This is a genomic window from Dactylosporangium sp. NPDC000521 (assembly GCF_042898305.1).
Lineage (GTDB): Bacteria > Actinomycetota > Actinomycetes > Mycobacteriales > Micromonosporaceae > Dactylosporangium.
Genome location: NZ_JBIAYW010000020.1, coordinates 114,092 through 168,507, shown reverse-complemented (window position 1 = coordinate 168,507; position 54,416 = coordinate 114,092). Strand labels below are relative to the sequence as shown.

Sequence of the window (54,416 nt, the reverse complement as noted above, 5' to 3'; positions counted from 1 at the left end):
CAGGACTCCGACTACGGCCCCAACGACAAGGCCCGGGTCGGGTACAACCCACCCGACTACGGCGGCGACGGCAAGCTCTACCGCGGCTTCTTCGAGTTCCCCACCACCTACGGCGGACAGACCTACAAGGGCAAACACATCCTGGCGGCGTCGTTCTCCATCGAGCTCTACCACTCGTACTCCTGCGGCGACACACCCACCAGCCTGTTCCGCGCGGCCACCATCACCGCCGGCAACGGCGGGCGGATGAGCTGGGCATCGCATCCACTCGGCGCCGGCTCCCCCTACCTCGCCACCGCATGGGGGCACGCGAACAAGGGCGGCGGCTGCGGCACCGGCCAGCCAGACATGCTCATGACCTTCGGCGGCAACGAGACCATGCGCGCCGACGTGCAGGCCGCCGCCAACCAGTACTGGGAGATCTACACGGTGGGGCTGTGCGCATGCGACAGCAACGGCGCCAACGAGTCCGCCGGCAACCGGTGGAAGAAGTTCTACGTCGACTACCGCACCACCATGAGCATCACCTACAACACGGTGCCCGGCACACCCGCGAACCTGTCACCCCACCAGGGCCAGGTCGCCTGCGGCGGCATCGTCGGCACCACCACACCGGTCCTGCAGGCCCAGTACGTCGACGCGGACGGCGCCGACAACCTCACCTCGACATTCCAGTGGCAGCAGCTGCCGTCCGGCGCCGTGACGACCCTGTCGGGTCCGGCCAAGCCGGCCAACAACAACGGCGCTGTGGCGGTCAACCTCGGCAGCGCCGCCGAGGGCAAGCAGTACCAGTTCCGGGTACAGACCAGCGACGGCACCGACTCGTCACCCTGGTCGCCGTGGTGCACGTTCACGGTCGACACGACCGCGCCACCGGCGCCGCTGGTGACCCCGACGCCCGTGGGATCGTCACCTGTGTACACCGGCTGCGACCCCGGCAACATCAACGCCTGCACGCCGAAGGGCGGGCCGGGCATCAGCGGCGGCTTCAAGTTCAGCGAGCCCACCGGTCCCGCCGGGCAGGATGTCGTCAAGTACGTCTACGGCTGGGACGCACCGACGACCAGCGTGACCGTGCCGGCGGGCACCGCCTCGCCGATCATCCGGCTGACCCCGCCGCGCTACGGCATCAACAAACTGACCGCCTACAGCGTCGACGGCACCGGGCGCTCCAGCCCGACCACCGTCCACAACATCCTGGTCGCCGCCCCGTCAGCGGCCGTGGCGCACTGGCCCCTGGACAGCATCAACGGCCACGGCCTCACCGACCGCGTCTCCGGATCGTCGCTGACCACGACCGGCGTGAACTGGACGCCCGACGCGCGGTACATCGGCGCCGACGCAGCGACCTTCGACGGCACGGGTGAGGCGAGTCAGCTGGTGCCCGCGGTGGACACCAGCAAGTCGTTCAGCGTCGCGGCGTGGGTACGGCCGACGTCGACGATGTGTGCGACCCCCGGCAACTACAGCGTCATGTCGATGGAACCGAGCGACATGTTCCACTCCTCCGCCAGCGCGTTCTCACTCAACCTCATCTGCGAAAGCATGCTGTGGACCTTCACGGTGACGGGCTCCCCGAACGGCGCGACACCGCTCTACAGCAACGCGGTGACGCCCCTCGGAAGCGTTGTGCCGGGCCAGTGGACGCTGCTGGTCGGCACGTACGACGAGGCGCAGAACACGATCAGTATCTGGCTGAACGGCAAGCTGGCCGGCACCACGACCCCGCCGGCGACCTGGGTGTCGGCACACGCCGCCGACCCGCGCGCAACCGGTCCCATCGTCGTGGGCCGCTACCGCAAGAACGCAGCAGCCGTCGGGCGCTTCAACGGCGAGATCGCGGACGTCCGCGTCTGGAACCGGGCGCTCGTCGCCGACGACATCACCGGCACCAACGCCAACCCGGCAACCGGTGTCCCCGCCCAGACCGGCTTGACCCGGCCCCTCGAAGTCGGCTCGTGGCAGTTCCCCGACGGCGAGTGCTACTGCGGCGACACGCCGGACGGCTCCGTGTTCAACCGTAAAGCGACCCTGGTGCCGAACTGGACCCTCGACCCCGCCTGGAGCGGTGACCCGGCAACGACACCGGCGTGGCTGACCAACGACTCCCACGACGGTAACGGCGGCGTCCAGCTCAACGGCACCACCGGCTACGTCTCCACCCACGACGACAAGGGCACCCAGACCACCGCCGACGACGTCGAGCGGCCCGTCCTGCGCACCGACCAGTCGATCACGGTCACCGCCTGGGCCAAACTCGACGCCAACACCAACATCGACCAGGCGGTGGTCAACCAGGGCCCGTTCTTCCTGATGGCCCGCGGCTGGGACCACAAGTGGGGCGTCACCATGTACCAGCCCAACGGCTCCGGCGGAACCGCCCACATCGAGGCGATCTCCAACGCCGTCGCGACAACCGGTCAATGGGTGCACCTCGCATGCGTGTTCGACAAGGCAACCGGCGAGCTACGCCTCTACATCAACGGCGTACGGCAGAACTCGACCGGCCACGGCGCGATCGGCGACCCGTCGACGAACAGCCTCACCATGGGCGACTGGTCCGGCACAACGTTCGGGGGCGCCATCGACGACGTCCACGTGTACCAGGGCGTCCTCAACGACCGGGAGATCGCCAACAGCTACGCCGGCATCTGACCCTTCTGGGCGCGGACCCGCTGCGGCAAGCGGCGGGTCCGTTGCCCGCAGGTCGATGACCCGCGCTCCTCCTCGGCGCCGAAGGAACCGGCCTGACGGTCAAGGCGCTCGAAGCCGCCGACGCCCGAGTCGTCATCCCGACCGCTCCCGCTCCGTGCTGCGCCGGAGCCGGTAGTCCCCGCCGTGCCGGTGCGCGACGTTCCCGGTCCGCGTGGTGACGCGGCGGTACAGCGGCTCCGCACCGTCCGCGCTACCGCGGCCCGCCAGCACGTCAGAGCTGCGTCCGGGCCTGTTCGATGTGCCGGACGATGGCGTGGGCGCCGTGGGCGTGGGCGAGGGCGTGGGCCTCGTCGAGCGTGGCGAGCGCGTCCGCGCGGCGGTCCTGGGCGGCGGCGATGTAGGCCAGCCCGATCATGTTGGAGGCCACGCCTGGCACGGCCCCGATCTCGCGGCGCAGGCGGGAGGACTCCTCCAGCCGCTCGCGCGCCTCGTCCAGCCGCCCGGCCCGGTGCGCCGCGATGCCCAGGTGCCGGAGCGCCTCGGACCAGGTCGGCTTGTCGCGGGTCTGCGCCGCCAGCAGGCAGGACCGCTCCAGGTACGGCACCGCGATCTCGTCGTCACGCCGGATGAACTGGTGCACGCAACCGATCCAGAACAGCGCCTCGGCCTCGCCGCGGGTGTCCCCCAGCGCCCGGTACAGCTCGAGCGCCCGCTCGAACAGCGACAGCTCGGCAGGGTCCTCGGCGGGCGTCGAACCGGTGCCGGCGGAGGCGCTCTGGAACCGCGCGTGCAGGATCAGTCCGCGCGCCAGCGCCACGTCGGCCTCGAGCGCGTCCAGCCCTCGTTCGGCGTCGGCCAGCCCGTCCGTGTCGCCGCCGAACACGGCCTGCGCATAGGTGTCTCTGGCGCGTTCGATCCGTTCGTCGCCGCTCATCGCCGCCCCCGTCGCCTTCGGATCCGTCCCGCCAGCTCAGGCAGTCTCGGCCTGTTCGGACGTACAGTCAACGGCCCAGGTAGGCGGCGAGGCCGCCGAGCTCCTCGCTGGCGATGAAGACGGACCGGACGTTGAGGATGGCCTCCTCGACGTGGGTGGGGCAGCCCCAGGCCGCGGTGCCCCACGAGTCGGCGATCTTGATCTCGGCGGGCTCGGGGCAGCCGGCGGCGCCGCCGAGCTGGCAGCGTTCGGGGTGGGGGCGGTCGGCGAGGGCTGCGGCGGCGGCGCGCATCCGGGCGGCCAGCTCCGCGGCGGCGGTGGCGCGCTGCTCGGCCTGGGCGCGCAACTGCTGCTCCGCCCGCACCGCCTCCGCTAGCGCGTCATGGGCCGCCCTGGCCTCCGCCTCGGCGGCCGCCTTCGCCTGCTCGATGTGGTGGCGTTCGATGGCCAGGCCGGCAGTGCCGGTGAAGACGCGGGCGAGGGCGAGGTCGGAGTCCTGCGGGACGCGCGGGGTCCGGTGGTACATGGCGAACGTGCCGAGCAGGGCGCCGTCGCGGGCCAGGATCGGCATCGACCAGCAGGCGGCCAGGCCGGCCCGCTCGGCCAGGTGGCGGAAGTCGTCCCAGAACGGGTCGGTGCCGATGTCGGTGACGATGACCGGTTCGCGGCGGTGGGCGGCGGTGCCGCAGGAGCCGACGCCCTCGCCGGTGGCGATGCCGTCGATGGCCTCGTTGTAGAAGTCGGGCAGGCTCGGTGCGGCGCCGTGCCGCAGGTGGGTGCCGTCGGGGTCGGCGAGCAGGACGGAGACCAGCACCTCCTGCGGCGCGAGCCGCTCGATGCAGCGGGCCATCCCGTCGAGCACCTCGGTCAGGGGCGCCTGCCGCGCGATCTGCTCCAGCAGGCCGCGGTGCTCGGCCATCAGCCGCTGGGCGTGCTTGACCTGGGTGGTCTCCACGCCGATCACCCGGATCCCGGTCACGGTGCCGTCCGCGTCGCGGCGCGGCTCGTACGTGAAGTCGAAGTACGCCTCGCGTGGCGACGGTCCGGCGCCGAGCACGACCCGGACGTCCCGGCCGGTGTACGGCTCGCCGGTGCGGTACACCTCGTCGAGCAGCGCGATGAAGCCCTGGCCGGCCAGCTCGGGCATCAGCTCGACGAGCGCGACCCCCGTCCGGTCCCGCTCCTCGCCGATGGTGGCGAAGAACGCCGGGTTCGCCGCCTCGATGACGTGCGCCGGCCCGGTCAGCGACGCGAACACCGCCGACGACTGCCCGAACAACGCCCGAAGGTCCGCGTCCGCGGCGCCCGGTGCCACCGTCATGTCGTGCCGCCTCCCACCCGTGGTCCGCGGCTTCGCCGCAGATCGCCACCAAAGGTACGCGACGAAGCGCCGCCCCACACTTCGGCGGCCGGCCGCCGGTGGTGTGAGGCCGACTGGATCGGCGGCCCGGTCTGACCGGAGGGCCGTTGTACGCCGTGGAGATCATCGAGTTCCTCGGTGCAACGGTTCTGGAGGGGGCGAAAGCGTGCGGTTCCCGGTCACGGTGATGTTGTCCGGTTCGGCGCACGAGCTGCACGCGGAGGTGCAGCCGGACGCGCGGGTCGAGGACCTGGCCCGGGCCCTGGCGGCGCACTTCGCGACGCCCGGCGACGTGGGGGTGGCGACGGCCGCCGGTCCCCTCGACGCCGCCGCGTCGTTGGCGGATGCGGATGTACGAGCCGGCGCCGTCCTGCACGTCACCCTCGGTGCCGGTCCGGGCACGGCCGTGCCGGCGCCCGGGCAGGCCGGCGGCCGGGCAGGCCGGCGGCCGGCGGTTGCGGGTGGTCGCGGGGCCGGACGCCGGGGTGGTGTTCGCGCTGCCCGGCACGGGCACCGTCACGATCGGGCGGACCGCGGACAACGACGTGCAGCTGACCGGCACCGAGATCAGCCGCCGGCACGCCGCGCTGCGGGTCGGGCCCGGCGGGGTCGAGGTGTCCGACACGGGCTCGTCCAACGGCACCCCCCCCTCGACGGGGCGAGGCTCACCGCCCCTGCCCCGCCTCCGGGCGATCGTGGCGGAGCTCCTGGCGGCCGGCTTCGACGCCCTCGAACTTGCCGCGGCCACCCAGGCCCTCGAGCTGGCCGGCGCCGGCTTCACCGGCTCCCCCACCGAACTGCTCGCCAAGGTCCGCCCGTTCAGCTGACCAAGGCGTGTGCCGGCCGGGAGATCCGAAACGCCCTGTCGTTGCAGCGTGTCAGATGGTTTGATCTGGCCCATGTGCCTGCGGAAGATCCTCACGACCGTCGCAGCGGCGACGGTGGTGCTCACCGGTGGCTGCAAGTCGTCGGACACCACCGAAGAGACCTGCGCCGTCGCACGAAGCACCATCACGCACTACACAACGGATGCACCCGAGTACAAGGCAGTCAACGAACAGATCGAGAAGGCATACAACGGCACCAGCGATCCCGGCGCAGCGAAGGCCGCACAGGCGGCCTACACAACGGCGTTCAGCAACGCATTGCGGTCGGTCGCGGACGACGCAGAGGCACCGGAACTCAAGGCAGCGATTACAGCCGCCGCGGACTCGTACGGCGCAGGAAAGTCCGACACAAAAGCACTCCAGACCATTCTCGAGCTGTGTGCTTGAACGGCTCCGACCGACGTACCGAACACGCCTGGATATGGGCGGGGATCTGGCGGACCGGGTGGCGGCGGTCGGGGATCAGCTTCTGGGGTCGGCGGTGAGCCGGATGAACAGGTCGTAGGCAGCGTCCACCTCCGCCGGGTCCTCGCCGGCGAGCAGGTCGACGAGCAGGCCGCGGGTGACCGCGATGCCCAGCCGCAGCGACGCCCGGTCGGTCTCGATGCCGAGCCGCCCGCCCGCCTTCTCGGCGTCGTCCAGCCAGCTCGCGGTGAGGCCTTCCGGTCCCGGTGCGCCGCCGCGGGTGGTGAGTGCGAGGACTTCGAAGAACAGCCGCACGAACGGCCGGACCTCGGGACTCGACACGGCCCGCCAGACATCGGTCATCAGCTCGGCCGGGGTCGCCGCGGTCTCGGCCAGCACGGCCATCGTCGCCCGCTGCTGCGCCTCCATCGCGCCGACCACGGCCGCGAGCAGGCCTTCCCGGGACCCGAAGTGGTACAGCAGCATCCGGTGGCTGGTGCCGACACCGGTCGCGATCTCCCGCAGGCTGCGGTCGGCCAGCCCGTCGCGGGCCGCGAAGTCGAGGACGCGGGTGAGCAGATCGGCACGGGACTCAGACATGTACCAGATGGTACAGTGGCTGCATGCGCTACGAGGAATTCACCCAAATTGACGCGCCGGTCGACCTGATGTGGCGCCTGACCACCGAGGTCGAGGAGTGGCCGAAGTTCCTGCCGACGGTGCAGCGGCTGGAGCGGCTCGACTCCGGCGAGCTACGGGTAGGCAGCACCGCCCGGATCAAGCAGCCGGCGCAGAGCAGCGCGGTCTGGACCGTCACCCGCCTCGAGCCGGGGCGGGAGTTCACCTGGGAGACCAGCCGAAAGGGGCTGCGCATGACCGGCCGCCACCTGCTGGAGCCCGCCGGCTCGGGCACCCGGATGGGGCTCGTCATCGAGACCGACGGCCCGCTGGCCGGCGTCATGGCGCTGCTCGGCGGGCTGATGCGGTCGTCGCTGCGCCAGGAGGCGGCAGGCTTCGCGCGCCAGGCGGCCGCGGTCCGCTGACCCCTACCGCGCGGCGTTGTCCAGGGTCTCTGTGGCCGGGGAGCGGGTGACCCTACGCGTCGGTGACGTGTTCCTGAAGGTCGACAGCGATCAGCCACGCACCGACGCCGAGGTTGACCTCACCGGTCGGCTTCGGCATTCACAGCTCTCGCGAGGAACGCGTCGAGCTTGTCTCCCCACCAGCCATCCTCGTCGGCGGCGGCCCAGTACTGGTCCGTCAGCTCGCCAAGCTGGCTGGCGTGATACTCAGGCTGCCTGTTCATCTCGTCGCGCCGAGCCGCCCGCTCCTCTGCAGCGGCGGCCACCGATCCGGCTGCCCGCACCACGACCTCGGCCATCCCGGCCGCGCCGATGTCACGCAACGCTTGAACAGCGTGCGCAGCATGCCGGCCGTGCGAGTTGGAGAAGTACGCGAGGAGCGACCCTTGCGTGACCTCGAAGTCGAGCCGATCCAAGACCCAGAACACTCGCAACGGTGCCGGAAGCCGCGCCAGCAGCTCGTCCTCCTCCTGCGAGGAAAGACCGGCCATCACGACTTCGAGCTCGGCCGAGAGCGCCGACTGAAGGTCACCGGCGGGCAAGCCGCTCAATTCACGCCAGTTGAGGACCACGACCCGGGACCGTTCCAGTGGTTTCATCAGTACTGACCTCGCTCGGGAGATCACGCACGATGCGGGGGTGCTCGAAGTTTCGATTGTCGATGACGATGTCCGCTCGTTCGGCGGGGCGGACCTCGGCCAGGTACAGCTCCTCCCCGGGGATGTAGTAGGTGCGGTACCGCTCGGCGGCGGCCTCCGCCGACTCCATCCACGCCTGGTCGCGGACCGTGCCACGGTGCAGCACGTCCGCGACCTCGATGTGGAGGTAGACGCGCAGATCCCAGTGCCGCGACAGGGCCGGCTTCTGCAGGAAGCCACCGTCCGCGACGAGGATCGCGTCGTCCGAGGCCACCTGCACGCCGGAGTCGATGGGCGTACGGCCGCTGAAATCCATGATCTGCGTGCGGTAGCGGCGGCTACCGCCGGGCCCGAGCGGCACCAGCAACTCGTCGCGGATGGCGTCGACGTCGAACATCTCGAAGTAGTAGCTCTCCGGCGACCCCGGCGGATTTTTCGTACGCAGGTCGACATGCCGCTTGAAGCCGTCGACCATGACCCGGAGCACGGGCCGCGCCGTCTCCCCTCGCAAGATGGTGGCCAACTCGTCGGCCAGCGTCGTCTTGCCGGCGGCGGAGTGACCGTCGATCCCCACCCGCGTCGGGTGCTGCAGTCGCAGCGCGAGGATCCGGTGGGCCAGCCCGTCGAGCACCTGCCGCCGCGTGCTGGTCATCGAAGGTTCGCCAGCAGTCGGATCGGCACCGCCACAGCATGCCGCCTCCACGGGCAGCCCCGCAATTGCTTCGCCGAGCATGACGTGCGACCGGGCGCCGACGAGCGTGAGACCCGATCGACCGACACGCCGCTCTCACCGCCGTGCTCACCAACGGCCACGGGTCATAATCCGGCGGTGGCTGACGTGCTGCAGTCGGTGTGGTTTCCGGAGGAGACCGGCCGCAACGATCAAGAGAAGGCGTTCCTGGACCAACTCCGCCTGCGGGCTGCCAGGTGGCGCATCGAGGAACTCTCCCCGGAAGACACGTCATCAGAACGGTGGCTCACACCGCTGTACATCGACGTCGATGTTCCAGGCCTTCCGATCCCCCGGAGCACTCTCCAGGTCGCCTACTGGACCAGCGGCCCGTACGGCTCCGCTCTGCAGGGCGTCTGGGGCGGCAACTACCTGATGGACGACCATGACGGCAACGACCCGGAGGACCTTACCGTCGTAGGCGTGCTGGCCACCCCGGAACAGTACGCAACGTGGGCCGCTGACTGGCTGCTACGCCAGCTACACCGGCCTGTCATCCGTGAGGATTGGCTGCGCCACGACCGCGTCGTGGCCACGACATGGCGCCTGGATGACACCGGCCACATCCTCGGCAAGACCGGACTCACCCCGCGTCGCCTGCTACGCCGCAAGCCCGACCGAGTCGTCAACGTCCGGTGACCCAGCTCGTGCGTGCAGGTGGTGCCGGATGATCGGTGTCCTTGGCTCTTGCGCCCGATGCGCGGCAGATGCGAGCGCGTCGGGATCGACGAGTTGACGAACTTCGTCTCATCGGCGGGCAGCAACGATATCCGGTCCCGTTCAACGCACGTTGTTTGCGGCGTGTGCGGATACCGGCTCGTCGCGTCGTCAGTACCCGAAGCGGCGAGGTGTGCTGGCCCGTTGGCTCTTGAGGAGCTGCCCCGAGGTGCGAGCCTCACACACCATGAGCGGCAATGAACACGGACGCCCGCGTCAGCCGAGCGCGCAGGTGATCAAGTACGGCGCGTCCGAGCGTCTGCCGCAGAGGTCGTCACGCGCGTGGTCGGTCGGTTGCCCTGGATGTGTCTTCACCGCTCAGGCATGACAGCGCACCCGGGCCAGGATCGTGTCGGGTGCGACCGATTCGAGGTAGGAGCTCAGCGCCAGGGCGTGCTCGTCGGCACCGCGGTTGCCGGTCTCCTCGCTGAGCCAGTCGCCGGTGAGGGTGACGTAGACGTAGGTGAACAGAGCGTGGGCGGCGGCGCGGGCCAGATGGGCGCCACGGCCGTCCGCGAGGGTGGCGACCGGGTCGGCGAGCAGGAACTGGAACGTGAAGTACGGGTGGCGCCGGGTCGCTGCTGCGGTGGCGACTGCCTGGACCGCGGGCTGGGCCAGCCAGTCGCCCTGGCCGTCGAACTCCGACAAGGGTCGGGTGCCGGGGTGGGCCGCGGTCAGCTCGGCCCACGCGTCGAACTGACCGGCCGCGTGCCGCACCGCGCGGTCCCGCAGCGCCGCGAAGTCGATCGCCGCCTTGGGGGCCGCGAAGGCGACCCGCCGCCGGCCGGGGCGCAGGCGGTCGAGGCCGCGCGGCAGCAGCGGGAATGCGGCGGCGCGGGCCGGCTCCCAGCGGTCCCAGGTGGCCGACGGGTCGAACGGGCCGTGCGTGTAGTCGTCGCGGTTGTACGGGGCGAGCGCCGCAGCGATGGCAGCTGTGACGTCTGCCGGGGGCATCGGCGGCAGAAAGACGGTGGCGTAGAAGTGCACAGCGCGGCATCCTACGGTCCGGCTGCGCCGCCCAGGAACACCGTCGCGCCGCCTCCGGAGCCGGCTCGCCGTCCCGATCGGTCGGCTCAACCACGAGCAGGTCCACATCCGGTGGCTTGCGGCCGTGCTCGCGGCAGGCACGGTCGAAGCGGTCTCCTGGGCGAGCCCAACGCCGCGGGTGACAGTCCGGCTGCCGGCCGGGAACGGTGGTTCGACACTCCGAGCCCCGGGCCGGGCCGTGTGAATCGACAGGATGGCTCAGGCTTCCAGGCGATGACCGATGCGGTCGAGGGTTTCCTTGCCCCAGTACGTGCTGAGCTGCGTCGCCAGGCCGCTGGATGCCCGCACGGTGGTGACGAGGTCGACGAGCAGGTCGTCGCTGGCTGCCCACAGGTAACACTGGCCGGTCGGGCCCCACGCGTCCTTCTCCAGCAGGACCCGCTGGTCGTCGGCGCTTCCGGCGAACCGGTACCGCTGGCTGTTGCTGTCCGCGGGCCGCTCCTCCAACTGTGTGCCGAGACCCGCCCAGGTGGCCGGGTCGAAGCTCGCGACCGGTGCCCGGAGCGTCCGTTCGCCGCACATCGCCTGGTGGTCCCAGATCCGGGCGTACACCAGATCCGAGAACGAAGCCGAGAGCATCGTCCACTCGTCGGTGGGCTCCAGGTCGTCGAACGAGATCATCACGGGCGGGTCGTCGCTGCCGTCGAGCATGACCGCCCAGTAGCAGACGCCCTGATTCTCGATCATGAACGGCAGCAGCTGACGCTCGGCGACCGGATCCCACTCGCGTTCCTCGTCGGGCTCTCCGCCGGGCCAGTAGCGCTCCGGCCTGCCCAGCTCGTGGGCCGCGTACACGCGGTCCTCGTTGCTGAACGCGCGCAGCGTCTCCTGTCCGGCGGCGAGTGAATACCACTCCCGCACCGATGCGGGCAACGGGAGGCCGCGCACAGCGGCGAACCGATCGACCGCCGCGACGGCGTCGGGTGAAGTCTCCGCGGTTCGCCCGGCCAGGGCCAGCGAACGCGCGTGATACTGCGGCTGGGTCAGCATATGTGCGAAGCTCCTGAATGCCTTGTGTACGTTGATGCGATCTTGAATCGCGCGGTGCATCGTACAGAGACGGTTCAAGGCCGGCCCGGGCCGAAACAGCTCGCCACCGACCTGGACGCCACTCCGCTCGCGGACCTCTTCGTCCACGCGTCCAGCAGCTGACGCCTTCGCCACTTCGGCTGGTGACCTGAGCGTGCGAACGTGGGTCATGATGTCGCAGGCCCAAGTGCATTACGACTGGGGCGGCTCTTCGAAGTCGGGCCATCGCGGAACAGGCCACTGCCTACCGGTGATCGCCTCCAACGCCGTGCACAGTTCCCGGCGAGTGATGCCGGTTTGCTCGCGCGCCTGGAACCATCCGTTCTCGCGTGCCTGCTCGACCCGTTCGTCACTGCCGTACGCCTCATGGCAGTTGTGGTCGATGTCCTCGGCGACGAAGAACGACCAGGTCTTCATGACTCTCTCGGCCAGCCGTCCTGGGCCGAGAGGTTCGGCTGCCGGGAAGGTGACCGAACCGGCGCACCGCCGCAACTGCTCGCTGCTGCGGTCATCCCACAGTTGCAGCGTCCAGTCCGGCCACAGCCGCGGCCAGTGCTCGGCGAGGCCTCGCAGCGGCCGCACCGCGCTCCACACGCCGGCTTCGCGAGTGACGGGGTTCAGGTGCATGCCCGCCTCGGGCACGATCGCGGCGGTCGTGATCCGGTCAGCGGGGCGCAGTTGCTCGACCAGCCCAGCACCCACCCACCACGGATCAAAAGCGTTCCAGGCAAGGCCATACGCTTGCGTGTCACCGATGGTGACGACATAGCGCAGTTGCATCCGGTCGGTGCGGTCACACCAGTAGAGGGCTTCCGGCTCGGACGGCTCGCGGCGAATCTGCGAGACATCCCCGCCCACGTGATCGATCAGGTCGGCGATGCCGTCGTACGCCCAGCGCACGTGCCAGCCCGGCCAGGTGCGAGTCACCGCGTCCAGGTATGCCGCTCGCAACGCCGGCCCCCGGTGGATACTGAACATCATCAGCACACGCTGGTCGAAGTCGACCAGCAGGCCACCCTCGGCACAGTCGTCGTCGGTCCACTCATCCCATGGATCGAGCTGCTGCCACGCATCGAGAAACCGGGTGAGCACCTCCGGGCCCAACACGCTGATCTCAAGGATCTCGTACGCGCCGACGTCGTTGTGGGCGACGGTGACTCTGCCCTCGCGTACCGTCACGTACGTCGCTTGCGCTGTCATGGGTGGCGATCGTAGCCCGGTCATCACCATCAAGCATGAACGGCTGGATCGCGGAAGAATGGCGACAACGATCCTGGAGGAGTGGTGATGCGGCGATTCGAGGGCAAGGTCGCGCTCGTCACGGCGGCGGCGCAGGGCATCGGGCAGGCCGTCGTACGGCGGGTCGCCGCCGAGGGCGGTGCGGTGGTCGTCACGGACCTTCGGGAGGACGCGGCCGCAGCGCTGGCTGAGGAGGTCGGCACGGAGCACGGGCTCGGAGTCAAGGTCGACGTCACCTCACGCGCCGACGTCGACGCCGCGGTCGCCGCGGCGGTCGAGCGGTTCGGCCGGCTCGATCTCGTGGTGAACAACGCGGGCGGCTGCATCGTCACCTCGATGCCCGAGGACACCTCGGCCGAGGACTGGCACCGTCAGCTCGACTTCACCCTCGTCAGCGCCGCCCGTCTCATTCAGGCTGCGCTCCCGCACCTGGTGAAGACCCGTGGCAACGTCGTCACGATCAGCTCGGTCAACGGCATCGCGGCCTTCGGAAACGTGGAGTACGCCGCGGCGAAGGCCGGCCAGATCGCGATGTCGCAGAACTACGCCGCCCGGTACGGTCCGCTCGGCGTACGCTTCAACGTCGTCGCCCCCGGCACCGTCCGGACACCGAATTGGGACTCCCAGCCGGGCGCGCTGGAGCAGCTCAAGTCGATGTATCCGCTCGGCCGCGTCGGCGAGCCGGAGGACATCGCCGCAGCGGTCGCGTTCCTCGGCTCCGACGACGCCGCATGGATCACCGGGCACACCCTGCCCGTCGAGGGTGGCGTGCTGACCGGCCCCAACCCGATCGACCTGAGCCCGCCCGACACGCTCCACAAAGGCCTTTAGCAACCGCGCATCAATCCGCCGGCACCCCAAGACCGGCATGAACGCACCCTGTACGCGGCAGATGCGGACGCTGCAAGGATGTCGTTCAGGCAGCCTGGAGCAGCCGTTGCAGGCTGGCTGACGCCCGTCGAGATATCGATGAGGAGAAGGGCGATGAGAGACGTCGCCGGCCTGCACTTCGTACCGAGAGGCAGCTCTTGTGGATGGCATACCGATTACCCTCAGCCCGTACGATCCGCAATGGGCTGTGCTGTTCGAGCAGGAGCGGATCAGCCTCGAAGCGGCTCTGGCGCGATGGCTGGCCGGCCCGGTCGAGCACATCGGTTCAACATCGGTTCCCGGCCTGGCAGCAAAGCCGATCATCGACATGATGGCACCAGTACGCAGTCTGTCGGAGGCGGCAGCCGCCATCGACGTTGTGACCACGCTCGGCTACCGCAACGGCGTGCACCGTCCGGAGGAAGCGCACTACTTCTTCAAACCGGCAACCGACAATTGGTGGGAACGCATCTACCACCTTCATCTCACAGAGCCGACCTCCCTGCTGTGGCGGCGACGAGTCGCATTCCGCGATGCGCTGCGGTGCCGGGCGGACTACCGGTCCAGGTACGAGCAGCTCAAGCGCGATCTCGCGAACACTCACGGCGCCGACCTCATGGCCTACGCGCGCAACAAGGACGACTTCGTCAACGAGGTCCTCGGCGTGCGCGACAGGACGCAAGCTCCGACCGTCAGCTATCCCCGCAGACCGTGACGATACTGGCTCGACCCGGCCGAACACGGCAGCGGTGCGGCACCTCCAGCCGATGGCCGCCGACCTGTCCGCACCACCGAAGGCGACTGACGCCGGCGTGATGTCGTACGGGAGGGGTTGACCCTGACGTAGGGTGAACCTTTCACGATGCGTGGCATGACTGCTGATACCAGCACGTTCGAGGTTCATCACAACGGGGTCGTCATCTCGGTGGCGTGTGCCGGTCGGGGGCGGCCGCTGGTGCTGTGTCCCGGGCTGAATGTGACCCAGGCCGATCTGTGCGAGCTCGTCGAGTTGCTGCGGAGCCACTACCAGGTGGTGACGTTCGACCTGAGAGGCCATGGCCTCTCCTCGGCCGCGGGCCAGTACTCCTTCGACGCGTTTCTGGGTGATCTCGTCGCGGTGATGGCGATGCTGGAACGCCTGGACTTGTCGGCGCCCGTGCTGGTTGGCTACTCGCTGGGCGCCGACCTGGCCGTGCACTATGCGGCCGAGCATCCGGAAGCCGTCGCTGAGCTTGTTCTCATCGATGGCGCGAACCCGCTGCCCGAGCCGTTCATCACCGAGGCCGCGCTGCCGGAGTTCCGCGCCATGTGGGAGGCCCTGGCGACCCACCAGGAAGCCTCGCGCGGCACCGCACGTCAGGTGTTGCTGACCGGCCAGCAGATTTTCGACCTGAATCTCGAGATCGATGTGGTTCGCTCCAGAATCCTCGATCAGTACTCGATGATCGGCTGCCCGATCAGCATGATCATGTCGACCTCGATGGCCGGCGACAACACCGACGAACGCGCACGGCGCTACAACCGGGACTGGCGCGAGGGCATCGAGCGGCTGAGGCGCGAACGACCTCACGTCCGTACGTCCTGGCTCGACGCCGATCACGGCCTGGTCGTCACGCACGCCCGCGAGATCGCCCAGATCATCCGGAACACGCTCCACCCGGTCCGCCGAGTGACCGCCCAGCTCGATCACCGTCCAGGAGAATGAACCGGTGCTGACCATCGGTGAGCTGGCCTCGTACGCCGGAGTGACGGTGCGCGCGGTACGGCATTACCACGCCAAGGGGCTGTTGCCCGAGCCGGAGCGCGACCAATCCGGCTACCGGAGGTACGACGCCGGCGCCGTGATCGAACTGATCAAGATCCGGACCCTGGCCGACGCCGGCATCCCGCTGGGACGCGTGCAAGAGCTGCTCCAAGCCGACCAGGAGCAGTTCGCCGCCGCGGTAGCGGACATCGACGAGCGACTGCGAGAAGAGATCCGGGTACGCCAGCAGCACCGCACCCGGATCGCTCGCCTCACCTCCGGCGACCGCCTGGTGCTCCCCCCGGCAGTGGTCGAATTCCTCGACCACCTGCGGGCGCTCGGCGTCGACGAACGGCTCGTACAAATTGAACGTGACGGCTGGATCCCGCTGGTCATGCACTCACCGCGGCGAGTTCCGCAGTGGGTGGCACGCAAACGAGAGCAGCTCACCGACACCCAGCTCATCGACTTCTACCGCACCCTCGGCCAAGCCATCGACTGGGCCGGCGACGACCCGCGACTGACCGACCTGGCCGACAACCTGGCCGTCTTTCTCACCCAGATGGCGGACGAGCACGGCGGAAACTACGTCGATGACATCGACATCAAGGCACAGCTCGTCGACATGATGGACACCCTCGTATTCGACACCACCCCAGCGGCACGCCACCTTGTCGAGCTGCTGAAAAAGCGAGGCTGGACCGGCTGGACCAAGCTCGAGCGCCTGAGCCCAGCACAAAGCTCCGCCGAACCGAAACCGAAGACGTAGCAACGCCGCACTCGTCGCCAACCAGGCGCCTGTCAACTTCCACTGAAGACTGACGTCGAACCCTCCGTTGCACCGGGCGGCGCCCTACCCGACACTGTTGGCGATCAATTCGGCGACGGGCGGAGCCGCGGTGCGGCGTGCGGGTGTGCTGACGGTCTTCGTGGTGAGTGGCGCGTTGCTGGCGGGGTGTCAGCAGGCGAAGGATCCGGCTCCGGCCCCGTCGGCGTCGGTGGCGCCGTCGACGGCGGCCGCTGACGCCGCCACGGGTTGCAGAGTCTGCTTCGGGCGGCGGCCGACCTGCGTCTCGGGTCCAGCGCATCCCTTGCCTGGTTGTCCGATGACCCTCATGCCCACGTGTTCGTCTTCACCGGCGCCACCGAAGATGTCCATGTGCAGATCCTGGTCCTGCCCGACGAGTACGCGGACGACCCATGGGTCGGGGGCGGAGCGCCGCTGGGCCTGCCGGGTTCCGGTACGGGCATTCACGACGGCCGCGGCGAGCATGGCCCAAGCCGTGCTCGACCAGTATGGCGTGACCGGCTACAAGCAGGCGTGAAGAAACATGCCGTTCCCCAGCGCCGAGCTGGCCATGTTGCAGGACGAGAGCGCCTTGCGCTGACCCGGGCGGGCGGCTCAGCTGAACGCCGGTGCCGGGGTCGGCGGCCGCGCCGAAGCCGGCGGGGACCATACCGGCGGCCGCGGACACCCGCGCGGCCTGCCGCCATTGTTCGGCGACCTCGGCCCGCAGCTGCGGCGCCGCGCCGTCGGGCAACTGGGCCTGCAGCAGGGCGGTCACCTGCGCGTCGAGGTCGTCGGCGGCGGTGCGCAGCACGGTCCAGCCCGGCGGCAGCCCGACGCTGACCGGCGGCGCCGCCCACGTGCTCCAGCCGGTCACGGCCGCCCGCCCAGGATCTGCTGGCGGAACTCGCGCACGGTGTCGCCGGCGTCGGCGGTGACGACCGCGCCGGTCCCCCACTGCGTGACGGTCGACGGCCGCCACTGCTCCAGCAGCGTCATCGGCCGGTAGTGCTGGGCGAGGTCGATCGCCGCCGGGCGGGTAGACCCGGCGGCGGTCGTCCCTCCTGAGCAGGCCGGTCAGCCAAGGACTGCGGCGTCCGCCATCACCAGGAACGTGAAGCCCGTGGTCGTCGGGCGGCGTAGCGAGACGTCGCACTTGACCCTGTCCTGCACCTCGCCCCTGGTGAGGCCGAGGTGCTCGGCGATGAGCCGGTCCGGGCGCACCGGGACCGGATCGGCGAAGGTGACCTCCACCTGGACCGGCCACGTCACGTCCGGGCGGGCCGGCGGGGTGTCCAGCCGCCAGGCGCCCTGCCAGTTCAACGTGAACCGGTTGCGCCGGGCGAGCAGCGGGTCCAGCAGCGTGGCGGCCACCAGGCCCGGGTCGTTGGTGTGGTACCCGTCGAGGCGGGCCGGGTCGATGGATCTGACCGGCACCCGCTCGTGGACGGTGAGCTTGCTCGTGCGGTCGCAGGACATGCACCGCACCAGGAGCCACACGTCCAGCAGCTTGCCGTTGGCGTTGACGCGGAACCTGCCCTCGCCGGTGGTGGCGGACTCCGACCGGCAGTCCAGGCACCGCAGCGACAGCAGCGGCAGCCTGGTCCGGCGGACGGTCCAGGGCAGCACGGTATGAGGTTGTGACGACATGAAGATCTCTCTGAAGACCTGACCCGAGGCCGGAAGCGCGGCCTCGAACGCTGCGTGCGCGGGCGCACCCGGGCAGCCCGGCGGGACCGACGGGAAGGTCGGCCTGAAGGCGAGCGGTAGAGCGTCAGGTCTACAGAGCGGGCGGGGTCATGCGGTTCGTCCTCTGTCGTCGCGGCAGCGGGGGCACAAGCAACCTACGAGCAAGGAAATTGTCGTGGGCGTCCGGCCTGGGAGCAATCCAGTTGCCAGCGAGCTGGATTCTTCCGACTCGCGCCGCGCGGGTGAGACAGCAGCGCGTGGAGGGGGCCGGAACCTCTTCGAGCACAGCATCCGCCACCCAGTCGACGGCAAGCTCATGACTCTCATCGACGCGGAGGTCTACTTCGCCGCCCCGGACAACGAGCCCACCTATCTGCCGACGTAGCCGCTGACCGGGCTCTACGGGACAGTGACGGTCTTGCGGCTGCGGTTGGAGCATGTCCGGTCGCCGCTTCAGTGCTCGGCGAGCTCAGCCAGGCTGCGCAGGAAGGCACTGGATCCTGTCGGCAGGAGTTCGTCGTATCGCGCTGTTGGAGGAGGCGGCGGCATCTCGTGTACGCCGTATTCGCGTGGTGCCTGCTCGACCCGGCGCCGCAGTGCCGTACGCATCGCGTCGTCGCCGTGCCATGCGCCCACCGAGGTCAGGTGGATGTACTCGCTGTACAGCCCCTTGGTGAGTTCGACGTCGGGTTCCTTGGGGTCGAGGCGACGCAGCAGCGCGGCCACGTCGGTCAGACCGAGCTCGTCGCACGCACTGATCGCCTCGCCCCACCATTCCGCCGGCGTGTCTGTGAGGGCGGAGCCGAGGCCACTGCTCATGGCCTTGTTGTGCACGCCCAGCAAGTACGCCAGGCGCCGGACGCCGGCCGGCAGGTGTCCGGCCCTATCCTCGTGGCGGACGATCCGCATGAGCTCATCGCCCGCCTGGTCCACAAGAGCCTCCGCGATGTCACGGACCAGGTATGCACCGCGGTCGGACACCCAGGTCGGGACCGGGCGCCAGTCGTGCGCGGCACGCAGGGCGCCTGGACCGTCCGTCGCGGCCATCCGTGCGATCTCCAGGCCGCGGGATCGTGGCAGGAGCGCGCCGCGCGGGATGACACCGGCGATGTTCGCGATGGTCGTCCAGTGCGGCTGGCGGTCATCGAAGGCCATGAGGTCGAACCACCGGTCGCCGTCTCGTAGCGCGATCGAGCACTCCGCGGCGCCGTGCGGCGTCACGTCGAGGCGCACGCCCGGATCGTCCGGCCAGGACAGCGTCGCGGCATACGGCCGCAGTTCTACGCGCACAGGTCAGCCGACGCATCGACGCACGCCGCGATCCCGCCGAAGACGAAGCCGCACGAGCAAGGACGGATTCCGACAAACAGCACAGCGAAAGGGTACGGCTCACTGCCGGCGATCGGTACACGCTCATGCCGCCGGGCGACCGCGCCGCCATCCGCGCCGGTGTGGCACTCCGTATGGGATGCGCAAGCCCGGGGAAGACCGGCGTTCACTGAACTGCCGATGAGCGAGTGCTCAACTGGAGATGGTCGGGTCTCCGGAGGCCTGCGCGTCCTTCTCCTGAAGCTGCCGATGCGTCACACGGTAATGCTCCTGGGGTGCGTCCGAGACGTACGTCGTATCGGCACCGCTGTAGACGTGCAAGCCGACATCCCCGAACTCGATCCACAAGCCTTCCATGGTCCAGCCGGCAACCAGATCCATCGGCAACGCGCCGGTAAAATCCAGGTCGACGGTGAAGTACGGGTTCTCGGTCACCGCCCAGCCGGTCAGCACGCGACCGGCAGCCGCAGCGAACGGGTGCGGGTGCGACGATCGCCACTCGTGCGGCTGGCCGCCAACGGTGAACGCCGTCCCCAGATCGATCGTGTTCCAGCTGACCGACAATCGGTCGGCCGCGTCCCAGGCGAGCTCCAGCTGCACACCGCCGTCGAACACCAGCACCACCGGGATGATCGGTTGCCACCTGTCCCTTGCCAGCTCCCAGCCGACCCAGCCGGCCCGCAGCCGTTGACCCACCAGCGCGAGCAGGTTGGACCGCTGGCGACGCAACTGCTCCGGCCCGGGCGCAAAGTTGGACCGCCATCCGGACATCGACTCGTCCCAGGGCCTCGTTCCAGGCATGCTCTCCACAGCGCGGATCATACGGATTTCGCACCTGCTGTACCGGCCCGTCGCGTCGGCATCGATCACTGCCTGGTGCACGCTCACGCCGCGATCAGTTCGCTCGCCGTGGTGGCTGGTCGGGGCTCACTCTGGGCTGCGCGGCGGGCAGGTCATCGGCCTCGTCCGAGCCCGGGCAGTCCTCCGCGCCGCGCACGCGTGTCCCGACCGAGTCCGAATTCGATGTCGTCGGTTGGCGGTTTGTCCTCCAGCTCGGCCATCGCGAGCTCGATCCGGTCCGCGCGGATTCGCGCGTCACGCCGTTCGCGTCGGTCCGCGATTGCATCGCTCGGCTGACGCGGGCGCCCGTGTTCATTGCCGCTCATGGTGTGTGAGGCTCGCACCGAGGGGGCAGCTCATCAAGAGCCAACGGGTCAGCACACCTCACCGCTTCGGGTACTGACTCAGCGACGAGCCGGCCGCGAACAACGTGCGTTGAATGGGACCGGAAGTCGTCTCAGCTCAGCGACGTCACTGCCTCGAGCCCTTCAGATACCTCGGGCCGGCGGCTGGGCAAGATCAGGGCCGCCGTGGTGCGGGGTCTTGACATAGCCGGAGGGGGCCCGCGGGATCGCCGCCAGACACGCTGCGGAGCAGGCGTTGACGAGCAGCGGCAGTACATCGGTGGCCACGCGGAGGGAGATCCAGGCCTGGTGCAGTTCGCGATCGACCGGTTCCCTGCACACGCTGCACGCGTCGACCCTGTCAGCGCCCCACACGCCGGGGTCGAGGTGCCTGAAGTCGGCCTCGGTCGCGGTAGTCACCGGCCTCAGGCTCGGAAACGGCGGTCGGTGGTTGAAGGTGGTGTACAGCGCACGGGTGCTGACGGTGCTGTCCCGAAGCCGAGTGCACCTGGTCAGCTCGTACGGATACCAGTGCAGGCGGTGCGAGGTGTACGGCTCGAACACCTCGAGGCTGGCCATCGCCCCGATCTCGGGCGGGATTCGAACCAGGTTGGTGCCGTACAGGACGAGGTGTTCGACCTTGGTCAGGGTCGCGATCGTCGGTGGCAGGGTGACGATCTGCCGACGCTCCGGGGCGCTGAGCTCGACGAAAGGCTTGAAGACGGTCCTGCCGTCGGCCGCCGCCTCTTCGATGAGCATCAGGAGGCGCCGCCAGCCGTCGCTTGCGGTGTCCTGCCGCTCGGCATGGAAGGTCACCGGTGCCGGTCGCATCTCGACCGAAGGATCCGTGCATCGGCACCGGTCCCGGTCTGGTCCTCGACCCGACGGCCCGACGGCGTCGGCGAACCGGTTGGTGAACACGCGCGGCCCGGTCGCGTTGTCGTCCATGGCGCAGGAGCCTATCCACGCCACGCCTCAATGTCCTGCCCTTTGCCGGCCTGCCTCGAACACGTGCGCACATCTGCCGCGATCCGCGCGCTATGCAGCGTCACGAAGTGTTGACTCGGCCGGCATACACACATGCCGAGTGCAGGATGTTCCTTCCTCTCAGGCCACTCGGTGTGGGCTGAGAGGATGGACCGGTGAACGACGACCGCGACCCTGGGAACGCCGGCGTGACGGCACTCGACGGTGCCATCGCCGAGCTCGTGAGGAATGGCGTCGTGGCTGGGTGGCTGGCGATCCAAGACGCCCCGTTCCGGAACCTCTTCCTCGTCAAGCAGGTGGGCTACTGGAGCCTGTTCACGTGGGCCGACGGATCGATTGAGATCGAGGAGGACTACCCGCCTCTCGCGCTGCTTCCCGGAATTCAGGCAGGGCTGTTCCGCGACAGCGATGGGAACGAGTACGAGGTTCGCTGGGTGACTGATGACCGCCGCGCCAATCTCTGGGATCGCTATGGGATCCACGAAACACCCGGCTACTACATGGCCCTCGCCAGCAAGCAGCATCGCAACCGCCAGTAATGGTGTACGGTCATGCCGCGACCACCGTACCGACCGGTCCCCGTCCCACCTGATGCCGGACAGGTGGCCTAGGACATTTTGGGACGCTTCATCGTAGACGTGCTCGGGCGTGCCGCTGCCTGAAGATCGATGTGGTGCTCAATCGAACGCCAAGCCGGTCCGGTGTACTCGGTGAGGGTGAACCGGCGATGCTCGTCGGTGGGGTGGACGGTCACGGCGACAGTGCTCTCGTCCTCGAATCGCAGCAGGAAGACGGGATCAAGGTCGCACAAGAAGGCGAGCCCCTCGCGGTCGTCGTCGGCGGCGCTGGTCAGGAACCCATGAGCGTCCCAGCCGGCGCCGCTGGTGGTGATCACGACTGCCACCCCGACGCTGCCGAGCAGGGTGGACGAGTTCGCCCACCACTCCAGCCAGGCGCGGCTCTCGAAGGTCTCCACGGTCGTCATCATTCCAGCGACAACCTGGGGCGCGGAACCGACTTTGCGGTGGGGGGCAGCGTGGCGACGTCGTGCATCGTGGTGGTGCGGAGCGACTGGGCGGTTGGCAGCGACTCGGCCGGGAGAAGGGCGGGGAGGCCGGCTCCGCCGCGAGCGCGGAGCCGGCCCCGTTCAGCTGGTTACGCGGCGGTGCAGTTCACCGACGACGGGGCGGTGCCGCCGGCGGTGAAGCCGTAGGTGGTGGAGGCGTTCGCGCCGAGCGAGCCGTTGTAGGTCTCGTTGCGCACGGTGATCGGCGAGGTCGAGGTGACCCGGCCGTTCCACAGGTTGCTGATCGTGGCGCTGCCGCCGGACCAGGTGGTGCTCCAGCCGGAGATGCCGGACGTGCCGGTGTTGCGCACCGTCACCTCGCCCTGGAAGCCGCCCTGCCAGCTGTTGGTCGTCCGGTACGTGGCGGAGCAGCCGGCGGTGCCACCGCCGCCGCCTCCACCGCCCCCACCGCCGCCGCCTCCGTTGATGGAGGCGGAGAACGCGGTGACGGCGAGGCCCTGGCCGCCGATCCACGGCTCGAAGCCGGCCTGGATGCTGGTCAGGTACCAGGAGGTGGTCGCCTTGCCGCGGCTGATGACGTCGTTGATGAACGCCTTCGCGTCGAAGCTCCAGCTGCTGATCGGTGACGGCGCGACGTAGGAGACCACGTCGTTGCCGCCGTTGTTGCCCTGCCAGACCTCCCAGGTACGGCCGGCGATGGACGCGCTGCCGACGCGGCTGCCGACCGGCTGGATCGAGCCCTGGCGGTTGAACCAGATCATGATCTCGGTCGCGTTGACGCCGTTGGTCTTCGGGGTGGGGTCCATCCAGATGTCGTACGCGGCGTCGTACGTGCCGCCGACGTAGCTGTACGAGATGCTGGTCTGCGCGGAGCTGATCGCGCTGATCTGCATCGGCAGGTTGGTGCCCGGCGAGCAGTTGCTGTAGTGGCAGCCGACGTAGATGGCGGGGTAGGACGCCGGCGCCCCGTTGGTGGGCTTGTTCGCGTTGATCTGCGAGATCGAGAAGCCCGTGCTCGTCACGTTGATGCACTGGGTCGCGCTGTTGCCCCAGTTGTTGTTCATGACCACGTACCGGCCGCCGATCGTGGTGGACCCGTAGGTCTCACAGATCTGCGTGTCGGCCAGGGCCGGCTGGGCGGAACCCACCAGCGCCACCATGCCTGCTGCGGCGAGCAGACCGGTCGCGGCGGCGGCGCGCAGCGTGTTTCCCATGCTGCCTCCTTGCCTGCGTCGATGGAGCGACGGGAACGCTCCTGCATGCGGACGCTAGGCAGCCTTCCGCTGACACGCGAAAGAACAGCACGACATTTATCATTGTCGCTGCTCAGCGGGGTGGGCGGGTGGTGAAAGGTACATGCCCGCCCACCCCGGGCGAGTTGTCAGCTGACGGTGACGGCGGTGTCGTCGATGACGAAGGACGTCTGCAGCGACGAGTCCTCGGTGCCGTTGAACTTGATGGTGACGGTCTGGCCGGCGAAGGCGTTCAGGCTGTAGGTCTTCGCCTGGTACCCCGTGGCCTTGTTCAGGTTCGAGAGGGTGCCGAGGGTGGTGGAGCCGGCCGTGATGGTCAGCTTGTCGTACGCCGAGGACGTCGTCGTCTCGGCGGAGTCGATGTGGACGTAGAAGGTCAGGGTCGCCGAGCAGCCGGCGGGGATGGTGACCGCCTGGGAGATGGACTCGGTGTGGGTGGAGCCGTAGCCGAGCAGCCAGGCGGAGTACGTGCCGGTGCGGGCGGGCTGGCCCTGCGAAGCCCACTGGCCGATCGCGCCGGCGGTGCCGGTCCACGAGGTTGCGCCGGACTCGAAGCCGGGGTTGAGCAGCTTCTGGCCGCTGCACGTGCCGCCGGTCGGCGGGGGCGTGGTGGGCGGCGGGGTGGTGGAGCCGCCGACCGAGGTCTGCCAGATGGTCGCGGCGACGCCGTCGGCGGCGCGGTTCAGGACCGTGGCGTTGATGTTGCTGGTGGTGTCGCAGGCCTGGTGGTAGCAGGAGTCGTAGGCGCTGTTGGCGGTGCCGCCCCACTTCGCCGCCTGCGCGGAGGTCTTGCGGGCGCTCGCGCCGGCGGCGTAGCCGGAGGTCGGGATGCCGACGCGCTCGAAGGAGTAGTCGTCGGAGCGGCCGGCGCCCTCGGTGTTCTCCTCCGGCTGCAGGCCGAGGGAGTCCCAGTACGCCTTCATCGGCGCCGCGGCGGCGGAGTTGATGTGGTTGATGAAGTAGCCGCCGTTGGGCGAGCCGACCATGTCGAAGTTGTAGTACGCCTTGATCTGCGTGCGCTGGGTGGCCGTGAGGGCGTTGGCGTAGAAGGCGGAGCCCTGCAGGCCCTGCTCCTCGCCGGCCCACCAGGCGAAGCGGACGTGCCGGCTCATGGTCGGGTTCTGCTGGGCGAGGACCAGCGCGTTCTCCAGCAGCGTCGCCGAGCCGGAGCCGTTGTCGTTGATGCCCGGGCCGGCCGCGACGCTGTCGAGGTGGGCGCCGAACATGGTGATCTGGTCGCTCGGCCCGCCGGGCCAGTCGGCGATGAGGTTGTTCGCGCGGTACGTGCAGCTGGTGCACGTCTGCTCGGCCACCGTGTACCCGGCGGCCTGCAGCTTGCCCTTGATGTAGGCGACGGACGCGGTGTAGCCGGCGGTGCCGCTGCGGCGCGTGCCGCCGTTGCTGGACGCGATGCTGCCCAGCTGGGCCAGGTGCGCCTGCACGTTCGCCACGGCGATGTCCGGCGCCGCGGCGAGCGCGGGCGTCACACCGGCCGACGGCGAGGCGAAGGCGGGGATCGCCAGGCCGGCGCCGACGAGCAGGAGCGCGGCGGACGCGGTCAGTGTCAGCGCCGCTGAACGGGGTCTCATCAATGAGCTCCTCGATCGGAGTAGGGGTTGCGCGAGATTCGCATACTTCGATCCGGCGTCACAAGTGATCGAGGGCATACCAGCCTGGACATACCAGCGGTGGGTGCCCGCCGCAGCCGGGCACCCACCTGTCTGGAACCGGGGTCAGCAGGCCCCGGCGTCGGTCCAGACCGCCCACGAGCCGGGCGCGCCGGGCTCGGCACCGGTCGAGTACCAGGTGCTGTTCCACAGGCGGCCGTTGTAGGACACGCGGTCACCCGGGGCGTACGGGGTCGTGGCGCTCCACGTCGGCACGCCCGAGCAGCCGCCGCCACCGCCGGTGACGGTCAGCGTGTAGGTGGCGGTCCGGTCCACCGAGGCGCCGTCACCGAGCACCGTCAGCGTGTAGGTGCCCGCCGGCGTCGACGCGGTGGTGCTGATCGTCAGCGTCGACGCGCCGCCGGACTGCACCGTCGCCGGGTCGAACGCCGCCGTGGCGCCCGCCGGCAGCCCGCTGACCGACAGCGCGACGGCCTGCGGGTTGCCCGACGTGGTCTGCGTGCCGACCGTCACCGTCGCCGACCCGCCGGGCGGCACCGAACCCGACGCCGGGTTCAGCGACAGCGAGAACGTGTCCTGCCCGCCGCCGTCGACGGTGAGCGTGAACGTCGCCGTCCGGTCGGCCGCGGTCCCGTCGCCGAGGACCGTCACCGTGTAGGAGCCCGCGGGGGTCGCCGACGTGGTGCTGATGCGCAGCGTGGACGTGGAGCCCGCCGGTACGGACGCCGGCGTGAACACCGCGGTGGCACCGGCCGGCAGCCCGGACGCCGACAGCGCCACGGTCTGCGCCGAGCCGGACGTCACCTGCGTGGCGACCGTCGTGGTCACCGACCCGCCGGGCGTCACCGAGCCGGAGGTGGGGCTCAGCGACAGGCTGAAGTCGTCGGACGACTGGCCGCCGACCGCCTGGTTCCACACGGCGTAGGCCACCGCGTCGGCGCTGCGGTCCAGCGGTACATCGGCGACATTGCTGATCGTGTCGCACGAGCTGTGGTAGCAGGAGTCGTAGGCCGCGCCGGCCGTGCCGCCCCACTTCGTCGCCTGGGCCGTCGTCTTGGTGGCCGAGGCGCCCGCGGCGATGCCGCTGGAGGCGATGCCGGCGTTGCGGAACGAGGCGTCGTCGGAGCGGTTGGCGCCCTCGACGTTCTCCTCGGTCTGCACGCCGATCGAGTCGTAGTAGGCCTTCAGCGGCTGCGCCGCCGTGGTGGTGATGTTGTTGATGAAGTACCCGGCGTTGCGTGAGCCGACCATGTCGAAGTTCCAGTACGCGCGGATCTTCGTGCGTTCGGCGGCCGGGAGCTGGTTGACGTAGAAGGCGGAGCCGCGCAGGCCCTGCTCCTCGTCCGACCACCAGGCGAAGCGGACCCGCTTGGTCATCGTCGGGTTCTGCTGGGCGAGGGCGAGGGCGACCTCGAGCAGCACCGCCGAGCCCGAGCCGTTGTCGTTGATGCCGGGACCGGCCGCGACGCCGTCGAGGTGCGCGCCGAGCATGAGCACCTGGTTGGCGTCGCCGCCGCGCCACTCGGCGATGAGGTTCACCGAGCCGGTCGTGCACGACGTGCAGGTCTGCCGGGTCACGGTGTAGCCCGCCGCCTGCAGCCGCTGCTCGACGTACTGCAGCGAGGCGGTGTAGCCGGCGCGGCCGGAGTACCGGTTGCCGCCGTTGTTCGTGGCGATCGTCTGGAACTGGGTGAGGTGCGCCCGCACGTTGCCGACGCTGATGTCCGGGGCGGTGCCCGGGTTGCCGCCGCCGGTGACGGTGAGGCCGAGCGTCGCCGTCCGGTCGGCGCTGGCGCCGTCGCCGTCGCCGAGGATCGTCACGGTGTACGACCCGGCCGGCGTGCTCGCCGCCGTGCTGATCCGCAGGCTCGACGTGCCGCCCGACTGGACGGTCGCCGGGGTGAACGTGGCGGTCGCGCCGGTCGGCAGGCCGCTCGCGGACAGTGCCACGCTCTGCGCGCTGCCGGAGGTGACCGCCGTGCTGACCGTGACGGTGGCGGCCTGACCGGCGGTGACACTGGTCGAGGTCGGGCTGACCGTGACCGAGAAGTCGTTGCCGCCGCCGATCGGGCACGCCGGCTCACCGGCCGCGGCGTTGACGCTCACGGCGCTCCACGCGGCCTTGACCGTCGCGCACTCGGCGTTGCTGTTCGGGTACAGCTCGACCGCGGCGCGGACGGTCGCCAGCCGGGCGGCGGCGTGGTTCCAGGCCGAGGTCTTGCGGTTGAGCCCGCCGAGGAAGATCCGGCCGGCCTTCTGGATGCCGATGCCGGTCACGGTCGTGTTGTTGCAGGTCGGGCTGGTGGGCTTGCCACCGCCAGGGTTGCTGCCCTCGGCCAGGAGGTAGAACCAGTGGTTCTGCGGGCCGGCGGCGGCGTGCACCTCGGTGTTCGGGATGGAGCTGCTGTAGCAGTTCGGGTTCCCGCTGATCCGCGACGGGTTGTACATGTACCGGATCGGGCCGGAGCCGGTGAGGTTGACCTCCTCGCCGACGTCGTAGTCCGCGGGGTCGTTGGGGTTGTTGGCGTAGGCCTCGGTCAGCGCACCGAAGATGTCGCCGGTCGACTCGTTGAGACCGCCGTTCTCGTTGCCGCTGCCGGCGCCGCCGGGCGTGGTCTGGAAGATGGCGTGGCCGTACTCGTGCGCGACGACGTCGATCGGGGTCGCCTGCCCGCTGCCGGCCGAGTTGCGGCCGAAGTTGGTGTACGAGCCGTTCCAGTACGCGTTGACCTCCGCGAGCCCGACCCTGGCGGGGTAGCCGCGGCCGGCGCCGTTGATCCCGTTGCGCCCCAGCCAGCTGCTGAGCATGTCCCATTCCTGCTCGACGGCGTACATCACGTCGACGCAGGCGGTCTCCAGGTTGGTGCCCGTCCCGTTGCCCCAGGTGTTCGTGGTCTTGGTGTAGGGCGTGCCGCCCTGACCACCGCAGGAGATGCCGGGCCGGTTGGGGTCGCTCATCGTGTACGAGGAGCCGGAGCCCGAGGTGTCGATGGTGACCTGGCCGTTGTAGTAGCCGTTGCCGGTCGCGGCGAAGACCTCGTCCCAGGTCTCCTCGGGCAGCGCGGCGCCGGTCGTGGCGTCGACGTAGACGTGCAGCTTGCTGGTCTTGCCGGCGGCGGTGCCCTCGAGGACGACCTCGTAGGCGAGCCGGCCCTTGCCGCGGGCGAGGACGACCAGCCTGGGCGGGTAGGCGGTCGTGACCTTCGACAGCTGCGTCTTCGCGGCCTCCGTGGCCTTCGCGGCATCGATCTTGGCGGTGGTGGTGACGTCGAGCGTGGTGTCCTGCGCACCGTTGACGCTCAGCACCGTGCCGTTCGCGTCGGTGACGACGACGAAGTCGCCGCCCCGTACCGGCAGGCCACGGTGGGTGCGCTCGTACGACACGTACCGCAGCCCTTCCTGCCGCACGACCGACCTGCGGTCGAAGCGGTCGTCCGGCGACCGGTGCACCTTGGCCGGCTCGGCGCCGAGGAACTGCTCGGCGGCCACTTCGGGCGCCACGGCGGCCTTCTGGGGCGGGCCGGGGTCCGGCGGGCGGGTCGCGGCGGCCGTCACCATGGTGGCGGCCAGCACGACGGCGACGGCGGCGGCGACCGTCACGCCCCCGCGCAGCGCGAGTGTGCGTCTCACATTTGCTCCTCTTGACGACCGGTCCAGCGGGGGACGGCGGTGGCCGTCCGACCCGGGACCGGGATGACAGATGGGGTTCTGCCTGCACCAGGTCCGCCCGTGGTTCGGCGCAACAAGGTGGTTAACTGCTGTTACTAGTTCAGTAACACCCAGCATTGAAGGGGATGAGCAGGCGCCCCGTCAAGAGACGGCGACAAATGGCCGCAGACGGCGTACCAGCGGGGGATGCCGTCCGGGCCTGCGATCAGTACCGTCCGCGCACGAGCGATGACCATCGGACACGAGGAGCACGGCGACGTGACGGCGACGCCGGTCCATCCCGAGCGCGCCGGTCGTGCCGTACATCGGCCTGGACGGCTTCAAGGCCGTCAACGACACCAACGGCCACGCCGCCGGCGACGCCGTGCTCGTCGCGGTCGGCGACCGCCTGCGCGCGGCGGTGCTTTCCGGCCGCAGCCGGTGGTCCTGGCCGCCTGATGGTGCAACGGCAGCTCGGTGAGCGATGAACCGGAGTCGTCCGTCGGGCTGCTCGGCGGCATCGGCAGGCGGCGGCCTCGCACGGGCCGCGGCGCCAAGATGACCTACGGTGATGTGGCAGGACCGTCGCGGAAGGCCAGCCCGGCCGCGTCCATCGCGGCTCGCAGTTGGCGTAGGGCGTAGGGGCCGACTCCGTGGAGTGCCTGCACCTCGGCCTCACTGAGTTCGGCAACCTGTTCGAGGCGGGCCACACCGTGCGCGGTGAGCGCACGGGTCGCGGCTGCGCCGAGGTGTGGCAGCGGGATGCCCGGCTCCGGTACCAGCGGGCCGGGAGCCGACCGGGGATGACCCTCGTGGTCCAGAACGGCGGCGCCGCGCGCGGAAAGCCGGTAGCCGATGTCGAGCGACTCGGTCAGGCCCCGCTCCTTGAGTTTGCGCACGTCTCGTTTGAACGCTGGGATGTCGCGCCCCATCCGTTGTGCGAGATCGGGTGCCCGGGTGGCCGGCAGTTCGTCGATCAGCAGGAGCGTCGCCCGGGTCCAGGGCCCGGTCGGCGAGGCGCGGTCGAGCCGGTCGAGCCATGCGACGATCGTGTCGATCTCCGCAGCGTCGGGCACCGCCTCCCGCAGCGCGTGCCGCGGGTCGTCGCCCGCGTGCCGTAGCCCGATCCGATACACCGGCCGGTCGGGGTGGAGGCGGTCCAGTCCCTGCCGGAGCGCGGCCAGCGACGCCGCGCCGGCCCGGCGGGCGTCCGCGGCCGTCAGCGACCGCAACGGCACACGGTCGACGGACGTGATCTCGACCAGTCCGACCGCGGTACGCATCTGGGTGCCGACCCTGACACGAGGCCGTTCCCACCGGCGGAACGCCACGTCGACCTCACCGGCACGGATCGCCGCCAGTTCCGCGGGACGCATCTGCATGGCCCAGTTCAACACACGCCACGATCCAGCGCCGCCGGCGGCGCGCCGCGGGGACCGGACAGCATCGACTCGCGCGCCTGGGGCTTCCTGCCGCTGCGGCACGTCGTCGGTGTGGTGGTTGCAGACCTTCGGACGGCCGGCCGCTGACCGGCAACAGCCGGACACGACGGCGGGCCGCCAGCTCCCCCGTGGCAACGCCCGACTCCAATCATGATCTTGTGATGTGATCGCTCACATCATTGGCCGTCATGGAACACCGTCCCTCGCCGAGTGTCAATGTCTATCTGTCGATTCCTATTCGCGCGCGGGCAAGAGCGATTGACAGGCATTGTGTTAGCGATAACATGCCTGGAAAGCATGAGGACGGGGGAATCGATGCTCGGCATGGCCGTGTCGCAGTGGCGGGTCCGCTTACGGCGGTCAATTGCACTGCTTTCGATGATCACCGTCGCGGTTGTCGGCTTCACCCTGCTGACCGCGGCCGCCGTCACCGCCCGGCTCGACGCCACCGGCACCGTCGAGGCCAACTTCCGCCCCGCATACGACATCCTCATCCGCCCGACCGGCAGCGTCCTGCCGCTGGAACAGCAGCGCAACCTGGTGCAGTCAGGTCAGCTCGCCGGCCTGCGCGGGGGCATCACCGTCGAGCAGTGGCACCAGATCCAGAACGTGCCGGGCGTCGCCGTCGCCGCACCCGTCGCCGTCATCGGCTACGTCATCCGAACCGTCCCCGTCACCGTGCAGCTCGGCGCCGACCTCGACCCGACCGCCGAACGCCAGGTGATCAAGGTGCAGCCGACGTGGGTCACCGACGCCGGTCTGTCACGCATCCCGGACGGCGCGGCCTACCTGTACTCGACGCGCAACGTGCTGCACCAGAAGCAGCTCAGCGAGATGCGCAGCGGCGAAGGCATCCCACCCGCCGAGGAAGCCGACCCGGGCGGCGACCGCCGGCAGATCTGCCCCGTCGTGCAGTCCGTCGGCGAGCGCGACTTCATCGACCCGACCGACCTGCAGGGCCGCTCCTCGCTCACCTGCGTCGGCGGGCCCGGCTCCCGCGACGTGTTCGGCAATCCGGTGGCGCCGGTGGTCACCCTCGCCTGGTCGGTGCCGTTCCTGATGGCCGCCGTCGACCCCGCGGCCGAGGCCGCCCTCGCCGGGCTCGACACCGCGGTCACCTCAGGCAGGTACTTCACCGCCGGCGAGCAGCCCGCACAGCGACGGCTCGACGGCATGCCGTACCCGTACGACTCGCTGCCGATCCTCGTCGCCGACAAGCCGCAGATCGACGCCCAGCTCGAACTGCAGATACAGCGGCTCGGCGGCGCGTCCGTCGACCTGGTCCGGGCCGGCACCGACAACCGCAGCCTCCGCGCCGCGCTGGACGGCCAGCCGGGCACCCGGCTCGCGACCCGCACGGTCACGATCGACCGGCCGTACCGGGACATGGTCGACCGGCTGCGCCACCCGTTCCAGAGCGGCCCCGACGACATGGCGGTGTCCAACACGCTGTGGCTGGACCGGTTCTGGACCGTCGGACCCGCCAAGACGACCGCCGACGGCGACGGCCTGCGGACCGAGCCGGTGCCCTACGACCTCAAGATCTGGGGGCTCGGCGCCGACGCCGGCGACAGCGGCCACCCGGTGCCGATGGAGTTCGCCGACACCGGCGTGCGGGGAGCCGTCGCCGCACATCCGAACATCACCGCCGAGCACGACGTCCAACCCGGCGACATCGCCATGCCCGACGTCGCGCTCGACGCCGTCGGCACGTTCGACCCGTCCCGGGTACGGCTGGGCGGCGCACTCTCCGCGGTGCCGATGGACACGTACTTCAACCCCGGAGCCGAGGGCGCCGACGACGCTTCCCGCACCGCCCTGAACGGCCGGCACCTGGAGCCGAACGCCAACGTCAGCGGCCTGCTCAGCCAGCCGCCGCTGATGCTGACGACGATGGGTTCGCTGCCGGTCATCTTCGGCCCCGACGGATACGGCACGAAACCGGAGTACCCGGAGTACCAGCTCAACCGCGCAGCACCGATCAGCATGGTGCGGGTGCGGCTCGCCGGCGCCGTCGGCATGGACGCCGCCGACCGCGAACGGGTGCGGCTCGTCGCCGAGCAGCTCGCCCGCCGCACCGGGCTCCAGGTCGACATCACGCTCGGCTCCTCACCCACCGGCGTCACCGTCCAGTACCCCGCGGGCAGGTTCGGACGGCCGGACCTCGCCGTGTCAGAACCGTGGGTGAAGAAGGGCGTCGCAGCGGTACTGGTCCGCGCGGCCGACCGCAAGAGCGTCCTGCTGTCCGGTCTCGTGCTCGTCGTGTGCGCCCTCGCCGTCCTCAACGCCACCAACGCCGCCACCCGCGCCCGGCGCACCGACCTCGGCGTGCTCGCCTGCCTCGGCTGGAGCCGAAGACAGCTGCTCCAGCTGCTCCTCACCGAGATCACCGGCATCGGCCTGGCCGCCGGGATCGCGGGGACCCTGCTCGCAGTACCGCTCGCCGTCGCGTTCGGGCTCGACATCGGCTGGCCACGCGCATTGCTGGCGATCCCCGTCGCGCTGCTACTGGCCGTCGCGGCGGGGCTGTGGCCGGCGCTGCGAGCGGCCAGACCGGACCCCGCGGTGGCCGTCCGGCCCGCCGTGTCGGCACCGTCCGCCAGGCGGCGCGCCCCGCGGTGGGTGACCGGGCTCGCCCTGGCATACCTGGCACGTACACCCGGCCGGGCGGCCCTGGGCGCCGGCAGCCTCGCCATCGGCGTCGCCGCGCTCACCATGCTGCTGGCCATCACCTTCGCGTTCCGCGGCGCGGTCGTCGGGACGCTCCTCGGCGAAGCGGTCGCGGTGCAAGCCCGCACCGTGGACTACCTCGCCGTCGCCGTCACCATCGTGCTCGGCATCGTGTCCGTCGCCGACGTGCTGTTCCTCGGGATCTCCGAACGCTCCGGCGAACTGGCGCTGCTCGGCGCCGTCGGCTGGCACGACAGCCTGCTGCGCCGGCTCGTCGTCACCGAGGCCGTCGCCATCGGCGTGCTCGGCGGTGCCGCAGGCGCAGGCCTCGGGCTGGGCGCCGCGGCCTTGTTCGCCGGTGCGCTCACCACGCCGCTGGTGTGGTGCGCGGCGATCGCCCTCACCGCGGGCGTCGCCGTTTCCGCGATCGCAGCGACGGTGCCGATCGCGATCCTCCACCGCCTGCCGATCGCCCAACTGCTGGCCGAGGAGTGACCGAACCGACCGGGCGACCGCGCCGCCATCCCGGCCGTCCGGCGGCCCGCGGCTGGCTCGCGGTCGCCCGGGTCCTCGTCAAGACGTCCCGACGGCCGGCTCGCGGATCGCGCCGAACCGCAGTGGTGACTTCTTCACCGCCGCCGCATCAATCGCTGCCGGGATCGCGGGTTCAGGGGACCAGGCCGCTGCGGTGGGCGATGATGACCAGCTGGATGCGGTCGCGGGCGTCGAGCTTGTGCAGGAGCCGGGCCACGTGCGTCTTCGCCGTGCCGGCGGTGACGTGCAGGCGGAGGCCGATCTCGGCGTTGGTGAGACCTTCGGCGACCAGGGCGAGCACCTGCCGCTCGCGATCGGTCAGGCCGCTGAGCGGGTCGGGTGCCGGTCCCGACCCCGGCGGCGGAGCGGCCCTCAACTCCGGCTGCGGAGCGGCCCGCGACCCCGGCGGCACGGCGGCGGGAACCACGAAGGCGGACGAACCAGCGGCGGAGGAGGCGGCGAAGGTGGCGATCAGCCGGCGGGTCACACCGGGCGCCAGGAGGGCGTCGCCGGCCGCGATGACCCTGATCGCGGCGTGCAGGTCCTCCGGCGGCGCATCCTTGAGCAGGAATCCGCTCGCCCCCGCGCGCAGGGCGCCGTAGACGTACTCGTCGAGGTCGAACGTCGTCAGGATGAGCACGCGGCTGGCCGTCGAAGCGGTGATCCTACGGGTCGCCTCGATGCCGTCCAGGACGGGCATGCGGATGTCCATCAGCACCACGTCGGGCGCCAGCCGCGTGACGACGTCGACGGCCGTGAGCCCGTCCGCCGCCTCGCCGACCACGGTCAGGCCGCCGCCGGTCTCCACGATGCCGCACAGCCCGACACGCACGAGCGCCTGGTCGTCTGCGACAACCACCCGGACCTCGCTCACCACGCCGCCGCACCCGTCAACACCGCCGCCACCACTGCCGCGGCACCATCAGCAGTGAAGGCAACCTCTGTCGGCAGCGACAGGACTGCACGCACCCTGACGGCAACGACCACCCGGACCTCGCTCACCGCACCGCCCCACCCGTCAACACCGCCGCTACGGCAGCCGCACCCGGCACCAAGACCGGCATCGGCAGAACGACACGCAGCGTAACGGCGGCGATCACCCAGGCCTCGGTCACCGCGCCGCCGCGTCCGTCAACGTCCCTGCGGCCGCTCCCGGCACAGCCCGCGCCGCCGCATCCGCCGCGGTCCCCGCAGCCGTCTCCGTCACAGCACCCGCCGCCACGCCCGGCACGGCAGCCACCGTCGCGTCCGGCCCAGCACCCGCCGCCGCGTCCGGCACAGTGTCTGCCGGCATCGGCAGGATGGCCCGCACCGTGAAGCCGCCCCCGGGTCCCGGGCCTGCGGTCAGGGTGCCACCGAACAGCGCCACCCGCTCCCGCATCCCGCTCAGCCCGTGCCCGTCGGGGGCCGGCGCACCGCCCCGCCCGTCGTCGGTGACCTCCACGGTGACGTCGGCGTCGGCGTAGGCGACCAAGACCCGCGCGCGGGTTGCCGCGGCGTGGCGGATGACGTTGGTCAGCGCCTCCTGCACAATGCGGTACACGGACAGCTCCAGGCCGGCGCCGAGCGGGCGCGGGTTGCCGGTCACGGCGAGGTCGACACGCACGCCGGCCGCCTCGGTCTGCGCTGCCAGGCGTGGCAGGTCGGGCAGCCCGGGCGAGGGCGAAGTCGCGGCGGGCTGCTGGTCGCGCAGCGCGCCGAGCACCCGGCGCAGCTCCGCGAGGGACTCCCGCCCGGTCGTCTCGATGGCGGCGAGCGCGGCGGCCGCCCGCGCCGGCTCACGGTCCACCATCAGCCGCCCGTACGTGGCCTGCACCGTGATGACGCTCATGCTGTGCGCCACGACGTCGTGCAGCTCGCGGGCGATCCGTAGGCGCTCGTCGGCGCTGCGGCGCCGGGCCCGCTCCACCTCGGCGTCCGCCTGCCGTCCCCGATGGAGCAGCAGTTCCTCGGTGTACCGGCGGTGCTGGTGCACCATGAAGCCGACCAGCCACGCCGCGACGAACAGCAGCGCGAACGGCAGGACGCCGCCGATGTGCTGGAACCCGGGCAGCGCGGTCGCCACGGGCCCAGTCAGGCCGGCCACCAGGGCGAGGACCGCCGTCCGTCCACGGTGCCGCTCCGCGACCCGGTACAGCGCATACGCCGCAGGTGCCACGGCCATCCACCCGAACCGGCTCGACAGCGGGCTGAGCCAGAGCACCGCCAGGGCGGCCAGAACCGCGGTGAGCGGGAGCCGGCGCGCGAGGGGCAGCACCCCGCAGGACACCACCAGCGCCGCGACGGCGAGCCATCCCGGCTCGATCTTCACCGCGGTGATGCCGCCGGCCGGGACGGCATACAGCAGCGCGGCGACGGCGTCGACCGCGAGCCAGTGCCAGGGCCGCAACCGATGGCGCAGCGGCGGGCGCAGCTCGGTTGTCATGCCGCCGAGCGTACGACCGGCACAAACGGCGCGTCGTCCTCCCCAGGGCGTATGCCGCGCGGCAGACGACCCGGCCGTTCGGCCGATGCCGACGGGCCGCGGGGTGGGGGGTCTCACGGCAGACGACAGAAGAACGGACCGCTGCGATCGTCGACGGCATGATCGAGGTTCGACATCTGAGCAAACGCTACGGCGGCAGCATCGTCGTGGACGGGGTGACGTTCGACGTGCGGCCGGGCCGGGTCACCGGCTTCCTCGGCCCCAACGGTGCGGGGAAGTCCACCACCATCCGGATGCTGCTCGGCCTGACCACGCCGAGCGCCGGGCGGGTCACGTTCGACGGCCGCTCGTACCGGCTGATGCGGACGCCGCTGCGCGAGGTCGGTGCGCTGCTCGACGCGGCGACCGTCCACGGCGGCCGGACCGCGTACGCGCACCTGCGCTGGCTCGCCGCCAGCAACGGCCTGCCGAAGGACCGCGTCGCGGAGGTCCTGGGCCGGACCGGCCTCGACGCCGTCGCCGGACGGCGAGTGCGGGGCTTCTCCCTCGGCATGCGCCAGCGGCTCGGCATCGCCGCCGCGCTGCTCGGCGACCCGTCGGTCCTCATCCTCGACGAGCCCGTCAACGGCCTCGACCCGCAGGGTGTGCACTGGATCCGGTCGCTGCTGCGCGATCTCGCCGCCGAGGGCCGCACGCTGCTGGTCTCCAGCCATCTCATCACGGAGATGGCCCTCGTCGCCGACCACCTGCTCGTCATCGGCGCCGGCCGGCTCCTGGCCGACCAGAGCATCCAGGAGCTCACCCGCGGCCACGCCACCCTCGAGGACGCGTACTTCGCCGTGACCGCGGAGTCGACGCAGTACCGCGCGACGCAAGGAGGCACCCGATGACGGTCCTGCGCCGCACGGCACACGCGGAGTGGATCAAGCTGTGGTCGGTCCGGTCGACGTGGCTGGCGGTCGCGGCCGCGGCGGTGTTCGCGGTGGGGCTGTGCCTCACCGGCACGGTCAGCACCGTCCGGTCCTGGGACGCGATGCCGCCGGCGGACCGGGCGGCGTTCGACGCCGTCGGCGCCGCGTTCGGCGGGCTGACGTTCGCGCAGCTGGCGATCGGCGTGCTCGGCGTGCTCGCGGTGACGAGCGAGCACGCGTCCGGCACGATCGTGCCCACGTTGGCCGCCACACCGCGACGGGGTGTCGCGCTGCTGGCGAAGCTGCTCGTCACCGGCGGTGTCGCGCTGGTGCTCGGCGAGGCGCTGGCGTTCGGCACGTTCCTGCTGGGTCAGGTGGTCCTGGACCGGCACGACCTCGGCGTGCGCCTCGGCGACCCGGGCGTGCTGCGGGCGGTGAGCGGCGCAGGGCTGTACCTGTTCGTGGTCGCCATGGTCGGGTTCGGGCTCGGCGCGTTGCTGCGTCAGCACGCCGCCGCGATCGCCACCCTGTTCGCGGTGGTGTTCCTCGCGTACGGCGCGGCCCGGGCGCTCGAGGGCTGGTCCTACGTGCCGTCGCGGCTGCTGCTGTCCAACGCCGGCGACGTCGTCGGCCAGGTCCACGCGACCGCGGCGAAGCCTCGGCTGCCGTCGCTGCGGATGGCGTACGCGGACCTGGCCCTCCACCTCACGCTGGCCCTCGGGCTGGGCGGATGGCGGGCGCACCGGGACTGACAGGCGCCCACCACACGAGCACCCACTGCACGGTGGTCACCGCACGGTGGTCACCGCGCGGCGGGCACCAGGTCGAGGACCTGCGCCAGACCCCGGTCCCCCGTGCGGTGCTCCGCCGGCAGGATGAAGCAGCGCATCCCGGCAGCGGAGGCGCCTCCGTCGCGGACCGGGTTGTCGCCGACCATGAGCGTCGCGCGGGGGTCGGCGCCGAGGTCCGCGCACGCCTTGCGGAACAGCTCCGGGTCGGGCTTCTCGCGGCCCGCCTCGTAGGACAGCGCGTACGTGTCGACGAGGTCACCGAGGCCGAAGTGGGCGACGTGCCTGCGGATGTCCCAGGCGATGTCGCTGACCACACCGACCCGCACGCCACGGTCCCGCAGGCCGCGCAGCACCGCGCCGGTGTCCGGGTAGGGCACCCACGACTCGGTGTGGATCATCCGGGCGTGCGCGGCCGGCTCGTGACCGCGCAGGAACGGCACCGCGGCGAACCAGGCGAGCATCGCGTCCCGGTGCCGGTCGGCGGACAGGTCGCGGCCGGCCTGCACGGCGAGGACCGCCGGCAGCTGGTAGGCGGCGGCGAGATCGGTGACGACCGCGGCGAGCACGGCCGGGTCGTCCAGCTCGCCGGCCCTGCCGGTGTCCTCGGCGATCAGCCGCAGCCACCGGTCGGCGTCGATCATGTGGAAGATCGTGTTGGCGAAGTCGAAGAGCACCGCCCGCACCGGTGGCACCGGACCCTCGGAGGCTGCCGGGTCGATGGTGTACGTGGAAGGCGTGTCGAACAGGGTGCGCATCGCCCGTACGCTACCGGTCACCACACCCCGGGCCCGCCGTCGGGCAGCTGGACCTTGCCGCTGGTGGTGCGCGGCAGGCCGCCGGGGCGCGGCAGGATCGCCGCCGAGTTCGGAGTGCTCGCCGCGAGGGGCGGGCGCGGGCCGGGTAGCGTATGGCAGTGGCCGCCGTCGAACCGCGCCGCCGCCCGGGCCCGCCGATCGCGACCGTGGTCTTCGCGTTGATCACCGCGCTCGGCGCCGCCGCCCAGCTCAGCGACCCCGACGTCCTGGACCGGTTCCGGCGCGACTACCCGGCACTGCACGACGGCGAGTGGTGGCGCTGGTTCACACCCCTGCTGGTGCAGGGCTCAGGCTGGGGCCAGATCCTGTTCAACATCGGCTCGCTGCTCGTCGTCGGCGGCATCGCCGAGCGCCGCTTCGGCACGCTGCGCTGGCTCGTGCTGTACACCGGCATCGGGCTGGCCGGTGAGGCCTTCGGCGAGCGGCTGGACCCGACCGGCTCCGGCAACTCCCTCGCCGTCTGCGGCCTGGCCGGCGCCCTGGCCACGCTGCTGCTCCTACGCTCTGGCACGGCGACCCGCCTCCACGCGTTCGTGGTGCCCTACTACGTGGCCTGCGTCGCCGGCCTCGGCTTCGGCGGCGTCATCGGCGCGACCGTCACCCCGACCGTGGTCCTGGTGGTGATGAGCTTCCTGCTGCGCCGGGGCTCCTGCACCGGGGTCGCCTTCGTCGCGGGCCTCGCCGGCCTGCTCGGCGCCGCCGCCCTCGCCGCCCGGCCCGACCAGCACGGCATCGCCCTGCTCTGCGGCGCGGTGGCCGGCGTGCTGCTCTTCCCACCCCGCCACCGCGCCGAGCAGCAGCGCTGGGACCTCGACGACCGCGCCGCCCCGAGTGACCGGAGCACGTAGACTGATCATCGGAGCGGGCCCTGCGTCGGTACGAGTGTGAAGCCGACTGGTGCGTGGAGATCGCCGACCGTATCGAGGACGACGGGATGGGCGTGCACGACACCGACCTGCTGCCACATCCACCCGCAGACGTCGACGAGGCGCCGCAGCCGTCACCCGGACGGCGCACTCGCCGCACGCCCGCTACGCCGCACCACGCCGGGCGACCGCGCGACCGCGCGGACCTGACCGCCGGCCGATCCGCCACCCGGACGGCCGTATCCAACCGAGGAGACACATGCCAGCCGTCCTGACCAGCCGCCCGCCAGGTGGCACCCGTCTCCTCGGCGTCGGCGCGTACCGGCCCGACCGGATCGTGACCAACGACGAGGTCTGCGGGCCGATCGACTCCTCCGACGAGTGGATCCGGCAACGGTCGGGGATCGTGACGCGCCGGCACGCGCGGCCGGACGAGACCGTCGCGAGCATGGCGGCCGCCGCCGCGCGCGACGCCCTCGCGTTCGCCGGGGTGCCGGCCGAGCGGGTCGACACGGTGATCGTCGCGTCGATGTCCAACCTGCAACAGTCTCCGCCGATCGCGCCGGAGATCGCGCACCGCGCGGGCGCCGGGTCCGCCGCGGCGCTGGACGTCGGCGCCGCCTGCTCCGGGTTCTGCCACGGCCTCGCTGTCGCCGACGCGCTCGTGCGGGCCGGGACCGCCGGGTACACCCTGGTCATCGGCGCCGAGCGGATGACCGACATCATCGACCCCAAGGACCGCTCCACCGCCTTCCTGTTCGGTGACGGTGCGGGTGCCGTGCTCGTCGGCCCCGCCGCCCAGCCGGGGATCGGGCCGGTGGTGTGGGGCTCCGACGGCGCCCGCGGCGATCTCATCGCGCACACCGACTCCTGGCTCGCCGTCCGCGACGAGCCCGGCGTCTGGCCGACCATGCGGATGGCCGGGCAGGAGGTGTTCCGCTGGGCGATCCAGCAGGTCGCGCCGACCGCCCTCGCCGCCGTGCGCGCGGCCGGACTCGACGTCGCCGACCTGGCCGCGTTCGTGCCGCACCAGGCGAACCTGCGCATCATCGACAAGCTCGCGACGGCGCTCCGGCTGCCGGACACCGTGCGGGTCGCCCGGGACGTCGTGGACACCGGCAACACGTCGGCGGCGTCGATCCCGCTCGCGCTGCACACCATGCTCACCGGCGACACGCCGCCGCCGGCCGGGCCGGCGCTGCTGACCGGGTTCGGCGCCGGGCTCTCCTACGCCGCGCTCGTGGTCGACCTCCCCTGATCCCGCCGCCCGGCGGCGTTCCTGAGAAGCCGGGTCTGGTGCTCTCCTCGGAGAGCACCAGCCGCCCGCCGGCGCTACAGAGGAGTGAGCACCTCACCGATCACCCGCCTCGCCTCCGCGGCGGTGGCGGGGTCGCCGTCCAGCGCGCCGGCGTAGACGATCAGCGCCTTCCACAGCGCCCAGCCCCGCCCGCGCGCCCACGTGCCGTCGTCGGCGCCGAGCGCGCCGCGGAACGCGGTCCGGCTCGCACCGGACAGCACCGTCCAGGCGATCGCCGTGTCGCAGGCGGGGTCGCCGACGCCGCAGGTGCCGAAGTCGATGACGGCGGCCAGCGCACCGTCGCGCACCAGCAGGTTTCCCGGGGCGATGTCGCCGTGGAACCACACCGGGGCGCCGTCCCACCGTGCCCGCAGCGCCTCCTGCCAGACCGCCGTGACGTCGTCGCGGGGCACCAGGTCACCGAGCGTCTCGACCGCCCGTCGGGTCTGCCCGTCGTACACCTGCAACGGACCCCCGCGGAACCAGTTGTGCAGCCCGGGTCCGGGGCCTCCGGCCGGGTCGGCGTGCCGCAGCGCGACCAGGAAGGCGGCCAGGTCGACCGCGAACCCGGTCAGGTCGGCGACCGTGCCGGCGCTCATCGGGTCGCCGTCGATCCACTCGTACACCGACCAGTGGAAGCGGAACCCTTCCCCGGGCGCGCCCATCGCCAGCGGCGCGGGGACGGGCACGGGCAGGTGCGGCGCGAGCCTGCGCAGCCAGCGGTGTTCCTTCTGTACTGCCAGCGCATACTCCGCCGCGGTCGGCAGCCGCACCGACATGTGGTCGCCGAGGCGGAAGGTCTGGTTGTCCCAGCCGCTGACCGCGACGGGCCGCACGGGCAGGCCGGCCCACTGCGGGAACTGCGCGGCGACCAGCCGCCGCACCAGGCTCGCGTCGACGAGCCGCCGGTCCGGCAGAGGGATGGCAGCTGCGCCGGCGTCATCTTCCGGGTCGGAGGTCACGCCCCAACCTCACAAGCCGGCCGCCCGGCGGCAACCGATTTGTGCTGCCGCACCGTACGCTGGACGCCATGACCGCCGACGATCTGGCCGGGCAGGTGCGCCGCCTCGACGCGGCCCTCGCCTCGGCCGAGCCCGGTCTCGAACGCCTCCGGCGGCTCGAGCGCGCCCTGCAGGACGAGGCCGCCGCGCCCGGCCTGTGAAGGGATCCCGGCCGGGGGCGGAGCGTCACGACCCGGCTCGCCTTCGTCGCCGGTGAGCTGCGGCGGGCCGCCGCCGTGCGGGACCGGCTCGCCGACGCCGCCGCGCTGCTGGCGATGGCGCAGGCCGAGGACGACGCGGCGGTGCTCGCGGACCTCGCCGCCGAGCTGGCCTGCCTCGAGGGTGACGTCGCCGCCGTGCGGATCCGCATGCGGCTCGACGGCGCATACGACACGCACGGCGCCGTCCTGGTCGTCCGGGCCGCGGCACCCGACGACCCTGCCTCGACGGTCCTCGCCGAGGCGTTGCTGCGGATGTACCGGCGGTGGGCCGTCCGCCACGGCCTGCGCGACGAGGTCGTGGCGGAGCACCGCGCGTTCGCCGCGGGGCTGCGGGAGGCGACGCTGGTGGTCGCCGCCCCGTACGCGTACGGCCTGCTGCGCGGCGAGGACGGCCGGCACGCGATGACCGCCGCCGACCCGTTCGACCGGCAGGGCCGTGCACGCACTGGCCATGCGCTGGTGGAGGTGTCGCCCCTCGCGGAGGACGACGACCCGGTCATGCTGGCCGACGAGGACCTGCGCCTCGACCTGTACTGCGTCCGCGGCCCGAGCCGCGGCGGCGGCACCGGGTCGACGATCCACATCAGGCACCTGCCGACCGGGATCGGGGTGAGCCTCCCGTACGACCGCGGCGCCTGGCACCGCCGGGCGGAGGCGATACGAATCATCCGGTCGCGGCTGCTGGTCACCCGCGGCGCGCCGCAGGACGTCCGCGAGTACACCCAGCCGACGTTCGACACGGTCCCGCACGACTTCGAGTTCGGCGACGACGAGCTCTGGGCCCGCTCCCCTTCACCCTGCGAGGACGACGACCCGTCGCCGTCGCCCCGGTAGAGCTGACCGCATGACGCCGGAGACACCCACTGCCGCGGCCGCGCTGTCCGTAGCCACCCGCTACTACTCACCCGCCCTGCTCAACCACTGCGCCCGCTCGTACCTCTGGGCGACGGCGTACGGCACCGCCCACGGGATCGGCTTCGACGACGAGCTGCTGTACGTCGCGGCGCTGCTGCACGACATCGGCCTCACCGAGCCGTTCGACAGCCATCGCCTGCCCTTCGAGGAGGCGGGCGGGCACGTGGCCTGGGCCTTCGCCGTGGCGTCCGGCTGGCCGCCGCACCGCGCCGCCAGAGCCGCCGAGATCATCGTCCAGCACATGCACCGCGACGTCTCCCCCACCGCCGACCCCGAGTCCCATCTGCTCCAGATCGCCACCAGCTGGGAGGTCGCCGGCCGCCACGCCGAGGCGTTCCCGCCGGAGGCACGGTCGGACCTGCTCGCCCGCTACCCCCGTCTGGACTTCGGCGCGGAGTTCCTGGCCTGCTTCCAGGACCAGGCAGTCCGCAAACCGGACAGCCCCGCCGCCACCTCCATCCGCACCGACGTCGCCACCCGGATCGCCACCAACCCCCTCGATTCCCGTGCATCCACCTGACCTCACGTCGGGCCGGTCCTACAGGTCGAGGATCGCGTCGAGCTGCCGGGTGACCGCGTCCCGCCCCGCGACGAGCATGGTCGCCGGCGACGAGGCGCCGATGGCCGCGATGACCAGCCCCCTCGTCGGCAGGGTGTAGGTGCGGCGCAACAGGCGCAGCAGGCCGGTCCGGGGCAGTTGGTCGGCGACCGCGCCGAGCCGGCGCAGCAGCGTCACGCAGACCGGGGCCATGTCCTTGATCGGCAGGGCGACCATGAGGTCGAGGGCGCGGTCGAGCGCGGATGCGGGCAGGTGCGGAGCGATCGCGACGAGCGGTTTGGTCGGGTTGTAGTCCCTGCCGCCGGCGACGAGGTCGAGCACGCGCCCGGCGACGTCCGGTTCGGGTCGCTCGGCGAGCGCTACGAGACAGTCGGTGTTGACGTGGCCCCTGCCCGCCAGGGCGGTCAGGACCTGTTCGATCTGAGGCCGGCTGAGGTGGGGAATGATCGGCACCAGGACGGACGCGCGAGGGGAGCCGGCGGACAGCGTCGCGTCCAGCAGCTGCCCGATGGCTCGGGACCGGTCCGGCTCGGGCCGGTGCGGGGCGAGGAGGGCCAGTTCGTCGATGTCGGCGGTGGCCAGGCCGCGAACCAGCTCGTTCCCGGCCTCGGCGGCCTCGCCGTCGAGGTATGGCAGCAGCGCCGCCACCACCCGGACCTGTTCGGGCGGCTCGTCCGAGGCGAGGGCACCATGCAGCAGGGTGCTGCGCTGCTCCCGGTTCAGCAACGGCAGCAGCTGCTGCGCGACCTCGGCCCAGTTCCACGTGCGGCCGCCGGCCACCGCGGCAACGGCGATGTCACACAGGGCGGTCCGGTCGCGTCCGGTGGCACCGGCGGCGAGCTGGCTCAATGCCGCGAGGCGTTCGTCGTTGTGATGCAACGACCTCGCCTTGACGGTGGCCCGGCGCAACTGCGAGGTGCTCATGTGCGCGGCCAGTGCGGTGACGGCCTCGGGGCTGGCGTCCCACCACTCGTCGTAGTCGATGATCTTGCGCAGGAGCCTGAGCCGCCGGGCGGAGTCGAGGTGCGGCAGCAGGACGCTGCACAGCCCGATGGCGGCGTACCGGTACGGCGACTCGGTGACCAGGTGCAAGGAGCGCTCGATCGCTCGCGTCCGGACCTCGCCGCCGGCCCAGGGCAGCATGTCGTGCAATGCGCTGATCATGTGCGGCTCGTCAGTGATCGTCGTCGCGGCGCGCAGCGCGCCCTGGACGGCTCGGCCGTCGATCGGCTCGCCGTTGGATCGCCAGGCCAGCCTCGCCAGCATTCCGGCGCGCTGCTCGTGGCCGGCGATCTTCTCCGCGGCCTCGAAGGCGAGCCGGACCGCATGCGCCGCGGCGGTGCCGCTGAGCCGGTTCGCGATCGCCCCCATGACGAGGGCCTGGTCGGCCGGGTCGGCGAGGTTCCCGGCGTGTGAGCGTGCCTGCTCGAGCTGACCGCCGTCGAGGTGCTGGACCAGTATCGCCAGGGCTTCGGCCCGCTGCGGCTGGGCCTTGATGGCGCCGGCGACGTCCACCGCCTGCGCCAGCTGGTCCGGGGCGAACCAGGGCGCGTATGCGGTCAGCGCCGAGACGGCAGCACCGGGGTGCCAGATGCCGGCCACGGCCTCCAGCGCCCAGCGGCACACGTGGCGCCGCCCCCGGTCGGAGAGCAGCCCGACCACGTTCTGCAGCGCCAGGGTGCGTGCCCACCGGTTCGGAATGCCGACGGCCAGTTGGTACGCCTCGTCGATGACCAGTTCGCGGGCCTCCCCAGTGAGATGGTGCGCAACGGTGGCGGTCAGGTGAATCCGGTTGTGCGGGTCCGTGTCGACCGGCCGGGCGACGGCCAGGACCCGGTCGAGCTGCGCTGCTGACAGCACCGGAACCAGCGCGCGCAGTGCGCGCAGGTCCGGCTTGTCGAGGGCTTCGGTCAGGACGGCCTCGATCGGTGCCGCCGTGGCCTCGGGGGTGAGGCGATTCGTGAGTGCGGCCACGGCCTCGGCCTTGGCCTCGAGCCAGGCAGTGGACAGCACCAGCCGCAGGGCACGCTCGCTCTGGTCGGTGCTGAGGTGCGGCGCGGCCGTCGTCAGCACCCGCGCCGCTTCGTTGCCGAGGGCTTCGACGGCGTCGAGCATGCGATCGGCGTCCCGGGTCGTGAGCACGGGGATCACGTACGAGATCGCATCCGCCCGGGCCTTTTCCTCATCGATCGAGAGCGCCACGTCGAGTGCTTCGCGGGCGATGTCGGTGCGGATCGGCGCGTCGGTCGCCAGGTCGGCGAGCGCGGTGAGGGCCTGCACGCGGTGCATGCCTTCGTGCTGTTGCCGGGCGTGGGTCAACGCCCGGCCGATGCTCCAGGCGCCGCCGTGCGCCAGGGCGGCGAGCAGCGGGAGTGGAATCGCCATCGAGCGCGTCACGGTGTTCGCGGCGATGAGTCCGCACCGGGACTCGACCGTCAGCTGCGGTGCCTCACGGCCCGCAGCCACCTGCTCGTCGGTGTCCAGCTCGGTCGAGCGGCGGAGCCGGCGGACCGCGTCCACAAAGTGGTCCAGCAGGCCGGCGCGGTCGCATGCCGCCGCCCAGGCACCACCGAACGGTTCGCCGTCCTGCCTCGCGAGCAGGACGGCGAGAAGGTCGTCGGGGCGTTCGGCCGCCAACAGGTGGGCCGGCAGGTGCAGCAGCGCGTAGTGATCGTCGGCGGCCAGGACGCGCACGTCGGTCGCCAACCGGCCGAACGCGGTCAGGTAGTGCTCGGCGATGCGGTGGTGCGCCTCCCGGGCCGCCAGCCGCAGATGCTCGGCATCGGCCGGGTCACTCTGCTCGCCGGTGCCGTGCAGGTACTCCCGCAGGCTCGCATGGTAGATCGCGTACGTCGACCGCCGGCCGGGGCCGGCCGGATGCACTGCCAGGAACGGCCGGTACCGGTGGTCGCACAACACCTGCACCACGCCGGCGTCCAGCTGGTTGATCGCGGCCAGCTGCTGGACGGTCATCGGCTGCCCTGCGACGGCGAGCGTCGCGAGCACCGCGAGATCGGTCGTGTGGAAGCCCGGGTCGTCGCGCCGTCCGGTGACGTGGCGGCGGTAGTACCGCGCGAGCCCGTCCGGCAGGTCCGCCAGGTCGAGGTCCTGCCCTTCGCGCAGCGCGGCAAGGACGTACCGGACGTAGATCCAGACGCCCCTTGACCGTTCGAGTAGCGCGGCGTGCGCGGCGACCGCATCCACGCCCAGTGCGGCAGACAGATAGTCATGCAGGTCGTCGCGGTTGGCCGGGTCGTCCGGCTCGATGTGCAGGGTCCGGACCGCCGCGCCGTCGGGCAGCCGCCTGGGCGCGATACCGTGCCGATAGGTCGCCACGATGTGTACGCCGTCCGGCAGCGCGGCCGGCAGTCCGAGCGCCAGCTCCTCGCCGAACGCGTCGTCGAGCCCGTCGATCACGATCCGGACGGGTGTCGCCGTCCGCTGCGCATGCGCTCCGGCTGCGGCGAGCACAGCCGGGAACCAGGCGGGTTCACCGAACCGGCGCGGAAGCAGCCCGTTCACCAGTAGCTCGCTCAGGTCGTACTTCACGACCAGCTGCGCGGCCATGCTGAGCAGCGCGTACCGCACCTCACGGCTGCCGGGGACGGCAGGGTGCACGAAGTGGCGCACGCAGTCCCAGTCATGGGCGAGCCGCGCTGCGAGGGCCGTCTTGCCCATCCCGGCCGGGGCACCGACCAGCACGTATCCGGCGCCGTGTGAGATCGCCCCGGCAATGCCGCCGAGCAGCCACTCCCGCCCGTGGAACCGATGCGCCGGCACCTCATCCACAACAGCCGAGTAGCTCAACACCACCGACGCCGCGGGGACGTTCTCGGTGCCGATCTGGATCTGGATGTGCTGCGTGTTGTGGTCACCGATCTGGACGCCCATCGCACCCACGACGTTCACGGCAACGGCCGGCTGCTCACCGCTCAACACTCACCCTCCGTCCGCCCGGCCTCCATTGCACACCACGACCGCGATCAACACGGGCCGGAAACCGCCACCGACGGTTTCAGTACCCTGACTTCGATACCCGGACCGATTTCGTGCCGCATCGCGTGCACGAGTGCGCGCTCATCCGCGTCGTGGGTCCTGAACGTGACGCCGATCAGTTCGAGCCGCTTGGACGCGACGGCCTCCAGGTCGAGCACGCCTTCCCTGCCGCCGGTCGAGGACGATCCCGGCGTGCAGGTCACCGTCGTAGCCGGCCGGCGTGACGGTGAGGCGGATCCGGAACCGGATCTCGTTCGCCGCGCCGAACGCGATGTGGTGCGCGCGCCGAGAGGTACCCGCGCAGGCGCGATGTAGGAGCTCCGTCGATGGACGTCAACGGCCATCCCTCGACCGGCGTCGGTCACATGCGGACGACGGAGGCGATCAGCACGACGACGCCGATGAGCATGACGAAGACGTGCAGCAGGGACCAAACCTGGTTCAGCCGTATCCGCGCCCATCGCGCGTGCTCCTGGTCGTGCGCCTCATGGGCGCGGTCCTTCGACGCGCGCAGCCCGAGGCCGGGGTCGAGGGCGTCGATCCGGTTCTCGAACTCCACCGCCACCGCCAGCGTGCGCTTCCAGCGTTCGTGGTGCTTCGCCGACAGCAGGAACCCGAACGCGCCGAGCAAGATGAGCCCGAGCGCGAGCGGAACGGTCCCGGTGCCGAGCGGCAGGGTGGCCGCCGCGCCGATGCCCGCGGCCGCCAGGACGAGCATCATGTTCGTCGCGGATGCCCGGTGGGCCTCGTGGAGGCGGCCGTGCTCGCGCGCCTCCTGCCACATCGACAGCAGCGTCTGCCGTCGGGCCTCGACGACGGCGGGATCGACGGGCGGCTGTGCGTTCATGCGTTCAGCATGACGCTCCCATGCCAGCGACCGCAGGCAGGCCGGGGCACGCCGTCCGCCGCACCGTTGTGCCCTGCGGAAACTATGCTGCACCGGTGCGGCCAACGGGGGAATCGTCGCTCGCCGACGTGTGGGGCGAGGACTACGCCGGCGTGCCGGAGATGCTCGCGAGTGCGGCATCGGCGTCCGCGGATGACACCCGTGCGGCATGGCAGCGCATCTTCGAGCGTCTCTTCGATGTGAACCGCTACTACCCGGCCCTGTACCGGCTCGCACCCGTGATCCCCGCGGCGGTGCCGCACTTCGTGGCGCTGGCCTGCTCGGCGCCGCACGAACGGGCCACGGCGCTGTCCGCGGCGGGCCGGGCGGCAGACCCGGAGCGCTCGTTCCGGGCGTCGCCTGAGGCGCGGTCCGCGCTGCGGGCACTGGCGGCGACGATCGCACCCCTGCTCGACGACCCGGAAGCGGCGGTGCGGGCCGCGGCCGCCTACGCCCTGGCCCAGGCCGACGCCGACCCGGGCCTGCTGCGGCACCGACTGGTCTCGGAGACCGATCCGGGGGTGCGGGCGGCGCTGCTGCTGGGGCTCGGCGCGGAAGCCGTGGACACGCTGACCGCGGACCACACGGCGGACGGCACGGTCGTGGTCGCGGCGGCGTTGGCGTGCGCCCGGGCCGGTGTGCCGTGGCCTGACGGCGCGCCGGCGACGGTCGCGGCCGCGGTCGCGTCAGGCGCGGAGGTGCCCGCCGACTGGCTGCGCCGCGAGTCGACGCTCGCGGATCTGCTGTGCGCGGTGGATGGTGAGGTCGGCGCCGTGCTGCTCGACGCGCTGCCGGTGACGGTGCCGGTGCTGCGGGCGGTCGAGGACTGCTGCCGCTGGCATCGCCCGGCCCGGATCTGGTCCGCGTCGTGGGCCGGGCGGCTGCTCCTCGATGACGACCCGTTGCTGCGTGCCGCTGCCGTCGACGCGGTCGCCGCGACCGGCACGGCAGCCGCACCGTGGGCCGACGACCTGGCTCGGGTGGCGGCCTCCGGCGAGACGCCACCGGACGCGCGCGAGAAGGCGATCTGGGTCCTGGGGAGTCTCGGTGACCAGCGCTGGGTGGAGCTCGGCGGGTGGACAGCCGGCGGATGGCCCGACCTGACCGCGGCGCAGTTCGACGCGATCCGCGCCGAGTTGGAGCGGGCCACGGCGGCCGGCGACGCGGAGGGCGTCACGACGCTGGTCAGGCGGCTGAGGCCGTTGGGCGCGCGGGCGTCCGCCCTGACGTCGCAGGTGCGCGCGGCCCGTGCGCTCGCGCCGGGGCAGGTCGCGTGGGCGCTGGCCCGGCTGGACGCCGCCGAGACCGCTGACCTGCCCGCGCTGCGGGCGCTGGCCACCGAGGGCTGGGCGGAGCCGGCGTTCGCGGCCTGGCGGCTGACTCATGACCGGTCCGTTGTCGTCGAGGCGATCCGGCACGCGATCGAAGAATTGTGGGGTCCGCAGGTCCCCCTGGCGTTGACGATGGCCGCTGATGCCGGTCTGGAGCTGCCCGAGCTGCTGCCGACTCTGCGGGAATGGCAGCGGCCCGTCCATGCGCCGACGTGGATCTACCGCATGCAACTGGCCGCTGCCAGGCACCTTCTCGCCAGCACCGGTGACGGGCGGCATCCCCCGGACGAGATTCTGGCCACCGTCCGCGCGATCGTGGACTCCGGTGGGCAGCCCGCGGCCCAGGCCGCGACACTCGCCGCCGACCTGGGCTGGACGGAGCTGATCGACGACCTGCGCGCCGCCTTCGGCAGACACCTGACCTCGGGCCGGCCCGCCATCGCCGAGTCGCTCTGGCGGCTGGGCGTGCCGGCCCACGACCTGGCGCCGGCACTGCTCGACACCGTCGAGGACGGCCTCTGGTCAGCCGAAGCCGCACAGGCCCTGGTGACGATCGGTGCGACCACGGCGGCCCCGCAACTGGCCCGGCTGGCGGACCGCGCCCGGTCCGTCGCCTACAACTCCGGCCCGCACACCATGGCGTGGAGAGACGAACAACTCCGCGCCGACCTGCGCGCGGCGGCCGCGACACTCAGAGGCATGTCGGATCAGCAGTTAACTGGAACGTAACGGTTCCAGGTATTGATTGCTGGAAACATCGGTTGACAGGAGTGGAGATGTGGTCGGTCCGTCGGAGTCACCGACCCGCGGCCGGTGAGCCCTCGGACTGTACTGGCGGCGCCGGGGGGCGCGGCGTTTCAATGGTCAGGCCGTTGCCGCCCGGCTGCAGATGAGCGAGCAGAAGTTCGGCGCCGGTGACGACACCCGCGGAGAGCTCCTGCAGAATCCGAACTTCCACGGCGCTGACGGCAGGGACGAGCCGGTCGATGAGCCGCCGGCCGGACTCGGTCAGTTGCAGCAGTCGCGCGCGAGCGTCCCGCTGGTCGACCCGCCGGATGACCAACCCCTCATCGATGAGACGCGCCGAGGCCTCACTGACCGTAGAGGTACGGATCCCGGTTATCCGCACAATGTCGACTGCGGTGCATGCGCCGATTTCGCGCAACGTGTGCAGAATTTCGTAGCCTGTGAAGGTCATTTGAACGGGTTGCAGGACCTCATGTTCTAAATGCCTGCGCATGGTCACCGCGGCGCGATGCGCACGCTGTGTGAGCGAGGCCGCGGCCGTGCCTTTCTGTTCGGGCATTACTGCTGCTGGGGAGACGGGACATCGGGACGGAACGCTGATGTCATGCTTGTCCGGCGCAAAAGTGCATTCTCCAGAGATTCGGTGGATGGCGCACCGGCCGCCGTGACCGATGCAGGCAGAATGACGTCCTTTCTGGTACGTTTCCAGATTGCCGTGGCACGACCTAGCGGCGGACCTGTCGAGTCAGTCCGGTCACCGCGTGCTGTACGGCGCTGAGCATGCTCAGCATGCTGTCCGGCAGGGACTCGACCATGCCGAGCAGTGCCCGCTCCAATTCGATCGTCTCGTCCATGTCGATGTCACGGACCAGCTTGGTGGCCAGGGCCAGACCGGCCAGCAGCGCCGTCTGACTGTCGACGCCCTCGCGGGTGGCAAGCGGCGCGCGGGCGTGGTACCGCAGCGTGACCGCGGGGCTGGAGGCGGTCGAGGCGTCCACCGGCTCCCATGATTGCCGTCGTCGCAGCAGCCCTTTGCCGGCGGAGACGACATGACCGGCGACGGCCAGGCGCTCAGCGACGCGCCGGTCCGCGTCGCCGGCCAGGAACGCGATCCAGTCCTGCACCGGGTACAGGGCTCCGCGGGCGGTGATCTCTCCCATGACGACCTCGTGCAGCGGGTCGACCGCCCTCGACGGGATGGGCGCGGACCGCCACGAGCCGTCCATGGAGTGACGTCCACCGTCGGCCAGCGGCGGCCTGTACTGCTCGACCTGCGGTCGTTCGGCCGGCATCACCCGGCCTTCCTGCAGCCACACGTACCCGGCGAGTGCCAGTTCACCGATCACGGCACCGGCCAGACCGACGCCGAGGATGTCATCGGCGAGCAGTGTGCCGGGGCCGTACGGGCGGTGCGTCAGAAACCAGAACTCGTCCGCGAGTGGAAGGCGGCGGGGCAGGTACGGCGACGACACGGAACTCCCCGTGATCTTTAGGCTGACATTGTCTCTGTTTGATCACCTGCAAACTTGGTGCAGAAACTTCGGTGTCGAACCATAGTCGATGCGATACCCGACTCTCAACACGGCACCGGCCTCGCTGCAGAAAAAGCACTCGATCAGGTTTCGTCCTTGTTAATTAATTGTTCGGGATTGAAGGATCTCGTTCCCAGCGCTACCGTGCAGCAGACCCAATCCGACCCGAGAGGGATTCCGCGATGTCCTCCCACCAACCGGCCGCGCTCGCGCCTGGCCTGATCCGGCGTCAGCTGGGCACGTTCCAGCTGTCCTTTTACACGATTTCAGCCTCGGCGCCGTTGACGGTTCTGGGCGGCGGCGTCGTCGCCACCCTGGCCGTGACCGGCAACCTCGGCACTCCGCTGTCGTTCCTGGTCCTCGGAGTGGTGCTCGCCGTATGGGCGGTGGGATACACCGCGATGAGCCGGCACCTCGACTACGGCGGCGCGTTCTACACGTACCTCGCCCGCGGGCTCGGCGGCGTGTGGGGCGTGTCCGGCGCCGCGGTCGCGCTGGTCGCGTACAACGCGATCCAGATCGGCCTCTACGGCCTCTTCGGCGTGGTCGCCTCGGCGTTCGCCGAGGCCCAGTTCTCCCTCGCCTGGTCCTGGTACGCCTGGGCGGCGATCGCGTGGGCCGTCGTCGGCCTGCTCGGCCTGTTCAAGGTCGACCTGTCCGCCAAGGTCCTCGGCGTGCTGCTCGTGGCCGAGGTCGCCGCCGTCGCCGCGTTCGACATCGGCGGGTTCGGGCACCCGGCCGCCGGCTCGATCTCGTGGCAGGGCCTGTCGCCCGGCGAGCTGATCGGCCCCGGCCTCGGCATCGTGTTCGCCCTCAGCACCGCGGCGTTCGTCGGGTTCGAGTCGGGCCCGGTGTACTCCGCCGAGGCCAAGGATCCGCGCCGTACCGTCGCCCGCGCGACCTACATCGCGGTCGGATTCACCTCGATCTTCTACTGCCTCTCGGCGCTGGCGCTCATCGTCGCTGCCGGCCCCGACCAGGTCGCCGGGATGGCCCAGGACCCCACGTCCGGTCTGCCGTTCAACTTCATCGAGCAGTACTACGGCCACAGCATCGCCGTGATCGCCAACTGCCTGCTGGCGACCAGCGTGTTCGCGGCGCTGCTGTCGTTCCACAACGTCGTGGCGCGCTACACCTGGTCGGCCGGCCACGAAGGCGTCCTGCCCCGGTTCACGGCCGCGACCTCCCGGCGCACCGGCGCGCCCATGGCCGGGTCGCTGCTGCAGTCGCTGCTCGCCGCCATCGTGGTGGCCGTCTTCGTCGCGCTCGACAAGGACCCGATGGCGCACCTGTTCACGTGGCTCAGCTACATCGCCGCGCTCGGCATCCTGCTGCTGATGATCGGCACCTCCCTCGCTGTCGTCGGCTACTTCCGCAAGTCGCCTTCGGCGGCCGAGAGCGCCTGGCACCGCACTGTCGCACCCGTCCTCGCCGCCGTGGCGCTCGCCGCCATCGTGATCGTCACCGCGGCCAACGCCGACGCGCTCCTCAACGCCGAGCCCGGATCGCTGGAGATCTACGTGATGCCCGGCATCATCGTGCTCACCGCGCTCGTCGGCATCGTCTGGGGCCTGGCCCTGCGCGCCAGCGACCCGCGGCTGTACGCCGGCATCGGCGGCGGCGGCACCGAGCAACCGGCCGCCGAGGACGGCCTGGGCGCGCTGCTCCAGGCGCGTGCCGCAGGCGGCGACGCCACGCTGACCGGCTCGGGCGACGCGACCGGCATTCACCGGCGGTTCTGAACAGCCCCCCGGCCGACGGCGGGTGAGCTGGCACGGCCGGCTCACCCGCCGAACCATGCGCCCAACCGATCGAGCAGAGAGACCCCTCACATGACACTCACCGACCACCCGACGATCTCCGCCGGCGGCGGAGTCACGCACCCGCTGCGGCGGCTGACCGCCGACGAGATCACCGCCGCCCGAGGCCTGGCGGGCCAGGCCGGCCTCCTCACACCGACGACCCGCTTCGTCGACGTCGCCCTGGACGAACCCGACCTGGCCGCGGCCGAGCCGATCGACCGGCTGGTGCGGATCGTGCTGCTCGACGTCGCGACCGGCCTGGCACGCACGGTCGTGGTGTCGTTGGCCCGCGCCGCGGTCCACCAGGTCGTGGAGCACGACCCGTACAAGGACGGGCAGCCGCCGATCCTGCTGGAAGAGTTCATGAAGGTCGAGGACATCGTCAAGGCCGACGCCGGCTGGGTCGCCGCGATGCGGCGCCGCGGCGTCGAGGACCTCGACCTCGTGCGGGCCTGCCCGCTGTCCGCGGGCTGGTACGACATCGACGGCGAGGCCGGCCGCCGGCTCCTGCGGGTGCTGTCGTTCCAGCAGCACCGTCCCGAGGACCATTGCTGGTCGCACCCGATCGACGGCATCGTCGCCTACGTCGACCTCACCAGCGGTGAGGTGATCAGCCTCGTCGACGAGCAACTGCTGCCGATCCCGGAGGCGGAGGCCAACCACGACGACCCCGCCTACGTCGGCCCGCTGCGCGAGCTCAAGCCGATCGAGATCACCCAGCCGCACGGGCCGAGCTTCACCGTCGACGGCGACGTGGTGACCTGGGGCGGCTCCGACGCGGAGGGCTGGCGGTTCCGCGTCGGTTT

General features: G+C 71.2%; 49 protein-coding genes and 1 pseudogene (1 of these 50 cut by a window edge). 22 read left to right on the top strand and 28 right to left on the bottom strand.

Annotation, left to right across the window (positions count from 1 at the left end):
• Nucleotides 1-2,655 (top strand): LamG domain-containing protein (locus ACFY3L_RS42875; RefSeq protein ID WP_389338480.1); only part of this gene is annotated, 2,655 nt, incomplete at its 5' end.
• A 271-nt stretch (nt 2,656-2,926) separates the two neighbouring features.
• Here ACFY3L_RS42875 and ACFY3L_RS42870 read toward each other — a convergent pair.
• Complete coding sequence (locus ACFY3L_RS42870) at nt 2,927-3,589, bottom strand: tol-pal system YbgF family protein (protein WP_389338477.1); 663 nt, start codon at nt 3,587-3,589, stop codon at nt 2,927-2,929.
• 67 nt (nt 3,590-3,656) lie between these two features.
• Complete coding sequence (locus ACFY3L_RS42865) at nt 3,657-4,910, bottom strand: GAF domain-containing protein (RefSeq protein WP_389338474.1); 1,254 nt, start codon at nt 4,908-4,910, stop codon at nt 3,657-3,659.
• Between the two features lie 383 nt (nt 4,911-5,293).
• Here ACFY3L_RS42865 and ACFY3L_RS42860 point away from each other — a divergent pair, with 383 nt between their 5' ends.
• Entirely contained in the window at nt 5,294-5,776 is a 483-nt protein-coding gene (locus tag ACFY3L_RS42860; RefSeq protein WP_389338471.1) for an FHA domain-containing protein, read from the top strand.
• A gap of 72 nt (nt 5,777-5,848) precedes the next feature.
• Nucleotides 5,849-6,223, top strand: coding sequence for a hypothetical protein (locus ACFY3L_RS42855; protein WP_389338468.1), 375 nt, complete (start codon nt 5,849-5,851; stop codon nt 6,221-6,223).
• A gap of 75 nt (nt 6,224-6,298) precedes the next feature.
• Here the strand turns inward: ACFY3L_RS42855 and ACFY3L_RS42850 are convergent, their stop codons facing one another.
• Nucleotides 6,299-6,841, bottom strand: coding sequence for a TetR family transcriptional regulator (locus tag ACFY3L_RS42850; protein WP_389338465.1), 543 nt, complete (start codon nt 6,839-6,841; stop codon nt 6,299-6,301).
• 23 nt (nt 6,842-6,864) lie between these two features.
• Here ACFY3L_RS42850 and ACFY3L_RS42845 point away from each other — a divergent pair, with 23 nt between their 5' ends.
• The gene (locus ACFY3L_RS42845; RefSeq protein WP_389338462.1) at nt 6,865-7,284 is read left to right on the top strand and encodes an SRPBCC family protein; all 420 of its coding nucleotides are present in this window, start codon (nt 6,865-6,867) and stop codon (nt 7,282-7,284) included.
• A gap of 119 nt (nt 7,285-7,403) precedes the next feature.
• On the opposite strand, the gene ACFY3L_RS42840 is transcribed toward ACFY3L_RS42845, so the two are convergent.
• Nucleotides 7,404-7,895 (bottom strand): DUF4375 domain-containing protein, encoded by a 492-nt coding sequence (locus ACFY3L_RS42840; RefSeq protein WP_389338460.1) that lies wholly within the window; start codon nt 7,893-7,895, stop codon nt 7,404-7,406.
• Nucleotides 7,876-8,613 (bottom strand): uridylate kinase, encoded by a 738-nt coding sequence (locus ACFY3L_RS42835; protein WP_389338457.1) that lies wholly within the window; start codon nt 8,611-8,613, stop codon nt 7,876-7,878. The genes ACFY3L_RS42840 and ACFY3L_RS42835 overlap by 20 nt, the downstream gene beginning before the upstream one ends.
• 177 nt (nt 8,614-8,790) lie before the next feature.
• Here ACFY3L_RS42835 and ACFY3L_RS42830 point away from each other — a divergent pair, with 177 nt between their 5' ends.
• Nucleotides 8,791-9,330 (top strand): hypothetical protein, encoded by a 540-nt coding sequence (locus ACFY3L_RS42830; RefSeq protein ID WP_389338454.1) that lies wholly within the window; start codon nt 8,791-8,793, stop codon nt 9,328-9,330.
• Between the two features lie 396 nt (nt 9,331-9,726).
• On the opposite strand, the gene ACFY3L_RS42825 is transcribed toward ACFY3L_RS42830, so the two are convergent.
• The 3 genes from ACFY3L_RS42825 to ACFY3L_RS42815 all read right to left on the bottom strand — a co-directional run bounded on the left by ACFY3L_RS42825 (nt 9,727) and on the right by ACFY3L_RS42815 (nt 12,684).
• Nucleotides 9,727-10,395: a hypothetical protein gene (locus ACFY3L_RS42825; RefSeq protein WP_389338451.1), complete on the bottom strand. Its 669-nt coding sequence runs from the start codon at nt 10,393-10,395 to the stop codon at nt 9,727-9,729.
• Between the two features lie 258 nt (nt 10,396-10,653).
• The gene (locus ACFY3L_RS42820) at nt 10,654-11,445 is read right to left on the bottom strand and encodes an SMI1/KNR4 family protein (RefSeq protein ID WP_389338448.1); all 792 of its coding nucleotides are present in this window, start codon (nt 11,443-11,445) and stop codon (nt 10,654-10,656) included.
• 231 nt (nt 11,446-11,676) lie between these two features.
• Nucleotides 11,677-12,684: a hypothetical protein gene (locus tag ACFY3L_RS42815; protein WP_389338445.1), complete on the bottom strand. Its 1,008-nt coding sequence runs from the start codon at nt 12,682-12,684 to the stop codon at nt 11,677-11,679.
• 87 nt (nt 12,685-12,771) lie between these two features.
• Between ACFY3L_RS42815 and ACFY3L_RS42810 the strand changes: the two genes are divergently transcribed.
• The 4 genes from ACFY3L_RS42810 (at nt 12,772) to ACFY3L_RS42795 (ending at nt 16,106) form a co-directional block, all read left to right on the top strand.
• Complete coding sequence (locus ACFY3L_RS42810; protein WP_389338442.1) at nt 12,772-13,554, top strand: SDR family NAD(P)-dependent oxidoreductase; 783 nt, start codon at nt 12,772-12,774, stop codon at nt 13,552-13,554.
• A gap of 199 nt (nt 13,555-13,753) precedes the next feature.
• On the top strand, nt 13,754-14,308 hold the full coding sequence (locus ACFY3L_RS42805; RefSeq protein ID WP_389338439.1) for a GrpB family protein: 555 nt from the start codon (nt 13,754-13,756) through the stop codon (nt 14,306-14,308).
• Between the two features lie 156 nt (nt 14,309-14,464).
• Nucleotides 14,465-15,298 (top strand): alpha/beta fold hydrolase, encoded by an 834-nt coding sequence (locus ACFY3L_RS42800; protein WP_389338436.1) that lies wholly within the window; start codon nt 14,465-14,467, stop codon nt 15,296-15,298.
• A 4-nt stretch (nt 15,299-15,302) separates the two neighbouring features.
• Nucleotides 15,303-16,106 (top strand): MerR family transcriptional regulator, encoded by an 804-nt coding sequence (locus ACFY3L_RS42795; protein ID WP_389338433.1) that lies wholly within the window; start codon nt 15,303-15,305, stop codon nt 16,104-16,106.
• Nucleotides 16,107-16,295: 189 nt separating this feature from the next.
• Here the strand turns inward: ACFY3L_RS42795 and ACFY3L_RS42790 are convergent, their stop codons facing one another.
• The 6 genes from ACFY3L_RS42790 to ACFY3L_RS42765 form a co-directional block, all read right to left on the bottom strand.
• On the bottom strand, nt 16,296-16,610 hold the full coding sequence (locus tag ACFY3L_RS42790) for a hypothetical protein (protein ID WP_389338430.1): 315 nt from the start codon (nt 16,608-16,610) through the stop codon (nt 16,296-16,298).
• Nucleotides 16,611-16,997: 387 nt separating this feature from the next.
• Complete coding sequence (locus ACFY3L_RS42785) at nt 16,998-17,123, bottom strand: hypothetical protein (RefSeq protein WP_389338427.1); 126 nt, start codon at nt 17,121-17,123, stop codon at nt 16,998-17,000.
• Between the two features lie 78 nt (nt 17,124-17,201).
• The gene (locus ACFY3L_RS42780; protein WP_389338424.1) at nt 17,202-17,753 is read right to left on the bottom strand and encodes a DUF1062 domain-containing protein; all 552 of its coding nucleotides are present in this window, start codon (nt 17,751-17,753) and stop codon (nt 17,202-17,204) included.
• Between the two features lie 513 nt (nt 17,754-18,266).
• Nucleotides 18,267-19,046 (bottom strand): hypothetical protein, encoded by a 780-nt coding sequence (locus tag ACFY3L_RS42775; protein WP_389338421.1) that lies wholly within the window; start codon nt 19,044-19,046, stop codon nt 18,267-18,269.
• 288 nt (nt 19,047-19,334) lie between these two features.
• Nucleotides 19,335-19,952: a hypothetical protein gene (locus ACFY3L_RS42770; protein ID WP_389338418.1), complete on the bottom strand. Its 618-nt coding sequence runs from the start codon at nt 19,950-19,952 to the stop codon at nt 19,335-19,337.
• A 518-nt stretch (nt 19,953-20,470) separates the two neighbouring features.
• On the bottom strand, nt 20,471-21,274 hold the full coding sequence (locus tag ACFY3L_RS42765) for a leucine-rich repeat domain-containing protein (protein ID WP_389338415.1): 804 nt from the start codon (nt 21,272-21,274) through the stop codon (nt 20,471-20,473).
• A gap of 194 nt (nt 21,275-21,468) precedes the next feature.
• Here ACFY3L_RS42765 and ACFY3L_RS42760 point away from each other — a divergent pair, with 194 nt between their 5' ends.
• Nucleotides 21,469-21,852: a hypothetical protein gene (locus ACFY3L_RS42760; RefSeq protein WP_389338413.1), complete on the top strand. Its 384-nt coding sequence runs from the start codon at nt 21,469-21,471 to the stop codon at nt 21,850-21,852.
• Nucleotides 21,853-21,920: 68 nt separating this feature from the next.
• On the opposite strand, the gene ACFY3L_RS42755 is transcribed toward ACFY3L_RS42760, so the two are convergent.
• From ACFY3L_RS42755 to ACFY3L_RS42740, 4 genes are all read right to left on the bottom strand, one after another.
• On the bottom strand, nt 21,921-22,289 hold the full coding sequence (locus ACFY3L_RS42755) for a hypothetical protein (RefSeq protein ID WP_389338410.1): 369 nt from the start codon (nt 22,287-22,289) through the stop codon (nt 21,921-21,923).
• A gap of 179 nt (nt 22,290-22,468) precedes the next feature.
• A complete protein-coding gene (locus ACFY3L_RS42750) occupies nt 22,469-23,554 on the bottom strand; it encodes a cellulose binding domain-containing protein (protein WP_389338407.1) in 1,086 nt (361 codons plus the stop codon).
• Nucleotides 23,555-23,721: 167 nt separating this feature from the next.
• A complete protein-coding gene (locus ACFY3L_RS42745; RefSeq protein ID WP_389338404.1) occupies nt 23,722-25,182 on the bottom strand; it encodes a M28 family peptidase in 1,461 nt (486 codons plus the stop codon).
• A gap of 144 nt (nt 25,183-25,326) precedes the next feature.
• Nucleotides 25,327-28,851, bottom strand: coding sequence for a M20/M25/M40 family metallo-hydrolase (locus ACFY3L_RS42740; RefSeq protein ID WP_389338401.1), 3,525 nt, complete (start codon nt 28,849-28,851; stop codon nt 25,327-25,329).
• A 334-nt stretch (nt 28,852-29,185) separates the two neighbouring features.
• On the opposite strand from ACFY3L_RS42740, the gene ACFY3L_RS42735 reads away from it, so the two are divergent.
• Nucleotides 29,186-29,350, top strand: coding sequence for a diguanylate cyclase domain-containing protein (locus tag ACFY3L_RS42735; RefSeq protein WP_389338398.1), 165 nt, complete (start codon nt 29,186-29,188; stop codon nt 29,348-29,350).
• An 82-nt stretch (nt 29,351-29,432) separates the two neighbouring features.
• On the opposite strand, the gene ACFY3L_RS42730 is transcribed toward ACFY3L_RS42735, so the two are convergent.
• On the bottom strand, nt 29,433-30,353 hold the full coding sequence (locus tag ACFY3L_RS42730; RefSeq protein WP_389338395.1) for a hypothetical protein: 921 nt from the start codon (nt 30,351-30,353) through the stop codon (nt 29,433-29,435).
• Between the two features lie 336 nt (nt 30,354-30,689).
• Here ACFY3L_RS42730 and ACFY3L_RS42725 point away from each other — a divergent pair, with 336 nt between their 5' ends.
• Nucleotides 30,690-33,476 (top strand): FtsX-like permease family protein, encoded by a 2,787-nt coding sequence (locus tag ACFY3L_RS42725; protein ID WP_389338392.1) that lies wholly within the window; start codon nt 30,690-30,692, stop codon nt 33,474-33,476.
• A gap of 172 nt (nt 33,477-33,648) precedes the next feature.
• Here the strand turns inward: ACFY3L_RS42725 and ACFY3L_RS42720 are convergent, their stop codons facing one another.
• Both ACFY3L_RS42720 and ACFY3L_RS42715 read right to left on the bottom strand, forming a co-directional pair.
• Nucleotides 33,649-34,374 carry a response regulator gene (locus ACFY3L_RS42720; RefSeq protein WP_389338389.1) on the bottom strand — a complete coding sequence of 242 codons (726 nt, stop codon included), beginning with the start codon at nt 34,372-34,374 and terminating at the stop codon, nt 33,649-33,651.
• A 252-nt stretch (nt 34,375-34,626) separates the two neighbouring features.
• Nucleotides 34,627-35,940 carry a sensor histidine kinase gene (locus ACFY3L_RS42715; RefSeq protein WP_389338386.1) on the bottom strand — a complete coding sequence of 438 codons (1,314 nt, stop codon included), beginning with the start codon at nt 35,938-35,940 and terminating at the stop codon, nt 34,627-34,629.
• A 158-nt stretch (nt 35,941-36,098) separates the two neighbouring features.
• Between ACFY3L_RS42715 and ACFY3L_RS42710 the strand changes: the two genes are divergently transcribed.
• Both ACFY3L_RS42710 and ACFY3L_RS42705 read left to right on the top strand, forming a co-directional pair.
• Nucleotides 36,099-36,830: an ABC transporter ATP-binding protein gene (locus ACFY3L_RS42710; RefSeq protein ID WP_389338383.1), complete on the top strand. Its 732-nt coding sequence runs from the start codon at nt 36,099-36,101 to the stop codon at nt 36,828-36,830.
• A complete protein-coding gene (locus ACFY3L_RS42705) occupies nt 36,827-37,603 on the top strand; it encodes an ABC transporter permease (protein ID WP_389338380.1) in 777 nt (258 codons plus the stop codon). The genes ACFY3L_RS42710 and ACFY3L_RS42705 overlap by 4 nt, the downstream gene beginning before the upstream one ends.
• Nucleotides 37,604-37,653: 50 nt before the next feature.
• Here ACFY3L_RS42705 and ACFY3L_RS42700 read toward each other — a convergent pair whose 3' ends face one another.
• Complete coding sequence (locus ACFY3L_RS42700) at nt 37,654-38,397, bottom strand: HAD family hydrolase (RefSeq protein ID WP_389338377.1); 744 nt, start codon at nt 38,395-38,397, stop codon at nt 37,654-37,656.
• 158 nt (nt 38,398-38,555) lie between these two features.
• Between ACFY3L_RS42700 and ACFY3L_RS42695 the strand changes: the two genes are divergently transcribed.
• On the top strand, nt 38,556-39,305 hold the full coding sequence (locus ACFY3L_RS42695; RefSeq protein ID WP_389338374.1) for a rhomboid family intramembrane serine protease: 750 nt from the start codon (nt 38,556-38,558) through the stop codon (nt 39,303-39,305).
• Nucleotides 39,306-39,582: 277 nt separating this feature from the next.
• Nucleotides 39,583-40,581, top strand: a complete 999-nt coding sequence (locus ACFY3L_RS42690; protein WP_389338371.1) for a beta-ketoacyl-ACP synthase III — start codon at nt 39,583-39,585, stop codon at nt 40,579-40,581.
• A 74-nt stretch (nt 40,582-40,655) separates the two neighbouring features.
• On the opposite strand, the gene ACFY3L_RS42685 is transcribed toward ACFY3L_RS42690, so the two are convergent.
• Nucleotides 40,656-41,582: an aminoglycoside phosphotransferase family protein gene (locus tag ACFY3L_RS42685; RefSeq protein WP_389338368.1), complete on the bottom strand. Its 927-nt coding sequence runs from the start codon at nt 41,580-41,582 to the stop codon at nt 40,656-40,658.
• Nucleotides 41,583-41,650: 68 nt separating this feature from the next.
• On the opposite strand from ACFY3L_RS42685, the gene ACFY3L_RS42680 reads away from it, so the two are divergent.
• From ACFY3L_RS42680 to ACFY3L_RS42670, 3 genes and pseudogenes are all read left to right on the top strand, one after another.
• Complete coding sequence (locus ACFY3L_RS42680; RefSeq protein WP_389338365.1) at nt 41,651-41,782, top strand: hypothetical protein; 132 nt, start codon at nt 41,651-41,653, stop codon at nt 41,780-41,782.
• A gap of 30 nt (nt 41,783-41,812) precedes the next feature.
• Nucleotides 41,813-42,676: pseudogene (locus tag ACFY3L_RS42675) on the top strand (PCRF domain-containing protein); the annotation flags it as partial.
• Nucleotides 42,677-42,686: 10 nt separating this feature from the next.
• The gene (locus ACFY3L_RS42670) at nt 42,687-43,277 is read left to right on the top strand and encodes an HD domain-containing protein (protein WP_389338362.1); all 591 of its coding nucleotides are present in this window, start codon (nt 42,687-42,689) and stop codon (nt 43,275-43,277) included.
• A gap of 18 nt (nt 43,278-43,295) precedes the next feature.
• Here the strand turns inward: ACFY3L_RS42670 and ACFY3L_RS42665 are convergent, their stop codons facing one another.
• The 3 genes from ACFY3L_RS42665 to ACFY3L_RS42655 form a co-directional block, all read right to left on the bottom strand.
• Nucleotides 43,296-47,252, bottom strand: coding sequence for a hypothetical protein (locus ACFY3L_RS42665; RefSeq protein WP_389338359.1), 3,957 nt, complete (start codon nt 47,250-47,252; stop codon nt 43,296-43,298).
• Nucleotides 47,253-47,299: 47 nt separating this feature from the next.
• Nucleotides 47,300-47,470: a hypothetical protein gene (locus tag ACFY3L_RS42660; protein WP_389338357.1), complete on the bottom strand. Its 171-nt coding sequence runs from the start codon at nt 47,468-47,470 to the stop codon at nt 47,300-47,302.
• A 203-nt stretch (nt 47,471-47,673) separates the two neighbouring features.
• Nucleotides 47,674-48,159, bottom strand: a complete 486-nt coding sequence (locus tag ACFY3L_RS42655; RefSeq protein ID WP_389338355.1) for a hypothetical protein — start codon at nt 48,157-48,159, stop codon at nt 47,674-47,676.
• A 95-nt stretch (nt 48,160-48,254) separates the two neighbouring features.
• Here ACFY3L_RS42655 and ACFY3L_RS42650 point away from each other — a divergent pair, with 95 nt between their 5' ends.
• Nucleotides 48,255-50,258: a hypothetical protein gene (locus ACFY3L_RS42650; RefSeq protein ID WP_389338353.1), complete on the top strand. Its 2,004-nt coding sequence runs from the start codon at nt 48,255-48,257 to the stop codon at nt 50,256-50,258.
• Nucleotides 50,259-50,325: 67 nt separating this feature from the next.
• On the opposite strand, the gene ACFY3L_RS42645 is transcribed toward ACFY3L_RS42650, so the two are convergent.
• Nucleotides 50,326-50,835, bottom strand: coding sequence for a MarR family winged helix-turn-helix transcriptional regulator (locus ACFY3L_RS42645; RefSeq protein WP_389338351.1), 510 nt, complete (start codon nt 50,833-50,835; stop codon nt 50,326-50,328).
• Nucleotides 50,836-51,001: 166 nt separating this feature from the next.
• Nucleotides 51,002-51,748, bottom strand: coding sequence for a GPP34 family phosphoprotein (locus tag ACFY3L_RS42640; RefSeq protein WP_389338348.1), 747 nt, complete (start codon nt 51,746-51,748; stop codon nt 51,002-51,004).
• Nucleotides 51,749-51,990: 242 nt separating this feature from the next.
• Between ACFY3L_RS42640 and ACFY3L_RS42635 the strand changes: the two genes are divergently transcribed.
• Both ACFY3L_RS42635 and ACFY3L_RS42630 read left to right on the top strand, forming a co-directional pair.
• On the top strand, nt 51,991-53,550 hold the full coding sequence (locus ACFY3L_RS42635; RefSeq protein ID WP_389338345.1) for an APC family permease: 1,560 nt from the start codon (nt 51,991-51,993) through the stop codon (nt 53,548-53,550).
• Nucleotides 53,551-53,640: 90 nt separating this feature from the next.
• Nucleotides 53,641-54,416 carry the 5' end (the start) of a primary-amine oxidase gene (locus tag ACFY3L_RS42630; protein ID WP_389338342.1) on the top strand. Its footprint extends 1,153 nt past the window's final position, so the window shows 776 of its 1,929 coding nt (coding positions 1-776); its start codon is at nt 53,641-53,643; the stop codon falls past the right edge of the window.

Bases quoted from the DNA above. Each gene is read 5' to 3' on its own strand.
- ACFY3L_RS42715 (WP_389338386.1), bottom strand. From the start codon at position 35,940: ATGACAACCGAGCTGCGCCCGCCGCTGCGCCATCGGTTGCGGCCCTGG.
- ACFY3L_RS42700 (WP_389338377.1), bottom strand. From the start codon at position 38,397: ATGCGCACCCTGTTCGACACGCCTTCCACGTACACCATCGACCCGGCA.
- ACFY3L_RS42845 (WP_389338462.1), top strand. From the start codon at position 6,865: ATGCGCTACGAGGAATTCACCCAAATTGACGCGCCGGTCGACCTGATG.
- ACFY3L_RS42860 (WP_389338471.1), top strand. From the start codon at position 5,294: ATGCGGATGTACGAGCCGGCGCCGTCCTGCACGTCACCCTCGGTGCCG.
- ACFY3L_RS42765 (WP_389338415.1), bottom strand. From the start codon at position 21,274: ATGGACGACAACGCGACCGGGCCGCGCGTGTTCACCAACCGGTTCGCC.
- ACFY3L_RS42800 (WP_389338436.1), top strand. From the start codon at position 14,465: ATGACTGCTGATACCAGCACGTTCGAGGTTCATCACAACGGGGTCGTC.
- ACFY3L_RS42850 (WP_389338465.1), bottom strand. From the start codon at position 6,841: ATGTCTGAGTCCCGTGCCGATCTGCTCACCCGCGTCCTCGACTTCGCG.
- ACFY3L_RS42635 (WP_389338345.1), top strand. From the start codon at position 51,991: ATGTCCTCCCACCAACCGGCCGCGCTCGCGCCTGGCCTGATCCGGCGT.
- ACFY3L_RS42870 (WP_389338477.1), bottom strand. From the start codon at position 3,589: ATGAGCGGCGACGAACGGATCGAACGCGCCAGAGACACCTATGCGCAG.
- ACFY3L_RS42820 (WP_389338448.1), bottom strand. From the start codon at position 11,445: ATGCTGACCCAGCCGCAGTATCACGCGCGTTCGCTGGCCCTGGCCGGG.
- ACFY3L_RS42645 (WP_389338351.1), bottom strand. From the start codon at position 50,835: ATGCCCGAACAGAAAGGCACGGCCGCGGCCTCGCTCACACAGCGTGCG.
- ACFY3L_RS42750 (WP_389338407.1), bottom strand. From the start codon at position 23,554: ATGGGAAACACGCTGCGCGCCGCCGCCGCGACCGGTCTGCTCGCCGCA.
- ACFY3L_RS42705 (WP_389338380.1), top strand. From the start codon at position 36,827: ATGACGGTCCTGCGCCGCACGGCACACGCGGAGTGGATCAAGCTGTGG.
- ACFY3L_RS42745 (WP_389338404.1), bottom strand. From the start codon at position 25,182: ATGAGACCCCGTTCAGCGGCGCTGACACTGACCGCGTCCGCCGCGCTC.
- ACFY3L_RS42725 (WP_389338392.1), top strand. From the start codon at position 30,690: ATGATCACCGTCGCGGTTGTCGGCTTCACCCTGCTGACCGCGGCCGCC.
- ACFY3L_RS42835 (WP_389338457.1), bottom strand. From the start codon at position 8,613: ATGACCAGCACGCGGCGGCAGGTGCTCGACGGGCTGGCCCACCGGATC.
- ACFY3L_RS42815 (WP_389338445.1), bottom strand. From the start codon at position 12,684: ATGACAGCGCAAGCGACGTACGTGACGGTACGCGAGGGCAGAGTCACC.
- ACFY3L_RS42810 (WP_389338442.1), top strand. From the start codon at position 12,772: ATGCGGCGATTCGAGGGCAAGGTCGCGCTCGTCACGGCGGCGGCGCAG.
- ACFY3L_RS42790 (WP_389338430.1), bottom strand. From the start codon at position 16,610: ATGCTCGCCGCGGCCGTCGTGAATGCCCGTACCGGAACCCGGCAGGCC.
- ACFY3L_RS42865 (WP_389338474.1), bottom strand. From the start codon at position 4,910: ATGACGGTGGCACCGGGCGCCGCGGACGCGGACCTTCGGGCGTTGTTC.
- ACFY3L_RS42680 (WP_389338365.1), top strand. From the start codon at position 41,651: ATGACCGCCGACGATCTGGCCGGGCAGGTGCGCCGCCTCGACGCGGCC.
- ACFY3L_RS42690 (WP_389338371.1), top strand. From the start codon at position 39,583: ATGCCAGCCGTCCTGACCAGCCGCCCGCCAGGTGGCACCCGTCTCCTC.
- ACFY3L_RS42670 (WP_389338362.1), top strand. From the start codon at position 42,687: ATGACGCCGGAGACACCCACTGCCGCGGCCGCGCTGTCCGTAGCCACC.
- ACFY3L_RS42710 (WP_389338383.1), top strand. From the start codon at position 36,099: ATGATCGAGGTTCGACATCTGAGCAAACGCTACGGCGGCAGCATCGTC.
- ACFY3L_RS42655 (WP_389338355.1), bottom strand. From the start codon at position 48,159: ATGAACGCACAGCCGCCCGTCGATCCCGCCGTCGTCGAGGCCCGACGG.
- ACFY3L_RS42855 (WP_389338468.1), top strand. From the start codon at position 5,849: ATGTGCCTGCGGAAGATCCTCACGACCGTCGCAGCGGCGACGGTGGTG.
- ACFY3L_RS42785 (WP_389338427.1), bottom strand. From the start codon at position 17,123: ATGACGCTGCTGGAGCAGTGGCGGCCGTCGACCGTCACGCAGTGGGGG.